49 protein-coding genes and 1 pseudogene (2 of these 50 cut by a window edge) are annotated in these 57,671 nt (G+C 73.2%); 32 read left to right on the forward strand and 18 right to left on the reverse strand.

The window, feature by feature from the left end:
• The 3 genes in view from BJF86_RS05320 to BJF86_RS05330 are tightly spaced (at most 16 nt apart) and all read left to right on the forward strand, a layout consistent with a single transcriptional unit that may run on beyond the window.
• On the forward strand, nt 1-1,020 hold the 3' portion of the coding sequence (locus BJF86_RS05320) for a uracil-xanthine permease family protein (RefSeq protein ID WP_075817233.1). 324 nt of this gene lie to the left of the window's left edge; 1,020 of the gene's 1,344 nt are visible here — the last part of the coding sequence; the start codon falls outside the window, past its left edge; the stop codon is at nt 1,018-1,020.
• Nucleotides 1,017-1,289 carry a F0F1 ATP synthase subunit epsilon gene (locus BJF86_RS05325; protein WP_075810800.1) on the forward strand — a complete coding sequence of 91 codons (273 nt, stop codon included), beginning with the start codon at nt 1,017-1,019 and terminating at the stop codon, nt 1,287-1,289. Before BJF86_RS05320 ends, BJF86_RS05325 begins: the two co-directional genes overlap by 4 nt.
• Before the next feature lie 16 nt (nt 1,290-1,305).
• Nucleotides 1,306-1,749 (forward strand): DUF2550 family protein, encoded by a 444-nt coding sequence (locus BJF86_RS05330; RefSeq protein WP_075810801.1) that lies wholly within the window; start codon nt 1,306-1,308, stop codon nt 1,747-1,749.
• Here BJF86_RS05330 and BJF86_RS05335 read toward each other — a convergent pair.
• Nucleotides 1,746-2,366, reverse strand: coding sequence for a cob(I)yrinic acid a,c-diamide adenosyltransferase (locus BJF86_RS05335; RefSeq protein WP_075817387.1), 621 nt, complete (start codon nt 2,364-2,366; stop codon nt 1,746-1,748). The genes BJF86_RS05330 and BJF86_RS05335 overlap by 4 nt on opposite strands.
• 34 nt (nt 2,367-2,400) lie before the next feature.
• Nucleotides 2,401-3,927 carry a gamma-glutamyltransferase gene (locus tag BJF86_RS05340; protein ID WP_075817234.1) on the reverse strand — a complete coding sequence of 509 codons (1,527 nt, stop codon included), beginning with the start codon at nt 3,925-3,927 and terminating at the stop codon, nt 2,401-2,403.
• An 82-nt stretch (nt 3,928-4,009) separates the two neighbouring features.
• Here BJF86_RS05340 and BJF86_RS05345 point away from each other — a divergent pair, with 82 nt between their 5' ends.
• Nucleotides 4,010-5,659 carry a DUF6056 family protein gene (locus tag BJF86_RS05345; RefSeq protein ID WP_143553694.1) on the forward strand — a complete coding sequence of 550 codons (1,650 nt, stop codon included), beginning with the start codon at nt 4,010-4,012 and terminating at the stop codon, nt 5,657-5,659.
• On the opposite strand, the gene BJF86_RS05350 is transcribed toward BJF86_RS05345, so the two are convergent.
• The 3 genes from BJF86_RS05350 to nucS are packed head-to-tail and all read right to left on the reverse strand — an operon-like array spanning nt 5,619 to nt 7,690.
• Entirely contained in the window at nt 5,619-6,005 is a 387-nt protein-coding gene (locus tag BJF86_RS05350) for a GtrA family protein (protein WP_022924385.1), read from the reverse strand. The genes BJF86_RS05345 and BJF86_RS05350 overlap by 41 nt on opposite strands.
• Nucleotides 6,002-6,979 carry a glycosyltransferase family 2 protein gene (locus BJF86_RS05355; RefSeq protein WP_075817389.1) on the reverse strand — a complete coding sequence of 326 codons (978 nt, stop codon included), beginning with the start codon at nt 6,977-6,979 and terminating at the stop codon, nt 6,002-6,004. Before BJF86_RS05355 ends, BJF86_RS05350 begins: the two co-directional genes overlap by 4 nt.
• A gap of 15 nt (nt 6,980-6,994) precedes the next feature.
• Entirely contained in the window at nt 6,995-7,690 is a 696-nt protein-coding gene (gene nucS, locus BJF86_RS05360; RefSeq protein WP_022924383.1) for an endonuclease NucS, read from the reverse strand.
• A gap of 42 nt (nt 7,691-7,732) precedes the next feature.
• Between nucS and BJF86_RS05365 the strand changes: the two genes are divergently transcribed.
• Complete coding sequence (locus BJF86_RS05365; RefSeq protein WP_075817236.1) at nt 7,733-9,406, forward strand: 3-hydroxyacyl-CoA dehydrogenase family protein; 1,674 nt, start codon at nt 7,733-7,735, stop codon at nt 9,404-9,406.
• Between the two features lie 384 nt (nt 9,407-9,790).
• Here the strand turns inward: BJF86_RS05365 and BJF86_RS05370 are convergent, their stop codons facing one another.
• Nucleotides 9,791-11,266, reverse strand: coding sequence for an AI-2E family transporter (locus BJF86_RS05370; protein ID WP_237768088.1), 1,476 nt, complete (start codon nt 11,264-11,266; stop codon nt 9,791-9,793).
• 172 nt (nt 11,267-11,438) lie between these two features.
• Here BJF86_RS05370 and BJF86_RS05375 point away from each other — a divergent pair, with 172 nt between their 5' ends.
• The 7 genes from BJF86_RS05375 to BJF86_RS05405 all read left to right on the forward strand — a co-directional run bounded on the left by BJF86_RS05375 (nt 11,439) and on the right by BJF86_RS05405 (nt 19,006).
• A complete protein-coding gene (locus BJF86_RS05375; RefSeq protein WP_075817237.1) occupies nt 11,439-12,956 on the forward strand; it encodes an amidohydrolase in 1,518 nt (505 codons plus the stop codon).
• A gap of 77 nt (nt 12,957-13,033) precedes the next feature.
• Complete coding sequence (locus tag BJF86_RS05380; RefSeq protein ID WP_414819930.1) at nt 13,034-14,266, forward strand: acetyl-CoA C-acetyltransferase; 1,233 nt, start codon at nt 13,034-13,036, stop codon at nt 14,264-14,266.
• Nucleotides 14,263-14,856: a GNAT family N-acetyltransferase gene (locus tag BJF86_RS05385; protein ID WP_083652728.1), complete on the forward strand. Its 594-nt coding sequence runs from the start codon at nt 14,263-14,265 to the stop codon at nt 14,854-14,856. Before BJF86_RS05380 ends, BJF86_RS05385 begins: the two co-directional genes overlap by 4 nt.
• A gap of 207 nt (nt 14,857-15,063) precedes the next feature.
• The gene (pip, locus tag BJF86_RS05390) at nt 15,064-16,038 is read left to right on the forward strand and encodes a prolyl aminopeptidase (protein WP_075817238.1); all 975 of its coding nucleotides are present in this window, start codon (nt 15,064-15,066) and stop codon (nt 16,036-16,038) included.
• A gap of 14 nt (nt 16,039-16,052) precedes the next feature.
• Nucleotides 16,053-16,823: a DUF1353 domain-containing protein gene (locus BJF86_RS18300; RefSeq protein WP_075817239.1), complete on the forward strand. Its 771-nt coding sequence runs from the start codon at nt 16,053-16,055 to the stop codon at nt 16,821-16,823.
• A gap of 37 nt (nt 16,824-16,860) precedes the next feature.
• Nucleotides 16,861-17,949: a hypothetical protein gene (locus BJF86_RS05400; protein WP_075817240.1), complete on the forward strand. Its 1,089-nt coding sequence runs from the start codon at nt 16,861-16,863 to the stop codon at nt 17,947-17,949.
• Between the two features lie 52 nt (nt 17,950-18,001).
• Nucleotides 18,002-19,006, forward strand: coding sequence for a tetratricopeptide repeat protein (locus BJF86_RS05405; protein WP_075817241.1), 1,005 nt, complete (start codon nt 18,002-18,004; stop codon nt 19,004-19,006).
• Here BJF86_RS05405 and pgm read toward each other — a convergent pair.
• Genes pgm through BJF86_RS05440 form a run of 7 tightly spaced genes read right to left on the reverse strand, consistent with a single transcriptional unit; the run spans nt 19,000 to nt 34,077 of the window.
• The gene (gene pgm, locus BJF86_RS05410; protein WP_075817242.1) at nt 19,000-20,685 is read right to left on the reverse strand and encodes a phosphoglucomutase (alpha-D-glucose-1,6-bisphosphate-dependent); all 1,686 of its coding nucleotides are present in this window, start codon (nt 20,683-20,685) and stop codon (nt 19,000-19,002) included. The genes BJF86_RS05405 and pgm overlap by 7 nt on opposite strands.
• A 13-nt stretch (nt 20,686-20,698) precedes the next feature.
• Complete coding sequence (gene glgB, locus BJF86_RS17880) at nt 20,699-25,282, reverse strand: 1,4-alpha-glucan branching protein GlgB (protein WP_075817243.1); 4,584 nt, start codon at nt 25,280-25,282, stop codon at nt 20,699-20,701.
• Complete coding sequence (gene treS / locus BJF86_RS05420) at nt 25,282-27,054, reverse strand: maltose alpha-D-glucosyltransferase (RefSeq protein WP_075817244.1); 1,773 nt, start codon at nt 27,052-27,054, stop codon at nt 25,282-25,284. Before treS ends, glgB begins: the two co-directional genes overlap by 1 nt.
• 10 nt (nt 27,055-27,064) lie before the next feature.
• Nucleotides 27,065-29,155: a maltotransferase domain-containing protein gene (locus tag BJF86_RS05425; protein WP_083652729.1), complete on the reverse strand. Its 2,091-nt coding sequence runs from the start codon at nt 29,153-29,155 to the stop codon at nt 27,065-27,067.
• Nucleotides 29,156-29,198: 43 nt separating this feature from the next.
• Entirely contained in the window at nt 29,199-30,182 is a 984-nt protein-coding gene (locus tag BJF86_RS05430; RefSeq protein ID WP_075817245.1) for an FAD-dependent oxidoreductase, read from the reverse strand.
• Nucleotides 30,175-32,382: a glycogen debranching protein GlgX gene (gene glgX / locus BJF86_RS05435; RefSeq protein ID WP_083652730.1), complete on the reverse strand. Its 2,208-nt coding sequence runs from the start codon at nt 32,380-32,382 to the stop codon at nt 30,175-30,177. The genes BJF86_RS05430 and glgX overlap by 8 nt, the downstream gene beginning before the upstream one ends.
• Nucleotides 32,383-32,385: 3 nt before the next feature.
• Nucleotides 32,386-34,077, reverse strand: coding sequence for a polysaccharide pyruvyl transferase family protein (locus BJF86_RS05440; RefSeq protein WP_237768102.1), 1,692 nt, complete (start codon nt 34,075-34,077; stop codon nt 32,386-32,388).
• 179 nt (nt 34,078-34,256) lie between these two features.
• Between BJF86_RS05440 and BJF86_RS05445 the strand changes: the two genes are divergently transcribed.
• The 14 genes and pseudogenes from BJF86_RS05445 to ligA all read left to right on the forward strand — a co-directional run bounded on the left by BJF86_RS05445 (nt 34,257) and on the right by ligA (nt 48,097).
• Complete coding sequence (locus BJF86_RS05445; RefSeq protein WP_075817247.1) at nt 34,257-35,666, forward strand: glycosyltransferase family 2 protein; 1,410 nt, start codon at nt 34,257-34,259, stop codon at nt 35,664-35,666.
• Nucleotides 35,667-35,712: 46 nt separating this feature from the next.
• On the forward strand, nt 35,713-36,336 hold the full coding sequence (locus tag BJF86_RS18725; protein WP_075817248.1) for a hypothetical protein: 624 nt from the start codon (nt 35,713-35,715) through the stop codon (nt 36,334-36,336).
• A complete protein-coding gene (locus BJF86_RS05455; protein ID WP_075817249.1) occupies nt 36,333-37,133 on the forward strand; it encodes an enoyl-CoA hydratase/isomerase family protein in 801 nt (266 codons plus the stop codon). Before BJF86_RS18725 ends, BJF86_RS05455 begins: the two co-directional genes overlap by 4 nt.
• A 183-nt stretch (nt 37,134-37,316) precedes the next feature.
• Nucleotides 37,317-37,682 (forward strand): PadR family transcriptional regulator, encoded by a 366-nt coding sequence (locus BJF86_RS05460; protein ID WP_075810863.1) that lies wholly within the window; start codon nt 37,317-37,319, stop codon nt 37,680-37,682.
• Nucleotides 37,683-37,962: 280 nt separating this feature from the next.
• Nucleotides 37,963-38,412 (forward strand): hypothetical protein, encoded by a 450-nt coding sequence (locus tag BJF86_RS05465; RefSeq protein ID WP_075817250.1) that lies wholly within the window; start codon nt 37,963-37,965, stop codon nt 38,410-38,412.
• Between the two features lie 96 nt (nt 38,413-38,508).
• A complete protein-coding gene (locus tag BJF86_RS05470) occupies nt 38,509-39,288 on the forward strand; it encodes an electron transfer flavoprotein subunit beta/FixA family protein (RefSeq protein ID WP_075817251.1) in 780 nt (259 codons plus the stop codon).
• 31 nt (nt 39,289-39,319) lie between these two features.
• Complete coding sequence (locus BJF86_RS05475; RefSeq protein ID WP_075817252.1) at nt 39,320-40,276, forward strand: electron transfer flavoprotein subunit alpha/FixB family protein; 957 nt, start codon at nt 39,320-39,322, stop codon at nt 40,274-40,276.
• Between the two features lie 212 nt (nt 40,277-40,488).
• On the forward strand, nt 40,489-41,736 hold the full coding sequence (locus BJF86_RS05480) for a cysteine desulfurase family protein (protein ID WP_075817399.1): 1,248 nt from the start codon (nt 40,489-40,491) through the stop codon (nt 41,734-41,736).
• Nucleotides 41,736-42,865, forward strand: a pseudogene (gene mnmA / locus BJF86_RS05485) (tRNA 2-thiouridine(34) synthase MnmA). Before BJF86_RS05480 ends, mnmA begins: the two are co-directional and overlap by 1 nt.
• Before the next feature lie 5 nt (nt 42,866-42,870).
• The gene (locus tag BJF86_RS05490) at nt 42,871-43,563 is read left to right on the forward strand and encodes a DUF1345 domain-containing protein (protein ID WP_083652754.1); all 693 of its coding nucleotides are present in this window, start codon (nt 42,871-42,873) and stop codon (nt 43,561-43,563) included.
• Between the two features lie 82 nt (nt 43,564-43,645).
• Complete coding sequence (locus tag BJF86_RS05495) at nt 43,646-44,134, forward strand: hypothetical protein (protein ID WP_143553696.1); 489 nt, start codon at nt 43,646-43,648, stop codon at nt 44,132-44,134.
• Nucleotides 44,135-44,189: 55 nt separating this feature from the next.
• Nucleotides 44,190-45,176 carry a methionine synthase gene (locus BJF86_RS05500; protein ID WP_075817401.1) on the forward strand — a complete coding sequence of 329 codons (987 nt, stop codon included), beginning with the start codon at nt 44,190-44,192 and terminating at the stop codon, nt 45,174-45,176.
• A gap of 68 nt (nt 45,177-45,244) precedes the next feature.
• Complete coding sequence (locus tag BJF86_RS05505) at nt 45,245-45,838, forward strand: hypothetical protein (protein ID WP_075817255.1); 594 nt, start codon at nt 45,245-45,247, stop codon at nt 45,836-45,838.
• Nucleotides 45,839-45,898: 60 nt separating this feature from the next.
• A complete protein-coding gene (ligA, locus tag BJF86_RS05510) occupies nt 45,899-48,097 on the forward strand; it encodes an NAD-dependent DNA ligase LigA (RefSeq protein ID WP_237768089.1) in 2,199 nt (732 codons plus the stop codon).
• A 12-nt stretch (nt 48,098-48,109) separates the two neighbouring features.
• Here the strand turns inward: ligA and BJF86_RS05515 are convergent, their stop codons facing one another.
• The 3 genes from BJF86_RS05515 to BJF86_RS05525 form a co-directional block, all read right to left on the reverse strand.
• Entirely contained in the window at nt 48,110-48,892 is a 783-nt protein-coding gene (locus tag BJF86_RS05515; RefSeq protein ID WP_075817257.1) for a hypothetical protein, read from the reverse strand.
• Complete coding sequence (locus BJF86_RS05520) at nt 48,889-49,218, reverse strand: hypothetical protein (RefSeq protein WP_075817258.1); 330 nt, start codon at nt 49,216-49,218, stop codon at nt 48,889-48,891. Before BJF86_RS05520 ends, BJF86_RS05515 begins: the two co-directional genes overlap by 4 nt.
• A 414-nt stretch (nt 49,219-49,632) precedes the next feature.
• Nucleotides 49,633-51,051 carry an MFS transporter gene (locus tag BJF86_RS05525; RefSeq protein WP_237768090.1) on the reverse strand — a complete coding sequence of 473 codons (1,419 nt, stop codon included), beginning with the start codon at nt 51,049-51,051 and terminating at the stop codon, nt 49,633-49,635.
• Between the two features lie 80 nt (nt 51,052-51,131).
• Between BJF86_RS05525 and BJF86_RS19500 the strand changes: the two genes are divergently transcribed.
• Entirely contained in the window at nt 51,132-51,569 is a 438-nt protein-coding gene (locus tag BJF86_RS19500; protein ID WP_075817260.1) for a glutaredoxin domain-containing protein, read from the forward strand.
• Nucleotides 51,570-51,607: 38 nt separating this feature from the next.
• Here BJF86_RS19500 and BJF86_RS05535 read toward each other — a convergent pair whose 3' ends face one another.
• Nucleotides 51,608-51,802, reverse strand: coding sequence for a hypothetical protein (locus BJF86_RS05535; protein WP_187345593.1), 195 nt, complete (start codon nt 51,800-51,802; stop codon nt 51,608-51,610).
• A gap of 86 nt (nt 51,803-51,888) precedes the next feature.
• On the opposite strand from BJF86_RS05535, the gene BJF86_RS05540 reads away from it, so the two are divergent.
• Complete coding sequence (locus BJF86_RS05540) at nt 51,889-52,449, forward strand: NADPH-dependent FMN reductase (protein WP_237768091.1); 561 nt, start codon at nt 51,889-51,891, stop codon at nt 52,447-52,449.
• Here the strand turns inward: BJF86_RS05540 and BJF86_RS05545 are convergent.
• On the reverse strand, nt 52,427-53,230 hold the full coding sequence (locus BJF86_RS05545; RefSeq protein ID WP_075817261.1) for a hypothetical protein: 804 nt from the start codon (nt 53,228-53,230) through the stop codon (nt 52,427-52,429). The two genes, BJF86_RS05540 and BJF86_RS05545, sit on opposite strands and share 23 nt — an antisense overlap.
• Before the next feature lie 309 nt (nt 53,231-53,539).
• On the opposite strand from BJF86_RS05545, the gene gatC reads away from it, so the two are divergent.
• The 4 genes in view from gatC to BJF86_RS05565 are tightly spaced (at most 8 nt apart) and all read left to right on the forward strand, a layout consistent with a single transcriptional unit that may run on beyond the window.
• A complete protein-coding gene (gene gatC / locus BJF86_RS05550; RefSeq protein WP_075810851.1) occupies nt 53,540-53,836 on the forward strand; it encodes an Asp-tRNA(Asn)/Glu-tRNA(Gln) amidotransferase subunit GatC in 297 nt (98 codons plus the stop codon).
• A gap of 1 nt (nt 53,837) precedes the next feature.
• Entirely contained in the window at nt 53,838-55,388 is a 1,551-nt protein-coding gene (gene gatA, locus BJF86_RS05555; RefSeq protein ID WP_075817262.1) for an Asp-tRNA(Asn)/Glu-tRNA(Gln) amidotransferase subunit GatA, read from the forward strand.
• Complete coding sequence (gatB, locus tag BJF86_RS05560; protein ID WP_075817263.1) at nt 55,385-56,941, forward strand: Asp-tRNA(Asn)/Glu-tRNA(Gln) amidotransferase subunit GatB; 1,557 nt, start codon at nt 55,385-55,387, stop codon at nt 56,939-56,941. Before gatA ends, gatB begins: the two co-directional genes overlap by 4 nt.
• Before the next feature lie 8 nt (nt 56,942-56,949).
• Nucleotides 56,950-57,671, forward strand: the 5' portion of a protein-coding gene (locus BJF86_RS05565; protein ID WP_075817264.1) for an NAD(P)-dependent oxidoreductase. Its footprint extends 223 nt past the window's final position; the window shows 722 of its 945 coding nt (coding positions 1-722); its start codon is at nt 56,950-56,952; the stop codon falls past the right edge of the window.

A 57,671-nucleotide genomic window follows, 5' to 3' on the forward strand; every position in this document is an offset into this window, starting at 1 on the left:
GCCGGTGTCGGCCTGGCAGCGGTCGGTCTGGTCGTCCAGCTCGTCGGGCACGGGTGGGTCGCCCGGCTCATGCCGCCGGTCGTCACCGGCACGATCGTCGCGCTCATCGGGCTCAACCTCGCCCCGGCCGCCTGGGGCAATGTCGAGCAGGCCCCGGTGACGGCGCTGGCGACCCTCGTGGCGATCCTGCTCTGCACGGTGCTCTTCCGCGGGCTGCTCGGCCGGCTGTCGATCCTGCTCGGGGTGCTGCTCGGGTATGCCGTCGCCCTGCTCCGCGGCGAGGTCGACACCTCCGCGGTGGCCGAGGCGCGCTGGCTGGGCCTCCCGCCGCTCATGGCACCGGAGTTCCACCTCGGCGTGGTCGGGCTCTTCCTGCCCGTCGTGCTGGTCCTCGTCGCCGAGAACATCGGGCACGTCAAGTCGGTGGCGCAGATGACCGGGGACTCGGCCGACGCGCTCGACCACCTGCTGGGTCGCACCCTGCTCTCGGACGGCCTCGCGACCACGCTCGCCGGCGCCGGTGGTGGTTCGGGGACGACGACCTATGCGGAGAACATCGGCGTGATGGCGGCGACCCGGGTCTACTCCACGGCGGCCTACTGGGTGGCCGCGCTGACCGCGGTCGCACTGGCCTTCCTGCCGAAGTTCGGGGCCCTCATCCAGACCGTGCCCGCGGGTGTCCTCGGTGGGGCGGCGACGGTGCTCTACGGCATGATCGGCGTCCTCGGGGTGAGGATCTGGGTCGAGCACCGGGTCGACTTCGGCAACCCGATCAACCTGGCGACGGCGGCGGTCGCCCTCGTCGTCGGGATCGCCAACTACACCTGGTCCGCCGGGGCCCTGACGTTCGAGGGCATCGCGCTCGGCACCGCCGCCGCACTCCTGGTCCACCACGGCATGCACGCGGTCAACCGGCTGACCCGGGCGGTCGAGACCGGACCGTCGGCCGGTGCCGAGGCCGCGGCGCGAGCCGGTAGACTCGATGACCGAACCACCCACCCGAAGGGACATCACTCGTGAGTGCACTGCAGGTCGAGCTCGTCGCCGCGGAACGCAAGGTCTGGGAGGGCGAGGCGTCGATGGTGAGCGCCCGCAGCATCGAGGGCGACCTCGGCATCCTGCCCGGTCACACCCCGGTGCTGGCGGTCCTGGTCGAGGGGCAGGTCCGCATCCAGACAGGTGGGTCGGCGCAGGAGGTCACCATCGACGGGGGATTCCTCTCCGTCGACGAGGACAAGGTGGTCATCGTCGCCGACCGGGTCGACGCCGGCTCGCTGGCCGCGAGCTGAGGGCATACCTGACCGTATGACCGCATCCCTCGTCCTGGTGCTCCTGGCCGTCGTCGGCGGCCTGGTCATCCTGGGACTGGGGCTGTTCTCCTTCCACCTGGCGGCGCAGCGCGGCAGCACCTGCCCGTCGATGCCCGCCGCCTACCGCGCCGGTGGCGACGCCGACGCCGAGTCTGACGGGTGGCGCCGGGGCACGCTGCGCTTCACCGAGGACCGCCTCTCCCTCAAGGGACGGGGTGGTCTGTCCGTCGGGCCGTGGATGCGTGGCAACCTCGACCTGGGCGTGGCCGGTCCGCTGGACCCGCAGGACGCCTCCGACCTCGGTGGGACCCACCTCATCCGGGTGCCGGTGCGCTACGGCACCGCACGCTTCGAGCTGGCGCTCGGCGAGCAGCACTACACCGCGCTGCGCTCCTGGGTCGAGGCGGTCCCCCCGGGCTGGAACTCCCAGGTCGCCTAGGACTGCTCCCGGCCGCCGCCGGGCTGCCAGAGCACCTCGCCGGTGCCGGTCGTCGCTGCCACGCGGGCGAGGATGAAGAGCAGGTCGGAGAGCCGGTTGAGGTAGGTCGCGGTGAGTGGGTTGACCCCGCCCTCGCCCTTCTCCGCGCCCTCGCCCGAGGGCTGGTCGCCGTACTCCCCGAGGGCTGCCCAGGTGGACCGCTCGGCGCGTCGGGCGACGGTGCGCGCCTGGTGGAGCAGGGCGGCCCCGGCCGAACCACCGGGCAGGACGAACGAGCGCAGCGTCGGCAGGTCGGCGTTGTAGCGGTCGCAGTCGGCCTCCAGCTCCTCGACCCACTCGGCCCGGACGCGCAGCGGCTCCCAGGGATAGCTCGCCCGCAGCGGCATGCACAGGTCGGCCCCGACGTCGAAGAGGTCATTCTGGATGCGGGCGAGGGTGCTCCGGATCTCCTCCGGAAGGTCACCGCAGGCCAGCGCGACCCCGATCACCGAGTTGGTCTCGTCGGTGTCCGCGTAGGCGGCCAGCCGCACGTCGGTCTTGGACGTCCGGCCGTTGTCGCCCAGCGCGGTGCTGCCGTCGTCGCCGGTGCGGGTGTAGATGCGCGTCAGGTTGACCATGACCCGCATGCTGTCACGCCCCGCTCCGCGTGGCTCAGGTGACCAGGGTCGCCGCGACCCGACGGTCGTCCGCCGCCGCCGTGAGCACGCCGTCCGGCGTCCGCAGGGCGGCGCCGACCCCGCCGAAGTACATCGAGCTCGGCGGGTGCTCGAACCGGGTCAGCCCGGCGGCGTCGAGGCTGGCGGCGATCGCCTCGTCGCTCTCGTGGTCGATCCGGGTGCTCCCGTCCTGCATCCGGCGCGGGTGCATCCGGGGGCGGTCCACCGCCGTCTGGAGGTTCTCGCCGTGCCGGGCCATGTGGGTGAGCACCTGGGCCAGTGCCGTCGTGATCCGGTCGGCGCCGGGGGTGCCGATGGACAGGACCGCGCCGTCGTCGCGGCGGGCGGTCGTCGGGGCCATGTTGGAGGCGAGCCGGGTGCCGGGTGCCAGCGCGTGCAGGCCGAGCCGGTTGAGCTCCAGCTCGCCGAGGGAGTTGTTGGCGACCAGGCCGGTGCCCTGGATCGTCATGCCCGAGCCGTAGCCCGCCGACGCGGTGAGTGCGCACGCCATACCGTCGCCGTCCACCACTGACACGTGCGCGGTCGAGGGCGAGGTCGGCAGCCCGGTCGCCCCGATCTGGTGCAGCGTCTGCAGCAGCTCGGCGCCGGCGGCCTCGAGGTCCTCGGCGGTGTCGATCCGGTCCAGCCGGATGTCGAGCACCTCCTTCATCACCAGCGCGGCCTGGGCCGGCTCGATCTCGCCGCTGGTCGCCCCCAGCAGCCGCAGCAGCGCGGTGAGCACCGGGCCGCCGATCGACGGCGGAGGGTTGCAGCCGAGGTCCCACGGGCCGAGGCGGCTGCGCAGGGCGGTCCGGACGACCGGTTGGTATGCCTCGAGGTCGGCGAGCGAGAGCAGGCCGCCGCGCTCGCGCATGTCGGCGTCGATCGCCCGGGCGATGTCCCCGCGGTAGGCCGTGGCGGCCCCCTCGGCGCCGAGGTGCTCCAGGGTGTCGGCGAGCACGGGGTCGGCGACGTGGTGCCCGACCGGCGGTGGTCCGCCGTCCACGGTGAGCAGCGCGCGGGTCGCCGGGTCCCAGGCCAGGATCGTGTCGGTCACGAGGACGAGGTAGGACTGCGCGGTGCGGCTCAGCGGATAGCCACGGCGCGCGGCGTCGGCCGCGGGCTGCATGAGCTCGGACCAGGGCGCGGCACCGAAGCGCTGGTGCGCCCAGCCCATGGCCGCGAGCATCCCCGGGGTGGCGACCGAGCCGGGCCCGACGTAGGTGACCATGCCGCCGCCGTAGTCGGAGGCGGCCTCGATGAGCCCGGCCCCGCGGACGTCGGCGCTCATGCCGCGGCCGGGCATCTCGACGTTGCCGTCGACGACCACCGGGTCCGCGCCGTCGGCCCACACGTTGATGAAGCACCCGCCGAGCGTGGAGATGACGCCCGGCTCGGTCACCGTGGCGGTCATCATCGCTGCCACCGCGGCGTCCACCGCGGTGCCGCCGGAGTCCAGGGCGTGCCGGGCGGCCTCGGTGGCGTAGGTGTTGGGGGCGGCGATCGCGGCGGGACGGGTCACGGTCCGATTGTGCCGCAGGGCGAGGGTGCTCCCGTCGGAGCCACTCCGAGCCCGGGCCGGCGGCTCTGGCAGGGTGTGCGGCGTGACGACTGCTCCCGCGCGGCCCGGGGACGGGGCCACCCCGTCCCGCGTCGGCAGGGTGGCGGTCGTGGTGGCCGTGCTCGCGGCCGGCTGCGGCTGGGCGCTCGTGCTCCGCCACGGCTTCCCGCACGGCGACGACGTCCTGCACGCGATGGCCGGGCAGCAGCCGGGCGACGTGCGGACGGTGGAGGGCTGGCTGGCGTCGTGGCGCTTCGACTACTCCTGGCGCAACGGCCGCGCCGCCGACGCGGTGGCCCGTCTGATCCTGCTCGGGGGCCGCCCCGGGGCCGCCGTGATCGGGACGCTCGTCATGGTGCTCATGGGGCTGGCCACCTGGCCCTGGCTGCGGATGCCCGGCGGGTCCCGGCGCCTCGTCCCGTCCTGGGCGGCCCTCGGGCTGGCGCTGCCCTTCCTCGCCGTCCAGGCGCACTCCTGGCTGACCGGCGAGGGCCTGCTGTGGGTGTCCGGCCTGGCCAACTACGCGCTCGCGACGCTGTCCTTCCTCGTCGCCGCCGCGGCCGTCAGCGGCGCGCTGGGCGGGCGGGGCGCCTGGCTGGCACTCCCCGTGGTCCTGTATGCCCACATCGGCCACGAGGTGTCGGCCGTCGCGACCCTCGTGGTCACCCTGCTGGCGCTCGCGCTGCGCCGGCCCGGCCGTGGGCAGCGGGGCACCTGGGCCGCGGTGGTCGTCTCCCTGGCCGGCTTCGCCGTCCTGGCCACCGCCCCCGGGCTGTGGCGGCGGACCACCGAGGAGGACCTCGTGCTGCCGCTGCTGCAGGCGCTGTCGCGGACCACGCTGATGTTCGCCTCCCTCACCCTCGGCTGGTGGCTGGTCCTCGGGACCCTGGCGGTGGTCGGCGCCGTGCTCGCCGGGCGCGGCACCCGCTGGGTCGCCGTCGTGACCGGCCTGGCCGCCTGGGTCGCGCTGTGGCTCGTCCGCCGCCGGTGGCCCCGGCTCGCCGACCTCTGCGCCGACGCCGACACCGCCGTCCCGGCGACCGCCCTCGCCGTGCTCACCATCGGCGCCGCCGCGGTGCTCGTGGTGAGCGTGCTGGCCCTGACCATCCACGCGTGGGGGGCGCGGGCGGCATACCCCGTCCTGGCGCTGACCGGTGCGGCCGTGGTGGCGGCTGGCGTGCCGATCGTGGCGTCGGTGTGCGGACAGCGCGCGTTCTTCCTGCCCACCACGGCGCTGGTGCTGGCCGCCGGTTGCGCGCTGCGGCTCGTCCTCGGTGCGCTGGCGGACCGCGGGGTCCGTGGGGAGCGTGCCGCCCGCTCGCTGCTCGTGCTCGGCGTGCTCGGCGCGGTCGTCTCGGCGGGCGTCTACGTCGCGGTCACCTCCTCCCGGGCGGCCCGCAACGCCGCGGCCTACGACGCCTTCGTGACCGAGGTCGAGGCGGCGTGGTCCGCCGGCTCCGGGGAGGTCGTCGTGCCCGAGCTGCCGGAGGAGGGGTATGCCTACCGCCGCGCCTTCTACCTCGCGCGCTACGCCTGCGACCTCCGCCACTTCTACGACCTGCCCGACGGGGTCCTGCTGACCGACCCCGAGCGCCGCGAGGACCGCGCGACCACCCGGACGACCGGCTGCGAGACGACCTGGCAGCGCACCCTCAGCCGGGCGGGGCAGCGGGCTGCTCCCGACCAGCCGTGAGGACGTAGCGGGTCAGGACGAAGGTCAGCGGCACCGCGGCGATGCCCATGATCAGGGTGGCGTAGCGCTCGTCCACGCCGGCGGCCTCGACCAGCAGCACCGAGCCCACCGTCGTGAACGTCAGGTTGACCACGGTCGTGAGGGGGTAGGCGAGGAAGCGGCGCCAGGTGGGGCGCACCCCGAAGGTGAACAGGCTGTTGGCGAAGAAGGAGAAGACCACCGCCCCGGACCAGCCGAGCAGGTGCGCCGGGACATAGGGCATACCCAGCAGGAGCAGGCGGTAGAGCAGGTAGTAGACCGCCGTGTTGGCCACCCCCACCAGCACGAAGCGCAGCAGCGACCTCATCCGACCCCGCCGGTGCCGTCGTCACTGCCTCCGTCCTCGTGCCGGATGACCTCGTGGACGAGGTAGCTCGGACGGGCCTTGACCTCCTGGTAGATCCGGCCGACGTACTCGCCCATGACGCCCACGGCGAGCAGCTGGACGCCGGACAGGCCGGTGATGACCGCGATGGTCGTGATGTAGCCGGGCTGGGTGACGCCGTGCAGCAGGTAGCCGACGAGCAGCCAGACCAGGTAGGCCACGGCCGCCAGGACGGCCCAGCCGCCGAGGTGCATGAGCAGGCGCAGCGGACGGGTGTTGAAGGCCAGCGCCCCGTCGATCCCGTAGTTGAGCAGCGAGCGCAGCGTCCAGGCCGACCGGCCCTCGCCGCGCGAGACGTTGCGGTAGCTCACCGTCGCGGTGGGGAAGCCGACCCAGGAGAAGAGCCCCTTGGAGAAGCGGTTGCGCTCGGGCAGCGCGAGCAGCGCGTCGAGGAACGCCCTGCTCATGACCCGGAAGTCGCCTACGCCGTCCTGGATGCGGACGGTCTCGATCAGGCTGTTGACCAGCCGGTAGTAGAGCCGGGACAGCACCGAGCGCACGAAGGGGTCCTCGGCGCGGTCGCGGCGGGCCACGACCTGCTCGGCGTCGGTCGTCGTGAGCAGGGTGTACATCGAGGCCAGCAGCTCGGGCGGGTGTTGCAGGTCGCCGTCGAGGAGCGCGACCGCGTCCCCGGTGGCCGCCCGCAGCCCCGCGAGCATCGCGGCCTCCTTGCCGAAGTTGCGCGACAGCCGCAGCACCACGGTGGAGGGGTCGGTGTCGGCGAGCCCCCGGGCGAGGTCCAGCGTGGCGTCGGTCGAGCCGTCGTCGACGAGCACCACCTCGAGCCCTCCCTGGCCCAGGCCCAGGCCCGCGGCGACCTCGTGCAGCCGGCCGTGCAGCTCGACCAGGGTGCCCTCCTCGTTGAGGCACGGGACCACGACGGACAGGGCAGGCATGCCGCTCACGCTAGCTCAGAAGAGACGGGCCTCGGCGTCGTCCAGCCCGCGCAGCGCCTCGTAGTCGAGGGTGACGCAGCGGATGCCGCGGTCGCCCGCGAGCACCCGCGCCTGCGGCTTGATGAGCTGCGCCGCGAAGACCCCCTCGACCGGGGCCAGGTGGGGGTCCCGGTTGAGCAGCTCGAGGTAGCGGGTGAGCTGCTCGACCCCGTCGATGTCGCCGCGACGCTTGATCTCGACGGCGATCGTGGCGCCGTCGGCGTCCCGGCACAGGATGTCGACCGGCCCGATGGCCGTCGGGTACTCCCGCCGCAGCAGCGTGTAGCCGTCGCCGAGGGTGCCGATGTGCTCGGCGAGCAGCGCCTGCAGCTGGGCCTCCACGCCGTCCTTGACCAGGCCCGGGTCGATGCCCAGGTCGTGGCTGGTGTCGGAGAGCACCTCGTGGATCTTCACCCGCAGCGTGTCCTCGCGCTTGGCGTGCGAGACCTGCCAGACCTGCTCCACGCCCTGCTCGGCCTCGACCTCGTCCGGCTCGGTCGTGGCCATCGCGCACGGCGGCGCCATCCAGTTGAGCGGCTTGTAGGACCCGCCGTCGGAGTGGATGAGGACCGACCCGTCGGCCTTGACCATGAGCAGCCGGGTGGCCAGCGGCAGATGGGCCTCGAGGGCCCCGTGGTAGTCCACCGAGCACCGGGCGATGACGACGCGCACGGGCCTCACCCTAGCCTTCGGGACGCGTGACATGATCGCGGTATGCGTCAGATCACCACGGTCGGGGTCATCGGGCTGGGCACCATGGGTGCGGGCATCGTCGAGGTCTTCGCGAGAGGGGGGCTGGAGGTCGTGGGGGTGGAGACCACCGAGGAGCTCGCCCAGCGCGGGCGGGGGATCCTGCAGGCCTCGACCGACCGGGCGGTGGCCAAGGGCAGGCTCGACGAGGCCGGGCAGAGCGAGATCCTGGGGCGCGTCACGATCACCACCCGGATGGAGGACCTCGCTCCGGCCGACCTGGTCGTGGAGGCGGTGCCCGAGGTCATGGACCTCAAGCACCAGGTGTTCTCCACCCTCGACGGCATCGTCGCGCAGGACGCCGTCCTGGCCTCCAACACCTCCAGCCTGTCCATCACCGCGATCGCGGCGGGCACGGCCCACCCCGAGCGGGTCGTCGGCATGCACTTCTTCAACCCCGCGCCGGTGCTCAAGCTGGTCGAGGTCATCACGACCGTGCGCACCGAGGACTCGGTGCGGGACGGGGTGGTCGAGCTCTCCGGGCGGATCGGCAAGCGACCGGTGGTGGTCGCCGACCGCGCCGGCTTCGTCGCCAACTACCTGCTGTTCGGCTACTTCGTCTCCGCGCTGCGGATGCTGGAGCAGGGGCACGTGTCGCGCGAGGACCTCGACACCGCGATGCGGGTCGGCGCCGGCCTGCCGATGGGCCCGTGCACCCTCATGGACCTCGTCGGGCTGGACGTCTGTCACCACATCGGCGACGTCATCTATGCCCATAGCCGCAGCCCCATGCACGCGCCGAGCGCGATGCTGGAGCGGATGGTCACCGCCGGCCTGCTCGGCCGCAAGAGCGGAGCGGGCTTCTACACCTACGCCAAGCCCGGCAGCGGGCAGGTCGTGCCCGACACCGACGACGGGTCCGCGCCGGCAACAGCCGCGGTCTCGGCGGTCGGCGTGGTCGGCTCCGGGGAGATTGCCAACGAGCTGGTCTCCCGGCTGCGCGACGGAGGGTATGCCGTGACCCAGGTCTCCGACCCGCAGGACACCGAGGAGCTGCGGGGTCTGGCGGACGTCGGGGTCGTCGTCGAGGCGCACCAGATCGAGGCCGCCCGGTCGCTGGACGAGGAGGAGACCGGGTCGGCGCCCGCGCCGGTGCCGGGGCAGGAGCTCTGGGAGGTCCTGGGCGAGATCTGCGGCCCGGCGACCGTGCTGACCACCGTCAACGAGGACCTCGCCGTGGCCGTCGGCGCGCTGTCCGGGCGACCCGAGAAGGCCGCGGTGCTGCGCATCCACGCGCCGACCGGCAACGGCCAGGCGGTGGAGATCGGGCGCTCGAGCGCGACCGACGACGCCACGGTCGCCGCGCTGCGCGCCCTGGTCACCAGCATCGGTGCCGAGCCGGTCGTCTGCCGGGACCGCCCGGGCCTGGTGGTGGACGCCCTCCTCATGCCGCACCTCATGGACGCCGTCCGGATGCTCGACGAGGGCTATGCCGGCGTGGCCGACATCGACACCGCGCTGCAGCACGGGCTGGGCTACCCCGTCGGGCCGTTCGCGATGATCGACCAGATCGGGGCCGAGGAGGTCCTCACCGTGTGCGAGGAGCTCACCGAGGCTGGAGGACTGCCCCGCGAGTCGGTCGAGCCCTCCCCGCTGCTCATCGAGCACGTGCTGCTCGACCGTCCGTTCACGGGCTGAGCGTGCCCCGCTCCAACCGGCCGCGCCGCGGGGGCAGACCCCGGCGCCCGGCCGGGGCGGGTGGCGGGGGAGGTGGCCTGCCGCCGCGCCGCGGGCCGGAGGAGGTCCGCTACGCCGGGCAGGTCTGGGCGGTGCGCCAGGTCCGCCCCAACGACAGCGGCCGGAGCTACCGCTGCCCGGGCTGCCAGCAGGAGGTCGGCGCCGGCGTCGCGCATACCGTCGCCTGGCCGGTCGACGGGATGCAGCAGGCGGAGAACCGGCGGCACTGGCACACCGTCTGCTGGTCCGCCCGCGAGCGCGCCGTCCCGGCGGCTCCTTCGCCTAGGGCCAACTCCTCACCGAGCGCCGCGAATGGTTGCCCTCGGTCGGGCTGGAGGCGATGGGTCAGAGGTGCTCCTGGCGCGGGATCAGGACCTCTTCGTAGACGAGCAGCAGGCCGGCGGCGACCGGGATGGCGATGAGCGCGCCGAGCACCCCGAGCAGGGTGCCGCCGGCGAGCACCGCGACGACCGTGACCGCACCGGGCACCGACACCGTGCGCTTCATGATGCGCGGGACGATCCAGTAGTTCTCGAGCTGCTGGTAGATGACGTAGTAGACGAGCACGACGAGCGCCAGCGTCGGGGACAGGGTGAGCGCCGAGAGCGCCACGATGACCGCGCCGAGGGTGGCGCCGATGAGCGGGATGAGGCCGAGCAGACCGACCGAGACGGCCAGGATCGCGGCGTAGGGGATGCCCAGGACCTGCATCATCAGCCACGAGCAGACCGCGTTGATGGTCGCGACGGTGGCCTGGCCGAGGGCATACCCCCCGACGCGGCGCATGATCTCCTCCGCCAGCCGCACGACACCGGGGCGGCGGCTGGCAGGCACGAGGCGGTATGCCCCGTCCTTGACCGCGGGCAGCGTCGCCAGGAGGTAGAGCGTGAGGATCGCCGAGGTGAGGACACCCACCAGGCTGCCGGCGACCCAGCCGGCGGCGCCGAGGACGCCACCGAAGAGCGTGGTCCACGTGCCGCGCTCGGTGAGCAGCCGGTCCAGCTCGGTGGTGGCGCGCTCGCTCACCGCGTAGCGCGCGTCGAGCTCGACCAGCCAGGGTGAGCCGGCCAGCTCCTCGACCACCTGCGGTGCGCGTTCGACCAGGGTGACGGCCTGGGCCACCACGCCGGGGAGCAGCGTCACCGCGCTCACCGCGACCACGGTGACGAAACCCATGAAGACGACGAAGACGCTGCTCGGGCGGCTCACGCCGCGCCGGGTCAGCCCCTCGACCAGTGGGTTCAGCGCCAGCGTGAGGAAGACCGCGACGAGCAGGTAGGTGAGGACCGAGGAGAGCCGGGTGAGGTTCTGCACGAGCAGCCAGGCCAGCAGCACCCCGAGCGCCCCGGTGAAGCCGATGGAGAAGGGGGAGGCCCAGAGCATGGGCTGCCGCGAGCGCCCCGCGATCTCCTCGCCACGCCGGCCCGCTGGCCCGACGGAGGGCTCGCGCCCTGCCCGACCGCTCGCCGGGGCCGTGTCGGGGGCCGTGGCCGCAGGAGCACCGGCATGGATCTGCGCCCACAGCTCGGACTGGAGCCGGTTGCTCTCGTCGAGCAGCTCGCGCTGGCGCACCCGGAAGGCCTGCCAGCGCTGGACGGCGCGGACGCCGGCGCGGGGCGCCGCGGCCGGGTTGACCGCCCGGGCCGCCCGGCGCAACCGGGCAGCCCGTCCCTCGGGGGTGGTCTCGTCGGACTCGGTCGTCCCGTCCGGAGGCGCCTCCGTGCCCACCCCGCGAGGGCGGATGGGCTCGTCCTGCCCGCGCCGACGCGTCCTGCCCTCGCGCGTCGGGTGCGGGCGACGTGGTGCGTGCTGGGTCGTCACGAGGCGTGGGCGCGGGCGGGGACCTGGGCAGCGACCAGGGGGAGGGCCCAGTCGTCGGCCGAGGCGTGGACCGGCCTGCGGGCGTGACGAACGGGGCTCATGTGACCACCGTAGGGTGCCTGTCCGCCAGCCTCCCGCAGCCGGCCCGGTATGTCGCACTAGCATCCCCGCCATGAGCGATCTGCTGCTGCGCGACGTCCGGGTGGTCGCGATCGACGACGACGCCGCGGCCCCGACCGAGCCGGTGGACGTCCTCGTCCGCGACGGCGTGATCGCCGAGGTGGGTCCCGGCATCACCGGAGCGAAGGAGGTGCCGGTCCTGGACGGCGGGGGTCGCCACGTCGTGCCCGGGCTGTGGGACACGCACGTGCACATGGTGCAGTGGGCGCTGGGCCAGACCCGTCTCGACACCGCGGGCACGGCGAGCCCGTCGGAGGTGCTGGCGCGCGTCGTGGACCGCTTGACCTGGGGTTTCGACAGCCCCACCGGCGTGCTCGTCGGCTGGGGTCACCGGACCGGCAGGTGGCTGGAGCAGCCCACGGTCGCCGCGCTGGACGCCGTCACCGGCGAGGTCCCGGTGGCGCTCATCAGCGGGGACGGGCACCACGGCTGGCTCAACACCCCCGCGCTGCGGCTGCTCGGCGGCCCGCCGGTGGACGGGGTCGTCGCCGAGTCCGAATGGTTCCCGCTCTACGACCGGCTGCAGCGGCTGCAGGGGGCGCACGAGGAGTCGGAGTATGCCGTCACCCGCGCGATCCAGGCCGCCCACACCCTCGGGGTGGTCGGGATCGTCGACCTGGAGTTCGGTCGCCCGTGGGAGCAGTGGCGCGAGCGCACCGCCGAGGGCATGCCGCCGCTGCGCGCCCGCACCGGGGTCTACCCCGAGGGCCTGGAGGACGCCATCGCCGCCGGGCTGCGCACCGGCGCCCCCATCCGGGCCACCGACGGCCTGGTCACCATGGGCCCGCTGAAGATCATCACCGACGGCTCGCTCAACACCCGCACCGCCTGGTGCTGCGACCCGTATGCCGACGGCCACCTCCTGCGCGACCCCGCCGGGGCGGCGAACTACCCGGTGGAGGAGCTCACCGAGCTGCTGCACCGCGCGAAGGGGGCCGGTCTGGAGGCGGCGCTGCACGCCATCGGGGACGCCGCGGTGGGTGCGGTGCTCGACGCCTTCGCGGCCAGCGGCGCCGTGGGCTCGGTGGAGCACGCCCAGCTCGTGGACCCGGCCGACGTGCGCCGGTGGGCCGCCCTGCCGCAGCGGGTCGTGGCCAGCGTGCAACCGGCGCACCTGCTCGACGACCGCTCGGTCACCGAGCAGTGCTGGCCGGACCGCACCGACCGCACCTTCACCCTGCGCAGCTTCCTCGACGCCGGGATCGAGCTGACGCTGGGCTCGGACGCACCGGTGTCACCGCTCGACCCCTGGCAGGCGATGGCGGCCGCGGTGCACCGCGGGCCGGAGGACGGCGAGAGCTGGCACCCCGAGCAGGAGATCACGCCTCGGGAGGCGCTCGCGGCCTCCGTCGACGGACAGCGCGTCCGCGTGGGTGACCGGGGCGACCTGGTGCTGCTCGAGCAGGACCCGCTCCTGGCCTCCGGGACCAGCGCCGAGCGCGCGCGGCGGTTCCGCTACACGCTCGTGAGCGCGACCGTGCTCGACGGCCAGCTGGTGCACGGAGGCTGACCCGGGGTCAGCCGCGCCGCGCGGCTACAGTGGCGAGCCAGGCATACCTGTCACGCACCGCCGGAGGAGTCGCCCCCATGTCCGAGACCGCCATGTCCGAGACCAGCACGCCCGACACCACGTCCGTCCTCGTCGCCGGGGCACGCACCCCGATGGGGCGGCTGCTCGGGTCGCTCTCCGGCCTGTCCGGTGCCGAGCTCGGCGGGCACGCGATCGCCGGGGCGCTGGAGCGGGCCGGCATCGCCGGCGACCAGGTCGACTACGTGATCATGGGCCAGGTCCTGACTGCCGGCGCGGGCCAGATCCCGGCCCGTCAGGCGGCGGTGGCGGGCGGCATCCCGATGGACGTCCCCGCCCTCACGATCAACAAGGTCTGCCTGTCCGGCATCGACGCGATCGCGCTCGCCGACCAGCTGGTCCGGGCCGGTGAGGTCGAGGTCGTCGTCGCCGGCGGGCAGGAGTCGATGAGCGCGGCGCCCCACCTGCTGGAGAAGTCGCGCTCGGGCTTCAAGTACGGCGACGTGACGATGCGCGACCACATGGCCCACGACGGCCTGTGGGACGCCTTCACCGACCAGGCGATGGGCGGGCTCACTGAGGCCGCCAACAGCGCCGACGAGCAGGGCCGCTTCACCCGTGAGCAGCAGGACGCCTTCTCCGCGCGCAGCCACCAGCGGGCGGCCGCAGCCCAGGAGAAGGGGCTCTTCGACGACGAGGTGGTGCCGGTCGAGATCCCGCAGCGCAAGGGTGACCCGGTCACGGTGAGCACCGACGAGGGCATCCGGGCGGACACCACCACCGAGTCGCTGGGTCGGCTGCGGCCGGCCTTCGCCCAGGACGGCACGATCACCGCCGGCTCGGCCTCGCAGATCTCCGACGGCGCCTGCGCGGTCGTGGTGATGAGCAAGGCGAGGGCGACCGAGCTCGGTCTGGACTGGATCGCCGAGATCGGGGCGCACGGCATGGTGGCCGGGCCGGACTCGACGCTGCAGAGCCAGCCGGCGCGCGCCATCGCCGCCGCCTGCGCCAAGCAGGGCATCGAGCCGGCCGACCTGGACCTGGTGGAGATCAACGAGGCCTTCGCCGCGGTCGGCCTGGCCTCGACCGCAGAGCTCGGCCTCGACGAGGAGCGGGTCAACGTCAACGGCGGGGCGATCGCGCTGGGCCACCCGATCGGGATGTCCGGTGCCCGCATCCTGCTGCACCTCGCGCTGGAGCTGCAGCGGCGCGGCGGCGGCACCGGTGCGGCGGCGCTCTGCGGCGGCGGCGGGCAGGGTGACGCGCTCATCGTCACCGTGCCGCAGCGGTGAGCGACCCGGCCGACGACGACGGGTGCGTCCCTCAGGAGCAGGGCCGCGCCGATCAGGAGGCCAGGAGGGCCGACGCGCGGTCCGGCTCCTGGGAGATCCGCGAGCCGCGGCCGGGTGACCCGGAGTCGTTCGCGCGCCTGCACGCCCGGGTCTGGCGGGAGACCTACCGCGGCATCATGTCCGACGAGGTGGTCGACGCCCTCGACCCCGAGCAGTTCCGGCCGCTGTGGGAGCAGGTCGCCACGGCATACGCAGAGGATCGGGTCGCCGACGACGGGCGCGGCTTCCTCGTGGCCCTCGTCGCGGGCGAGCCGGCGGGCTTCTGCATGCACGGGCCGTCGCGGGACGACAACCCGCCCGTCCCGCACCAGGTCTGGTCGCTCAACGTCGTCCCCGAGCACCAGGGCACCGGCCTGGCGCAGGAGCTGCTCCGCCGCGCCCTCGGCGAGCAGGCGGCATACCTCTGGGTGGCGCAGGGCAACCACCGGGCCGTCCGCTTCTACGAGCAGCAGGGCTTCGCCCTCGACGGTGCGCAGAACCTCGACGGCCACGAGGGCGTCGTCGAGCTGCGCATGGTGCGCCCTTCCTGAGCAGAAAAGCGCACCCCACCCTCGCCTGAGCAGAGAAGCCTGCCCTCCCCGGGGCCTGAGCAGAGAAGCCTGCCCTCCCCGGGGCCTGAGCAGAGAAGCCTGCCCTCCCCGGGGCCTGAGCAGAGAAAGGTGCCCGAGGCAGGCGCTGCAACCCCTGCGTCGGGCCTGCTTCTCTGCTCAGGCGGACGCGAGCGCTACGGTCGGAGGGTGAACGAGCGACGCACCTTCTACCCCGAGATCGAGCCCTACCGGACCGAGATGCTGGACGTCGGCGACGGGCACGAGGTCTACGTCGAGGAGTCCGGCAACCCCGAGGGCAAGCCGGTGATCTTCGTCCACGGCGGACCCGGCAGCGGCACCAGCCCGAAGCAGCGCCGGGTCTTCGACCCCGCGCGCTACCGCATCGTGCTCTTCGACCAGCGGATGGCGGGCCGGTCCACGCCGCACGCCTCGACCACGGTCGACTCGGCGCTGTGGGCGACCAACACCACCGCCCACCTCGTCGCCGACATGGAGCGCATCCGGGAGCACCTGGGGGTCGACCGGTGGCAGGTCTTCGGCGGGTCCTGGGGCTCGTGCCTGTCGCTGGCGTATGCCCAGGCGCACCCGGACCGGGTCACCGAGCTGGTGCTGCGGGGCATCTTCACGCTGCGGCCGGCTGAGCTGTCGTGGATGTACGAGCGGGGCCACCTCGAGCACGTCTACCCCGACCACTGGGCCGAGTTCGTCGCCCCGGTGGCCCCGGAGCGCCGGCACGAGATGCAGCTGGCCTACCACGAGCTGCTCTTCGACCCGGATCCCGCGGTGCACGTCCCCGCGGGTCAGGCGTGGAGCGGCTGGGAGTCCCGGGTCATCTCGGTCCTGCCGGACGAGGAGGGCTACCGCAAGGCGACGGAGCCGGCGCAGGCGGTGGCCTTCGCCCGGATCGAGAACCACTACTTCGTGCACGGCGGCTTCCTGCGCGAGGGGGCGCTGCTGGACCAGGCGCACACGCTGCGGCACATCCCGACGGTCATCGTCCAGGGCCGGCTCGACATGTGCACGCCCGCTCGCACCGCCTTCGACCTCGCCGCCCGGCTCCCGCACGCCGAGCTCGAGGTGGTATCTGACGCGGGGCACGCCTTCTCTGAGCCGGGCAACCTCGACGCGCTCATCCGCGCGACGGACAGGTTCGCGACCTAGAGGAGGCAGCGGCGATGGGTGAGTTCTTCGACGTGGCGACCGGCGGCCCGCTCCGGCTCGAGCTGCGCAGCGTGGACGGGCGCGACTTCACCCTGCTGCGGTCGATCGGCTACACGACGCAGGAGTATGCCGACGCCTTCGTCGTCCCCGACGGCTTCGTCACCGACTTCGCCTCGGTCCCGCACCTGTTCACCTGGTTGGTGCCCAAGAGCGGTGACTTCCTGCCGGCGGCGGTGCTGCACGATGCGCTCGTGCGCCCCGGGAGCCACCAGGGCCCGCAGGTCGAGCGGCACGAAGCGGACCGGGTCTTCCGTGCGGCGATGGTCGCGCTGGGGACCGGGCGGGTGCGGGCCTGGCTGATGTGGGCGGCGGTGACCATCGGCACCCTGTGGGCCAGCCGCGACCTGGCCAAGCGGGTCCAGCTGATCGGCCTGGTCGGCCTCGTGGCGCTGCTCGGCACCGCGGCGACGCTCGACTTCCTCGACGTCGTCGAGGTGGTGCCTTGGATGGGGGAGCGTCCCTGGGCGGCGGAGCTGGCGATGGGTGCGCTCTTCGCCGTCCTCGTCCCCACCGTGCTGGCCGTGTCCTGGGGGCGCTACTGGTTGGCCGGCGTCATCGTCGGCGTCGCGCTCGCGCTGCTGCTGCACGTCACCGCGGCGCTGCTCGGCATCTACGGTTTCTACCTCGTGCTGGAGCGGCTGGTGAGCGGCCCCACGGACGACGACGGGGTGCGCGTGCGGGACCGGCAGGAGGCCGACGCGGAGACCTCCCTGGGAGATCGCTGATTTCCCCCGGCGTGACCGCGATGTTTACCATATCGTTATGAAGTTCTCCAGGATCACCGCCGCCGCCACGCTGAGCTCGGCCCTCGTCCTTGCCGCGTGCTCCGGCGACGACACGGCCGGCGAGCCGGCCGAGTCCGCCGACCAGGGCGCGACCGCCGCCCCCACCGACGACGCCACGACCGCCACCGACGACGCCGCCGAGAGCACCACCGTCGAGATGACCACGGAGGCGCAGGCGGGCGCGGTCTCGCTGGAGGACGCCGAGGAGGTCGCCACCGAGGTGCTCAGCCAGCGGGTCCGCGCCGACCAGGGCGACGGCGAGGACGTCGAGGAGGCCCAGGAGGCCTCGATGGCCGGCACCGCGCTGCGGGCGCACCGCGCCGCCGACCGGCTGGAGGGCGTCGAGGGCGAGCCGGCCGAGGTCGACCTCGAGGAGAACCCGGTCGAGCCCAACGTGTTGGCCATCAGCCGGGACGACGAGGAGACCCCCGCCTACCTGCTCGTGCAGACCGTGCCCGAGGAGGGTGCGCCGCGCCTGCACCTGATGACCAGCGACAGCGGTGAGACCGAGGACTTCCGGATCACCTGGGAGGCCTCGATGCTCCCGGGCACGCAGGTCCCGACCTTCGACGGTCGCGCCTCGGGCAGCCCGGTGCTGCGCGAGGGCCAGGGCGAGCTGACGATGTCGCCGCGCGACCTGCTCAAGTCGGTCGGTGCCTACACCGAGTGGCCGCAGCCGGAGGAGACCCCCGACTACCGCACCCACGGGTATGCCCCGGCCGTCCGCGACGCGGCGCAGACCCAGGCCGCCGAGCTCGACGGCCAGGCGGAGCTGCGGGAGAAGAACTGGCTCGTCTCGGACGACGTCACCACCCTGCTCTTCGAGGACGGCACCGGCTTCGTCATGGGTTCGCTGCTGCGGGACACCCAGTTCGTCGTCAACCCCGGCACCGAGCTGACCACGTCCGACGCCTTCCGCGCCTTCCAGGACACCGAGGTGCTGACCTCGCAGGCCACGTTGCGCACGTCGGTCTTCATCGCGATGCGCGCACCCTCGGAGGACGTCGAGTTCAAGCCCGAGATGATCGCCGCGACCGAGCAGCTGGTGGACGCCTCCGGCGAGTGAGCGTCCCCCGGCCGTGTCGGGTCGGGCCTCGCGCACGGCATACCCTGGGAGCATGACCGAGCAGCCCTTCTCCACCGCCGCCCTGCGCGGAGCCGTCGACCTGTCCCAGCTCTCCCCGCGCCCGGGCGCACCTTCGGGCGGCGCGGCCCCGCAGGCCGCCTCCGACGGCAGCGGGGGCGGGGTGCCGGGCCGCAGCGGCGCGCTGGTCCAGGTGACCGACGAGACCTTCGAGTCCGTCGTCAACGCCAGCCTCACGACGCCCGTGGTGCTGGTCCTGTGGAGCCCGCAGCTGCCCGAGTCGCTGACGCACCTGCGGGAGCTGGCCGAGCGCGCCCGCACGTCCGGGGGCCGCTTCCAGGTCGCCGGTGTCGACGTCGCGGGGAGCCCCGGCATCCTGCAGGCGCTGACCCCCGTGCTGCAGCAGGTCTTCGGGCAGGTCTCCTCCCTGCCGGTCGTCATGGGCCTGCTCAGCGGCCAGCCGATGCCGTTCTACCTCGGCGTGCAGCCGATGGAGCAGGTCGACCAGCTCCTCGAGAAGTTCCTCGAGGCCGCGGTGACCAACGCCGTGACGGGCCGGGTCGAGGTCGGCGACGACGAGGGTGTGCCGGGGGAGCAGCCGGACGAGGGCGAGCAGACCCCCGAGCTGCCGCCGCTGCACCAGGAGGCCTATGACGCCATCGACCGCGGCGACTGGGCCGGTGCGATCGCGGCCTACGAGAAGGCTCTCGAGCAGGACCCGGCCGACGAGCTGGCCCGTCTCGGGCTGGGGCAGGTGCGCCTGCTCGAGCGCACCTCCACTATGGACCTCACCGCGGTCCGGCAGGCCGCGGCGGAGCGACCCGACGACGTCCAGGCGCAGATCGACGCCGCCGACGTGGACCTCGTCGGCGGGCACGTCGAGGACGGCTTCGGCCGCCTCGTCGAGGCAGTGCGCCGCAGCAGCGGCGAGGACCGCGACCGTGCCCGCAACCACCTGCTCGGTCTCTTCGACGTCATCGGCAGCCAGGACGAGCGGGTCGGCAAGGCCCGCCGGGCGCTGATGAGCGCGCTCTACTGAGCCAGCGCCGCGTCCACGACCTGCTGCGCCTCCGCCTGCACCTGCGCCAGGTGCTCGGTCCCGCGGAAGCTCTCGGCGTAGATCTTGTAGACGTCCTCGGTCCCTGAGGGGCGGGCCGCGAACCAGGCGTTCTCGGTGGTCACCTTGACCCCGCCGATCGCGGCCCCGTTGCCGGGGGCCTCGGTCAGCACGGCGGTGATCGGCTCGCCGGCCAGCTCGGTGGCGCTGATGTCGTCGGCGGAGAGCTTCTTCAGCCGGTCCTTCTGCTCCCGGCCCGCGGGGGCGTCGATTCGCGCGTAGGCCGGCGTCTGCCCGCCGCCCACCTCGGTGACGAGCTCGGCATACCGCTGCGAGGGGGAGCGGCCGGTGCGGGCGATGATCTCCGAGGCGAGCAGCGCCAGGATGATGCCGTCCTTGTCGGTGGACCACACCGAGCCGTCGCGGCAGAGGAAGGAGGCGCCGGCCGACTCCTCGCCGCCGAAGGCGATGGAGCCGTCCATGAGCCCGGGGACGAACCACTTGAACCCGACCGGGACCTCGGTGAGCTCGCGTCCCCGCGCCTGCGCGACCCGGTCGATCATCGAGGAGCTGACCAGCGTCTTGCCGATCGCGGTGCCCTGCGGCCAGTCCGGCCGGGCGCCGCCGTAGAGGTAGTCGATGGCGACCGCGAGGTAGTGGTTGGGGTTGAGCAGGCCGCCGTCGGGGGTGACGACCCCGTGCCGGTCGGCGTCGGCGTCGTTGCCGGTGGCGACGTCGTAGCTGCCACCGCCCTCGCCGGACATGATGTCGACGAGCGAGGCCATCGCGTCGGGGGAGGAGCAGTCCATCCGGATTCTGCCGTCCCAGTCCAGGGTCATGAACGACCAGGTGGGGTCGACGTCCGGGTTGACCACGGTGAGGTCGAGCCCGTGCGCGTCGGCGATCGCCTGCCAGTAGGCCACGGCCGCCCCGCCGAGCGGGTCGGCGCCGATGCGCACGCCCGCCTCCCGGATGGCCTCCACGTCGACGACCCGGGGCAGGGCGCGGACGTACTCACCCATGAAGTCGTAGACCTGCACCGCGGCCAGGGCCTCCTCGGCGGGCACCCGCCGGACCTCGGCCAGCCCGCCGCGGAGCAGGTCGTTGGCGCGGTCGGCGATCCAGCCGGTGGCGTCGGTGTCGGCCGGCCCCCCGTGCGGCGGGTTGTACTTGAAGCCGCCGTCCCGGGGCGGGTTGTGGGAGGGCGTGACGACGATGCCGTCGGCCTCGGGTCGCGGCGTCTCGCCCTCCGACCCGGCCTCCAGGTTGTGCGCGATGATCGCCCGCGAGACCGCCGGGGTGGGGGTGAACTCGTCCTCGGAGCCCTCGGTCCACACGTCCACGCCGTTCGCGACCAGCACCTCGAGCGCGCTGCGCCAGGCGGGGACCGACAGCGCGTGGGTGTCCTTGCCGAGGAAGAGCGGGCCCTCGGTGCCCTGCTCCGCCCGGTAGTCGCAGATCGCCTGGGTGGTCGCCAGGATGTGCTGCTCGTTGAACGTGCCGTCCAGCGCGCTGCCCCGGTGCCCCGAGGTCCCGAAGGCGACCTGCTGGTCGATGTCGTCGGGGTCGGGGACGATCTCGGTGTATGCCCGCAGCAGGGCCGCCACGTCGATCAGGTCCTGCGCGGTCGCCCTGGTGCCGGCGCGGTCGTGTCGTGCCATGGCGCTCTCCCTCTCAGTCGTTCCCGGTGTCTGCTCCTGGCGCAGGCGCGCCGTCCTCCCGGCGCCGCACGCCGAAGCGTGAGAAGTCGGTCTGGTCCGCCCCCGTGTCGCCCTCGCCGTCGTCCAGCGTCGCGACCGTGGTGCGCTCCTCGTGGTCGATCGGCTGGCCACCCTCGGTGACGAAGGGGTGGTCCGCGGGCAGCTCGTCGTGCGCCAGCTCCTCGGTCGAGCCGTCACCCAGCTCGCCGGTGCCGGCGTCGGTCGCCGTGGCCGGTCGCCCGTCGCTCCCGGTCGCCTCGGCCTCGTCCGAGGCCTCCGCCTCGTCGCCCGCACCTGCTGCCACGCGCTGCTGCTCGTCCCGCTCCGCTTGCTCCTCCTCGGTCAGCGGGTCGGGCACCAGCCAGACGGCGCCCAGCGGCGGCACGGTGACCAGCGCGGAGAAGGGCTGGCCCTGGTGGCCGTGGTCGACCGCCTCGACCGCGCCCAGGTTGCCCTGGCCGGAGCCGCCGTAGACCTCGGCGTCGGTGTTGAGGACCTCGCGCCACCGGCCGCCGTAGGGCAGCCCGACGTGCACCTGGTGGTGCGGGATCCCGCTGAAGTTGACGACGACCGCGACGACCGACCGCAGCCCGTCCTCGCCCTCGTTGCCCCAGCGCAGGTAGGAGTACAGGTTGCGACCGGCGTCGTTGGCGTCCAGCCAGCTGAAGCCGTGCTCGTGGTGGTCGATCTGCCACAGCGCCGGCAGCTCGGCATACAGCCGGTTGAGGTCGCGGACCAGCGCCTGGACCCCCGCGTGCTCGGGCTGCTCGGTGAGCTCCCAGCTCAGCGAGCCACCGTCGGCCCACTCCCGGGCCTGGGCGAACTCCGAGCCCATGAAGAGCAGCTGCTTGCCCGGGTGGCTCCACTGGTAGGCGAGGAAGGCTCGGGTGGTGGCGAACTTCTGCCACGCGTCACCGGACATCTTGCGGACCAGCGAGCCCTTGCCGTGCACGACCTCGTCGTGGCTGATCGGCAGGATGTACTTCTCCCCGAAGGCGTAGACGAGCGAGAAGGTCAGCGCGTGGTGCTGGTGCGCCCGGGTGAACGGGGAGGCACCGAGGTAGCCGAGCGTGTCGTGCATCCAGCCCATGTTCCACTTGAAGCCGAAGCCGAGCCCGCCCTCGTCGGTCGGGGCGGTCACGCCGGGCCAGGAGGTGCTCTCCTCGGCGATCATCACCACCCCGGGGGAGCGCCGGTATGCCGTCGCGTTGGCCTCCTGCAGCAGCGCCACGGCCTCGAGGTTCTCCCGGCCCCCGTGCCGGTTCGGGAGCCACTGGCCCTCGTCTCGGGAGTAGTCCAGGTAGAGCATCGAGGCGACGCCGTCGACCCGGAGGCCGTCGGCGTGGAACTCCTCCAGCCAGTAGGTCGCGTTGGCGACGAGGAAGTTGCGCACCTCGGGCCGGCCGAAGTCGAAGATGTAGGAGCCCCACTCCGGGTGCCAGCCCTTGCGCGGGTCCGGGTGCTCGTAGATCGGGGTGCCGTCGAAGCGCGCCAGCGCCCACGGGTCGGTGGCGAAGTGCCCCGGGACCCAGTCGAGGATGACCCCGACCCCGGCCTGGTGCAGCCGGTCGACGAGGTAGCGCAGCCCGTCCTCGTGGCCGAACCGGCTGTCCGCGGCGTAGTAGCCGGTGACGTGGTAGCCCCACGAGCCGCCGTAGGGGTGCTGCATGACCGGCATGAGCTCGACGTGGGTGAAGCCCATCTCGGCGACGTAGGGCACCAGCTGGTCGGCGATCTCGGTGTAGCCCAGGCCCTGCCGCCAGCTGCCGAGGTGCACCTCGTAGACGCTCATCGGGCCGTGGTGGATGTCACCCGCGGCGCGGGCCGCCATCCACTCGCCGTCGCCCCAGCGGTGGGTGCTCACCGTGACGACCGAGTTGGTGAAGGGCGGGACCTCGCTGGCCCGCGCCATCGGGTCGGCCTTGGCGCGGCGCACGCCGTCCGGGCCGGTGATGTCGTACTTGTAGTGCGCACCCTCGCGCACCCCGGGCACGAAGAGCTCCCAGACGCCGACGTCGTCGTGCGCGCGCAGCGCGTGGGTGGCGCCGTTCCAGCCGTTGAAGTCGCCGACGACGTGCACCGCCTCGGCGTGCGGCGCCCACACGGCGAAGCGGGTGCCGGTGACCTCGCCGAGCTCGTCGCGCACCGTCATGACGTGCGAGCCTAGGGCCCGCCACAGCTCCTCGTGGCGACCCTCGCCGATGAGGTGCAGGTCGGTCTGCCCGAGGCTGGGCCCGTGCCGGTATGCCTCGTCGACGACGTGCGCGCCGGTGTCCGTGGACACCTTGAGCCGGTAGGCGGGGACGCTCTCGCGGTCCAGGACAGCGACCCAGATGCCCCCGGTCTCGTGGGTCATGGTCACCGTCGCGCCGCCCGGGAGCAGCACCTCGACGCCAGTGGCCTCCGGCTGGAGCGTCCGGACGGTCACGTGACCCTCGAAGGCGTGCGCGCCCAGCAGCGCCTGCGGGGTGCGGTGCAGCCCGTCCACCACGTCGGCCGCCTCGTCCAGGTCCAGCGGACGCGTGTGCGGCGCCGCCGGGCCGGCAGGCTCGTCCAGCGGCCGGCGGTCACCCGGCCGGGAGGTGACGACCCGCTCGGACCCGCTCGCCTCGTCCCAGGCCGCGGCACGCAGCACCTCCGGGTCCCCCTGGGGCTCGCCGGACCAGCCGCTGGCCGAGCGGCCGGGGCGCGGGGCGAGCTCGACCTCCTCGCCGGTGCGTCGCCCGGGGGGCAGCGCGCCGACCTGCATGTCCTCGGGCGGCGGCACCGGGGCGTGCGGGTAACCGCCGCTCGCGCCCCGGCCGGAGGCCGACACCGGGGCGGAGCCGCTGGCCGCGCGCCGGTCACCGGTCGGCGGGTGGGAGAGCGGACCGTCGTGCCGCTCGACCTCGATGAGCGAGGCGCCGTAGTCGTCGCCGGTGCCGTCCGGCTCGGAGCGGACATCCTGTGCGTCCGACTCGGGTCGGGCAGAGGGGGTTTCCGGCCCGGACGTGGCCTCGTCGGTGACACCCGAGGTGGGGGCGGGGGGTGTGTCGCTCGTGCTCACGGAGGTCTCCTTCGTCGCACCGTCGGCGGGGACGGTGGCGGTGCCTGCTGCAGCTGCGCCGGCGGTCGCGTCGGTGGTGGGGGCTGCCGCGGCCGCCGCAGCCGCGGGTGAGGCGGGCACGGTGGGGGCACCGCGGTGGCGCCCGTCCGCGGCCGGCTCGCCGAGGAGCCGGCGCACCGCAGCGACCGGGATGGCGACCCAGTCGGGCCGGTTCTGCGCCTCGTAGCTGACCTCGTAGAGCGCCTTGTCGAGCTCCAGCGCGGCCAGCAGCGCAGGGAGCTCCTCGCGGCGGTCCTCCCCGGAACCGGTGGCGTAGCCGTCGAGGAAGGACTCGCGGGCGGCGGTGGCCCACGAGCCGCGGTCCCCCGCCCCCGAGGCGGCGGCGGAGGCGGCGGCGTAGTCGAAGGAGCGCAGCATGCCCGCCACGTCGCGCAGCGCGAGGTCGGGCTCGGTGCGCTCGGCGAGCGGGCGCAGCGGCTCGCCCTCGAAGTCCAGCAGCACCCAGCCGCGGTCGGGGGCGTCGAGCACCTGACCGAGGTGGTAGTCGCCGTGGATCCGCTGCAGGTCGGGCAGGTCGGAGGACTCCAGCTCGGCATACACCTTGAGCACCGGCTCCCGGTAGGCCGAGAGCTCCGGCGCGTCCCGGAAGGCCTGCTCGGCGCGGGTCCGCATCTGCGCGACCAGGGTGGAGCGGCGGTCCGCGGCGGGCCGGGTGCCGAAGGCGTCCCGCAGCACCGCGTGCACGGCGGCCGTGGCGGCGCCCAGCGAGCGGGCACTCTCGGTGAAGTCCCGGTCCGCCCCGGCGGCGACGAGCGCGCGCCGCCAGGCGTCCTCGGTGCCGGGCAGGAACTCCTGGGCGAAGGCGAGGTGGCCGTGCGCCTCGCCGCCGCCGGGAGCGACCCAGCGACCCTCGATCGAGCCGACCGGGTCGGGCACCTGTCGCGACCCGCCACGGCTCACCGCGGTCTGGACGGACACGTCCGGGTTGTCCCCCTCGGCGAGCACCCGGAACAGCTTGATGATGACCGGCAGGTCCTCGCCGTGCATGTCGACGATGATCGAGGTGTTGGACTGCTCGCCGGTGAGCACCCGGGAGCTCGCCAGCGCCGGGACGGGACCCTCCGGCGCGAGGCGTCGCGCGTGCGCGGCGGGGACCTCGTGCTCGGCATACATCTCGCGCAGCAGCACGTCGGCGAAGACCGGGTCGTGGGTCGCGTCGTAGATGTAGCGCGTCCCGAGCTCGCTGTGCTCGGCCGTCGCGACGAGCGCGTGCTCGAGGAAGGGCACCGTCTCGGCGCGGTAGGTGAGGGGCACCTGGTAGACGACGGGCTCGGGGCCGGACTCGTCGACGAGGAGGTGGTCGTCGATGCCCACCTCGCCGAACGGGTCCTGCCAGCGGATGCTCGACACGCGCCGCAGCGCCGGCGCACCGGCGCGCTTGCCGCGGTACCACCGCTGCCGGGCCACCCAGGCGGGCAGGAAGTCCTCGAACGTCGGCGTCAGCGTGGCCATCAGGTCCCCTCCGGGGTAGACGTCTCGGGCGTGGCAGCAGCGGCTGCCGGTGCCGGGGGTGCCGGCGGGCGCAGCCCCAGCCAGAAGAAGCCGCGCGACCCCAGCGTGAGGGTGATCGTGCCGTCCACGGCGACGTCGGGGAAGTTCAGCCCCCCGAAGAGGTCACGGACGTCGGAGCCCCGGAGCCGCTCGGGCAGCGTGATCGTCGTGGCCTGCGGCCGCGAGGAGAGGTTGTTGACGCAGAGCACCGCCGGGTGGCCCTCGCGCTCCTCGTCGTCGGCGTCCTCGCTCTCCGGCAGGGCCCGCGCGAAGGCGAGGACGGCGTCGTTGTCCGCCTCGCAGGGCAGGTAGTCGCCGGTGCCGAAGACCTCGTGCGCGGCGCGGACCTGGAGCATGCCCCGGGTCCAGTGCAGCAGCGAGGAGCCGCTGGCCATCTGGGCCTCGACGTTGACCCCGTTGTGGTGGTAGACGAGCGAGCTGATGACCGGGAGGTAGAGCTTGCCGGGGTCGGCGGTGGAGAAACCGGCGTTGCGGTCCGGGGTCCACTGCATCGGCGTGCGCACCGCGTCACGGTCCTCGAGCCAGATGTTGTCCCCCATGCCGATCTCGTCGCCGTAGTAGAGGCAGGGCGACCCGGGCAGCGAGAGCAGGAGCGCGTTGATGAGCTCGATCTCCTCGCGGGAGTTGTCGAGCAGCGGCGCCAGCCGACGCCGGATGCCGACGTTGGCGCGCATCCGCGGGTCGGGGGCGTACCAGCCGTACATCGCCGAGCGCTCCTCCCCGGAGACCATCTCCAGGGTCAGCTCGTCGTGGTTGCGCAGGAAGGTGCCCCACTGGGTGCCGGCGGGGATCGCGGGGGTCTCCTCCATCACCCGGATGACGGGCTCGGCCTTCTCCTCGCGCAGTGAGTAGTAGAGCCGCGGCATCACCGGGAAGTGGAAGCACATGTGGCACTCCGGCGCCTCGGGCGTGCCGTAGTAGTCCACGACCTCGGCCGGCATCTGGTTGGCCTCCGCGAGCAGCACCCGGCCGGGGTACTCCTCGTCCACCATGGCCCGCAGCGCGGCGAGGAACTCGTGGGTGCGGGGGAGGTTCTCGCAGTTGGTGCCCTCCTCCTCGAAGAGGTAGGGCACGGCGTCGAGCCGGAAGCCGTCGATCCCCAGGTCCATCCAGAAGCGCACGACGTCGAACATCGCCTCGCGCACGGCCTCGTTCTCGAAGTTGAGGTCGGGCTGGTGGGAGAAGAAGCGGTGCCAGAAGAACTGGCGCCGCACCGGGTCGAAGGTCCAGTTGGAGGTCTCGGTGTCGACGAAGATGATCCGGGCGTCGGCATACGCCTCGTCGGTGTCGGACCAGACGTAGAAGTCGCCGTAGGGTCCCTCGGGGTCGGACCGGCTGGCCTGGAACCAGGGGTGCTGGTCAGAGGTGTGGTTCATCACCAGGTCGGTGATGATCCGGATGCCGCGGGCGTGCGCCTGGCTGATGAGCTCGCGGAAGTCGGGCAGGGTGCCGAACTCGGGCAGGACCGCGGTGTAGTCCGCCACGTCGTAGCCGCCGTCCCGCAGCGGCGAGGCGTAGAACGGCGGGATCCACAGGCAGTCGACCCCCAGCCACTGCAGGTAGTCCAGCCGGTTCATCAGCCCGCTGAAGTCGCCGGAGCCGGAGCCGGTCGAGTCGTCGAAGGCCCGCACGAGGACCTCGTAGAAGACCGCCTTGCGGAACCAGTCCGGGTCGTTCCGCAGCCCCGGCTGGTGCAGGTTCAGCCCGCGCATCGTGCTCCTCTCAGACCGTCGTCACGTGGATGATGTGCACCGGCTCGTGCCCGTAGCCCGGGCCGAGCTCGACGTAGGGCGCGTCGTCCCACTCCCACGTCGCGCCGGTGACCAGGTCGTGGGCGCGGAAGTGGTCGCCCCAGCTCAGCCCGAGCGCGGGCAGGTCGAGGTGCAGCCGGGAGCCGCGGACGGTGTAGGGGTCGAGGTTGGCGACGACGAGGACCGTGTCCTGTGCCGAGCCGTCCGCGGCACCACCGCCGTGCTTGGAGAAGACCAGCAGGTTCTCGTCCTCGGCCTGGTGGAAGGTGACGTTGCGCAGCCAGTGCAGGCTCGGGTGCTCGCGCCGGATCCGGTTGAGCATCGTCAGCCAGCCGGACAGGTCCGGGCGGCCGTCGGCAGGCTCGTCCCAGCGACGGTCCTTGTACTCGTACTTCTCGTTGTCGACGTGCTCCTCGGCGCCGGGGCGCGGGACGTCCTCGACGTGCTCGAAGCCGGCGTAGATGCCGTAGGTCGGCACCAGCGTGGCGGCCAGCGCGGAGCGGACGAGGTGGGCGGTCACCCCGCCGTTGCTCATGTAGGGCGTGAGGATGTCGTGCGTCGTCGGCCAGAACGAGGGGCGCATGTAGGGCGCGGTCTCGGTCGCCAGCTCGGTCACGTAGTCACGCAGCTCGGCGGCGGTGCTGCGCCAGGCGTAATAGGTGTAGGACTGCTGGAAGCCCACCTTGGCCAGGGTGCGCATCATCATCGGCTTGGTGAAGGCCTCGGCCAGCCAGATGACCTCCGGGTGGTCCTGGGCCACATCGGCGATGAGCCACTGCCAGAAGTTGACCGGCTTGGTATGCGGGTTGTCGACCCGGAAGATCCGCACGCCGTGGTCGATCCACACCTGCACGACGCGCCGGATCTCGGCATACACCGCGTCCGGGGTGTTGTCGAAGAAGACGGGGTAGATGTCCTGGTACTTCTTGGGCGGGTTCTCCGCGTAGGCGATCGAGCCGTCCGCCCGGATCTGGAAGAACTCCGGGTGGCTGGTGGCCCACGGGTGGTCGGGGGAGGCCTGCAGCGCGATGTCCATCGCGACCTCGAGCCCGAGCTCCTCGGCACGGGCGACGAAGGCGTCGAAGTCGTCGAAGTCGCCCAGGTCCGGGTGCAGCGCGTCGTGGCCCCCCTCGGCGGCGCCGATGGCGTAGGGCGAGCCGGGGTCGTGCTCGTCGGCGTCGAGGGTGTTGTTCTTGCCCTTCTTGTTCGTCGAGCCGATCGGGTGGACCGGCGTGAGGTAGACGACGTCGAAGCCCATGTCGGCGATCGCCGGCAGCCGCTCCTGGGCGGTCCCGAAGGTGCCGCTGGTCCACAGCCCGGTGTCCGGGTCCTGGGTGGCGCCCTCGGAGCGGGGGAAGATCTCGTACCACGCGCCGGTCAGGGCGAGCGGACGCTCCACGAGGAGGGTGTAGGACGGGGAGGGGCTGACCAGCTCGCGCAGCGGCGTGCGGGCGAGCACGGCCTCGACCTCGGGGGAGGTGCCGGCGTGCAGCCGCTCTGCCACGGGTAACGCGCCGCGGCGCAGGGTGTCGGCCGCGTGCTCGAGCACCTCGCGGTCCACCTCGGTGTGCTCGTCGGCGTCCAGCGAGCGCTCCAGGACGCGCGCGCCCTCCTCGAGCATGAGCTCGACGTCCACGCCCGCCTCGACCTTGATCGTGCCGTCGTGCTCCCAGGTGGCGTAGGGGTCGGACCATCCCTCGACCCGGAACTGCCAGACGCCCTCGCGGTCGGCATACACCTGCGCCTGCCAGTGCGAGAGCCCCGGGTTGGTGCAGGTCATCGGCACGTGGTGCTCGCCGCCGTCGGGGTCGACGAGGACCACGGTGGCGTTGACCGCGTCGTGACCCTCGCGGAAGACGGTCGCGGTGACGGTGAAGACCTCACCGGTGACGGCCTTGGTCGGACGCCGCCCGCCGTCCACGACCGGCTCGACGTCGAGGACCGGGATGCGGCCGAGCGGCTCCTGGCCGAACCTGGCCAGGGCGGAGCGGTCGATGCCGGGGGAGGCGGACGCCGGGGCGTCGGGACGGGACTGGGCGGTCGCGGTCGAGTGCTCGGTCACCTGGCCAAACCTACCCGGCTTCCGTCCGGGAAACCACGCGCGGTCACCCACCCTCCCGAGCGGGTCGTGGGCGGGTCCGCGGGCGGGTGGCCAGGCGCATCAGCGCGGCGGCCCCGAGCGCGCTCGCGCGGGTGGCCGGGAGCCGTGCGGCCTGCCAGCGCAGCAGCGACCCGTGACCGGTCAGCGTGGCCGCCAGGCTGGTCGCGTCGAGCACGGCGTCGGTGGCGCCGCGGCCGAGGTTGGGTGTGCTGGCGTGCGCCGCGTCACCGACCACGACGTAGCGCTCCCGGGCATACCGGCGCAGAGCGGGGACGGTCCAGATGCGGGTCGCCAGGATCCGGTCGTCGGCGGTCTCCAGGCGGCGCCGGATCGTCGCGCAGTCGCCGCCGAAGCGGGTCCTCGCCTGCGCCAGCACCTCGGGCACCTCGAGCGGCTCGGGCCCCAGGTCGCTGCGGTGGGTGGTGAACCAGTAGGACCGACGCGCGTCGAGCGGCACCAGCCCGAAGAGGCGGTCCGGTCCCCAGTACTCGCCGACCTCCGCCGGGTCGGCCGGCCCGGCCAGGCCGCGCAACGCGACCCAGGGGGTCGCGACCCGGTCGGCCCGCTGCACCAGCCCGCGGACCTGGCTGCGCACACCGTCGGCGCCGACGACCAGGTCGGCGTCCAGAGCAGTCGGGTCCTCCACCTCCTGGTGCACCCTCGTCACGCGGGCGGGGACGGCCGCCTGCAGCGCGGCCATCAGGTCGGGCCGTTCCAGCAGGGTGAGCGCCGGCGTGGCCAGGTGCAGCCGGCGGCGACCGTCGACGTCGAACAACCCGGCCCGGCCGGGCGGGGCAGGAGGAGGCAGGTCCACGCCCACCCGGCCCAGGGCGCGCACGGCGGCGGGCCACAGCCCGAGGGCGGCGCCGGTGGCTCGCTCCGGCTGCGCCTCGTGCAGGGTCACCTCGACGGAGGAGGGCAGGGCGGCGGCCAGGGTCAGGCCGGCGATGCCGCCGCCGACGATCGCGACGCGTCGTGGCCTAGGCATACCCGGGGTCGCCCTGGTCGCCCGGTCCGCTCGTCTCGCCCGGTCCGCTCGTCTCGCCCGGTCCGCGCGTGGCGACGTGGGCGGTGAGGACGGTCAGGCTCGTCGCGCCGACCTCGACGACGCCCCCGGACGGGACCGGGCCCGCCCCGTGTCCGGCGCCTTCGCTGGAGAAGCGCACGTCCCACCCCGTCACGCCGCCGAGGTCGGGCAGCGCGATCGTGGTGCGTCCGGTTCCGGCGTGCAGCAGCAGCGCCACCGCCACGGGCTCGTGGTGGTGCAGCGTGTCGTGCACGACCGTGAGGGTGCAGCGGTGCGGGTCGTTCCACCGGTCCTCGGCCATGACCTCGCCCTGCTCGTCGAACCAGCGCAGCCGGGTCCGGCCGGGCGCGGCGTCGTAGCGGGCAAACTCCGGGCCCCGCAGCAGCGCCAGCTCACGGCGCAGCCGCAGGAGCGCCGTGGTGTCCGCGAGCAGCGCGGTCTGCCACTCCTCGAGGTCCCAGTTCACCCAGGTGAGCTCGTTGTCCTGGCAGTAGGCGTTGTTGTTGCCCTGCTGCGTCCGGCCGAGCTCGTCTCCGGCGACGAGCATGGGGACACCCGGGGAGAGCAGCAACGTGCCCAGCAGGTTGCGGATCGAGCGGCGCCGGTGCCGCTGCACCTCCGGGTCGTCCGTTGGGCCCTCGACGCCGTGGTTCCAGGAGCGGTTGTCGCCGTGCCCGTCCCGGTTGTCCTCGCCGTTGGCGTGGTTGTGCTTGTGCTCGTAGGCCGTGAGGTCGGCGAGGGTGTAGCCGTCGTGCGCCGTGACGAGGTTGACCGAGGCGATGGGGCCCCGGCCGTCGCCGGCGAAGAGGTCCGCCGAGCCGGCGATCCGGGTGGCCAGCTCGCGGACCCCGTGGCCGTGGTGCCCGTGCAGCCGCCGGCCCACGTCGGCCAGCCAGAAGGTGCGCGCCGTGTCGCGGAAGCGGTCGTTCCACTCGGAGAAGACGGCCGGGAACTGCCCCGTGCGCCACCCGTGGACGCCCACGTCCCACGGCTCGGCGATGAGCTTGACCCGGCTGAGCACCGGGTCGGCCTCGAGCGCGACGTGGAAGGCGTGCTCGCGGTCGTAGGCGTCGTCGCGCCCGCGCGCCAGCGCCGGGGCGAGGTCGAAGCGGAAGCCGTCGACGTGGAAGTCCTCCACCCAGTGGCGCAGCGAGTCCAGCACCATGCGTGCCACCTGCGGGTCCCGCAGGTCCAGCGTGTTGCCGCAGCCGGTGACGTCGATGTCCCGGCCGCGGTCGTCGAGGCGGTAGTAGGTGCGGTTGTCCAGGCCACGGAAGGACAGCGTGGGGCCGTCCCAGGACGACTGCTCCGCGGTGTGGTTGTAGACGACGTCCAGGATGACCTCGATGCCGGCCGCGTGCAGCGCCCGCACCGCGCCCTTCACCTCGTCGACCACGCCCTGGGGGTCGGTGGCCGCGGCATACCCCGCGTGCGGGGCGAAGAAGCCGAGGGAGTTGTAGCCCCAGTAGTTGGCTAGGCCCCGGCGCACCAGGGCCGGCTCGGAGGTGAAGGCCTGGATCGGCAGGAGCTCCAGGCTGGTCACGCCGAGGCTCGTGAGGTGCTCGACCAGCGCCGGGTGGCCGAGCGCGGCATAGGTGCCGCGGATCTTCTCCGGTATGCCCGGGTGCCGCATCGTGAGCCCGCGCACGTGCGCCTCGTAGAGCACCATCTCGGTCCAGGGCACGTCTGGGCGGGTGTCCTGGCCCCAGTCGAAGACGTTCTGGTCGACCACGACGGAGCGCGGGACGTGGGCGGCGGAGTCGCGGTCGTCGGGCGTCTCCGGGTCGGTCCAGCCGTCACCGCCGACGACGTGGCCGTAGACCTCGGGCGCCCAGGCGACCTCGCCGTCCACGGCGTGGGCGTAGGGGTCGAGCAGCAGCTTGGCGGGGTTGTGCCGGTGGCCCTCGTCCGGCGCCCACGGGCCGTGCACGCGGAAGCCGTAGTGGGCTCCCGCCACCAGCTCGGGCACGACGTCCCACCAGATCCCGTGGGCGTTGCGGCGCAACGGGATCCGGCGCTCGCCGGAGGGGGTGGACAGGCATACCTCGACCGCGCTCGCGTGGCGGGCGAGCACCGCGACCTCGGGCCCGGCGTCGGTGCGGGTCAGGCCGAGCGGGGGCGGGCGCTCGATGCTGCGGCGCGGGCGGACCAGGGCGGCCATGCGTCAGACCGCGGGGAAGGCGGAGACGAGCCGGTCGGCGTCGAAACGGGGGGCGGGAACCCGGGCGTGGGCGGCGAGAGCGCCCCAGGGCTGGTCTTGGAGCGCGGGGGCCTCGAGGTCCAGCAGCTGGACCGCCTCACGGTCCAGCGTGGTGAAGAAGTCCTCGAACTTGAAGGTGTCGCCGTGCAGCTTCTTCTCCCCGATCCGCAGCCAGGTCCACGGCACCTCGTAGGCCTGGGCGACGACGAGCCCGTGCAGCGAGGACGAGATGCAGGCTCGCGCGCTCGCGATCTGGTCCACCACCTCCTCCGGCCCCTGGCGCACGTCCACGACCACCACGTCGTCGGGCAGCTGCGGCGGGAGCAGGTCGAGGTGCATGTAGTGCGGCACCAGGGCGATCCGGTCGCGGGTGTGCGACGACGGCCTGGGGGCGTACCACCGGGGGAGGAGGAGAGCCGGGTCGCCGTAGACCTCCGGGACGCTCCAGCCGAGGTCCCGGCCCAGGGCCTCTCGGGTGAGCCGGCCGCGCACGGCGTGGACCTCCCGGGGCGCCCGCTCGGCGAGGTGGGCGACCTTGGTGGGCGACAGGCCCCCGATGAGACCCGATCCCCAGATGCGTGCCCCGGGTCGCTCGAGGTGCGCGGCGATGGAGCCGACCGTGAACAGGCCCGGGTCCTCGGAGGGGAACGAGCGCACGTTGATCGCGGGTCGCCCGGTGAGGCTCTGGACGATGAGGGGTCCCAGGACGTCGCCGAAGTTGGGTTTGGCGTCCCACCACTGCGTGGGGACGAGACCGGACTCCTCGGGCCGGGGGCCGGCGTCGAGGAAGAGCCGGAAGCGGTCGATCAGCGCGGTGAGCCCCTGTGCGGCCCGGGCCGCGTCCGAGGGCCCCTCGGGGAGGCGTGCCACGTGGTGCAGCTCGACCCCGTGGCGTCGCACCATCCGCGCCTCACCCACGAGCGTGTTGCGCAGGAAGCGGGCGGAGGTCCGGCCGCGCGGCCGCGCGGTGATCTCCCAGCCCGCCTCGGCCCGGGCGACCTCCAGGCTGACATCCAGCCCGGGGACGAGGTGCTCGAAGCAGACGGCGTCCCGCGTGGGGAGGTGGTAGCCGACGTCGGCGGCGCCGAGGGTGGCTCTGAGCTGCGCGGCCAGCGCCGGCGCGAGCGAGGCCAGCGAGGGATCGACGGAGCGAGGGTCGACCTGCGCCGCCGCAGGGCCGGTGACGGGGGGATGCGTGAGGCGGCCCGGGCGTCGGCGCAGGCTCAGGTTGCCCCGCTGGGTGACGTAGGGCTCGACGAGCGGCAGCGAGGCCCGGACGGCTGACCGGTCGGCCTGCACCCGGATGTCGTGCCGGGTCCGGCGCAGCCCGGCGAGGAGCAGGACGGAGACGTCGTGGGTGCCGGTGGCCAGCCGCTCGAGATCGGCCGCGGACAGGACCCCGCACAGGTGGACGGTCGCGCCGGTGCGGCTGACCTCGTCCAGCGCGACGGGGACGAGGTCGTGCCCGCCCCGTGCCCGCAGCTCGGCGATCGCACGGTGGCCGGTCCCTCCCGCCTGCACCACGATCTCCAGGGTCAGGTCGTCCAGGGGTCCACGACGCAGCTCCACCAGGCGGGCGGACGGGGTCGTCGTCCCGGCACGCCGACGGACTGCTCGTGCCAGCCCGAGGAACCGTCGTCCACCGACACCTGACACGTCGACCAACACCCATCCTTCGAAGAGTCCGGCCCGGTGGCGGGACGGAGGAAAACTCTATCCAACGCCTACCGACGAGCCCCGGACACGGCTCGGGCCGCTGTGCTACAACTCGTGGAGCCGTGGACCGCCCGCGGCGCCGGGCACGTCGGGAACCTGTCGTCCGTCAGGAGGCGAGCATGAGCACCGAGGCACCGTCCGCACCCCCGCAGGATGAGGCGGTCCGGGTCTCCGTCGTCGTGCCGGTCTACAACGCCATGCCCTACCTGCAGACGCTGATGGACTCCCTGCTCGCTCAGGACCTCGGGCCGGAAGCCTACGAGGTCGTCGCTGTCGACGACGGCTCGAGCGACGACGGTCCCCAGCTCCTGGACGACCTCGCGGCGACCCACCGGCAGCTGCGCGTCGTCCACCAGGACAACAGCGGGTGGCCGGGGATCCCGCGCAACCGGGGCACCGCGCTCGCCCGGGGGCGGTACGTGTTCTACGCCGACGCCGACGACGTGATGGCGCCCGACGCGCTGCGTCGGATGGCGGACCTGGCGGACGAGCACGGCAGCGACGTCGTGGTCCCGCGCTCGCTCGGCGTCGGGCGCTACGTCCCGGACCTGTTCGCGCAGACCCAGGTGGACGCCGACCTGGAGAAGGTCTTCCGCACCCTGACGCCGCAGAAGTTGTTCCGCCGCACCTTCCTGGAGCGGGAGGGGCTCTCCTTCCCGGAGGAGAAGGTGCGGCTCGAGGACGGGATGATGCTGGCTCGGGCCTACCTGCTCGCCGACCGTGTCTCCTTCCTGGGCGGTGAGGTCGCCTACCACCTGATCTCGCGCGACGACGGGCAGAACATCAGCGTCCAGGCCTTCGACCCCGACGGCTACACCTGGTCGATCGGTGAGGTCGCCCGGCTGATCCGGGAGAACGACCCCGACACGGCGCGGGCCGACCGGGTCGTGCTCGACCTGTACCGGCGCAAGTGCCTGAAGTTCTACCAGCCCGCGCGGTGGTCGACGATGCCGAGGGCGCGCCGGGAGAAGTTCCTGGCCGCGCACCGCCGGTTCATGGACGTCCACATCCCGCCGGCCCTCGAGGACCAGCTGGCCGAGCCCTTCCGCACCCGCTCGCGACTGGTGCGCGCAGGCGACGCCGCCGGCCTGGACCTCGAGGCCCGGGAGAGCCGGGACCGTGCCCTCGTGGGGGCGCTCGTGGCCTCGGCGACGTGGCGGCGACTCGGAGGCCTGCGCCTGTCCGTGGAGGTCCACGGTGCACGGGCCGGGGAAGAGCACCGGCCGCTCCACCTGGTCCTGCGTCGACGAGGGGGGGACGTCGTGGAGACCCTCGACCTCGGTTCGCCCGGCCGTGTCGAGCGGCCCGAGGGGCGGCCGTGCGTCTCCGTCTTCGACGTGAGCGTCCCGACCGCCGCGCTCTCCGCCGGGGCCGGGACCACGCTGGACCTCTACATCCAGGTCGAGGGGGAGAAGGACCGGACGCGCCTGGCGGCACCGTTGGTGTCGGTGCTCCCGCCGGCCCGCTCCGGGAACCGGGTCTACAGCACGGTGCAGAACAACCTCAGCATCGAGTGCGGCGTCGGCTGACCCGGGTCGGGGCGCTGGGCCGCGGTCGAGCCGTTACGTTGGATCCATGAGTGATCCGACCTCGCTGCCCAACTTCCCGCCCCCGCCGCAGGAGCACCCGCTGACCGGGCGGGTCCTCGACGCGCTGCAGGACCTGCAGATGTCGCCCAACCTCGACAAGGCCGGTGACGTCTCTTTCGAGGTGCAGAACCAGAAGCTCTTCGTCAAGGTCATCGAGGGCGAGCAGTTCGACATCATGCGCGTCTTCGGCCAGTGGCAGATCGCGAGCAGCGTGCCCGAGGACCTGCTGACCCGGCTCAACGGCTGCAACGACGTGACGCTCGGTGTCAACCTGGTCAAGGCCGGGATCGCCTCCGGCAACCTGGTGCTCGCGGTCGAGCAGATCATCGCCCGCGCCGAGAAGCCCAAGCCCAAGATCCAGATCGCGACCGGCCTGCTGCTGCAGGCGCTGCAGCTGTGGCACCGCAACGTCGTCGCCAAGTCCCAGGCCGAGCAGGGCCTGGAGCCCGAGCTGCCCGAGGGCGCCCCGGAGGGCACCGAGGTCGGGCCATGGCTGTCGGTCGGGCCGCAGAGACGTTCCGGTGGTGGTCAGGGCGCGCCGGGCGGTGGCGGCGTCGGCGAGGACACGCCCGACGCCTCCGGCGAGGGCTCCCCGCGGGACGACGCGTGAGCAGGACCGTCCCCACCGCCAGCGACTTCGTCCGGGTCGAGGTCAAGGAGGGGGTCGGGACCATACGGGTCGACCGGCCGAAGATGAACCCGCTCTCCATCGAGGTGCAGGACGCCCTCGGCGAGGCCGCCGGGATCGTCGCGGACGACGACGAGGTTGCCGCTGTCGTGCTCTACGGCGGCGAGAAGGTCTTCGCGGCGGGCGCGGACATCAAGGAGATGCAGGACATGTCCTACACGGACATGGTCCGGCGCGCCCCGGTCATCCAGGAGTGCTTTTCCGCCGTCGCGCGCATCCCCAAGCCGGTCGTCGCCGCGATCGAGGGGTATGCCCTCGGCGCCGGCAACGAGCTCGCGCTCTGCGCCGACTTCCGGGTCGCCGCGTCGGACGCCAAGGTCGGGCAGCCGGAGATCCTGCTCGGGGTCGTCCCCGGGGCCGGGGGGAGCCAGCGGCTGGCGCGGCTCGTCGGGCCGGCCAGGGCCAAGGACCTCGTCTTCAGCGGGCGGATGGTCGACGCAGACGAGGCCCTGGCCATGGGGCTGGTAGACCGGCTCGCGGAGCCGGGGCAGGCATACCAGGTGGCGCGGGAGATGGTCTCGGGCTACGTCGGCGGCCCCGCCCTCGCGCTGCGCGCGGCCAAGGAGGCGATCGACCGCGGCCTGGACGGTGACCTCGAGACCGGGCTCGCCATCGAGGCGATGCAGTTCGCCGGCGTCTTCGCCACCGAGGACCGCAAGATCGGCATGACCTCCTTCGTGGAGGAAGGACCGGGCAAGGCGCGCTTCATCGGCCGCTGACCACCGAGCGTCGCTCGTGGTTGCCCCACGCCCGACCGAGCGTCGCCTGTGGTTGCCGACGGCCTCGCTGCCCACCACACGCGACGCTCGGTGGGTCTCTGGGTGTCCACCAGCGACGCTCGATCGGCAAGTGGAGAACGTGACTAGTTGACATGACTGACTAGTCAGAGACATGATCTAGTCATGGAAGGCGATCAGTGGCCGGGCGAGTGGCTCCGCGGCGTGCTCGGGGTGTGCGTGCTGCGCATCCTGCTCGACGGGCCGAGCTACGGCTACGCCATCACCCAACGCCTCGGCGAGGCCGGGCTGGGCACGGTCAAGGGGGGCACCCTCTATCCCCTGCTCGCCCGCCTCGAGGACGCCGGGCACCTGGCGGTCGAGTGGCGCCCCGGCGAGGGCGGACCCGGCCGCAAGTTCTACGCCCTGACCGAGCAGGGACGTCATCACGCCGGTGAGCAAGCCGCTCGCTGGGCCGACTTCACCACTGTCACGCGGGGGCTGACCGATGCGGCCGCCCGCACCCCCGAGCCGGAAGCGAGCACGCCATGAACGCCACCTCCAAGCGCCCCACCGCCAACCCCGAGCGGCTCGCCCCCAACGTAGAGCCCCGGTGGGTGCGCGCCTTCGTCACCGAGCAAAACCTGCGCGGTGTCGCGCCACGTGTCATCGGCGACCAGCTCGCCACCGTCGAGAGCCACGTCCGGGAGGCGGACGAGCCCGCCGCCGAGCCTTCGGCGAACCCGTCGCGTATGCCCGTGCGCTGCCGGAGGGGGAGCCGTGGCGGCTGGGCCGGCGCACCGTCGTCGAGCTGGTCCTCGGCCTCGCGGGGATGCTGCTCGTCCTGGACGGCTTCCAGGCCTGGCTGGCCGACGGCCCGGTCCGGATCACGACCGGCTACCTCGCCGTCCTGGCGATCACCGCGCTCTGCACGGCCGCCCTCCTGCTCCGCCCGACGGCGCTGCTGCGGCTGGTCGTGGACCGGCCCGCGCTGGCCTGGGGCGTCATGATCGCGCCGTTCGCGGTCTTCGTGGTCTGCCTGCTCCTGCTGCGCGCCGAGGTCGCGACGCTCCCCGTCCTGCCGGTCGCCCTCCTCGGGGTGGTGGCCCTCGCGGCCTCGAGCACGCTGGCCGCGCTCAACCCGGAGGAGGAGGACGAGATCACCGGCCCGGGCGAGGCGCCCCGTCGCAGCGCCGTGGCCCGCCGGCTCGGCGTCCTGCTCTACCCGCTGCTCACGCTGGCCGTCATGGCGATCACCTGGGTGCCGACGCTCTTCGCGTGACCCCGCTTCCGGCATACCTCTCCCGGGTGTCGTTGACGCGCGCGTCAAGTGGCATCATGGCGTCAACGACCACCCACAACCACGAGGACGTGAGCAGTGAACATCGTCGTCTGTGTGAAGTACGTGCCCGACGCCCAGGGCGACCGCGCCTTCGAGGCGGACCACACCACCGACCGTGAGGGCGTGGACGGCATCCTCTCCGAGCTGGACGAGTATGCCGTCGAGGAGGCCCTGAAGATCGTCGAGGCGGGCGAGGGCGAGGTGACCGTGCTCACCATGGGCCCGGACGACGCCGCCACCGCCGTCAAGAAGAGCCTGCAGATGGGCGCTGACAAGGGCGTGCACGTCCTCGACGACGCCATCGCCGGCTCGGACTCGGTCGCCACCTCGCTGATCCTGGCCGAGGCGATCCAGAAGATCGGCGACGTCGACCTGGTCCTCACCGGCCTGGCCTCGACCGACGGCGTGATGTCCGTCGTGCCGGCGATGCTCGCCGAGCGCCTGGGTATGCCGCAGGTCACCTTCGCCTCCGAGCTCACCGTCGAGGGCGGGTCGGTGACGATCCGGCGCGACAACGAGTCCGTCTCCGAGACCGTCGAGGCCAGCCTGCCGGCCGTCGTCTCGGTCACCGACCAGATCAACGAGCCGCGCTACCCCTCCTTCAAGGGCATCATGGCGGCCAAGAAGAAGCCGGTGGAGACCTGGGGCCTGGACGACCTCGGCATCGACGCCGCCCAGGTCGGGCTCGGGGCCGCCTGGACGATGGTCACCGACACCCAGGCCCGCCCGCCGCGCGAGGCCGGTCAGGTCGTCACCGACGAGGGCCAGGGCGGCGAGGCGCTCGCCCAGTTCCTCGCCGACCGCAAGCTGGCCTGACCCGACCACGACATCCCAAGGAGCCATCGACATGAGTGAAGTCCTCGTCCTGGTCGACCACGTCGACGGAGACGTCCGCAAGACCACCGCCGAGATGCTGACCGCCGCCCGTCGCCTGGGTGAGCCGTCGGCCGTCTTCGTCGGGCAGGGCTATGCCACGGCGAAGGAGGACCTCGCGCGCTACGGCGCCGCCAAGGTCTACCTCGCCGAGGACGCCGTCTACACCGACCACCTCGTCGCGCCCGTCGCCGAGCTGCTGGCCGACCTCGTCGGCCGGGTCTCGCCGGCCGCGGTCCTGGTCGCCTCGACCAACGACGGCAAGGAGGTCGCCGGGCGGCTCGCGATCAAGACCGGGTCCGGCATCGTCACCGACGCGGTCGACGTGCAGCCGGTCGACGGCGGTGTCGGCACGACGCAGTCGGTCTTCGCCGGCAACTACACGGTCACCACCACCGTCACCCGCGGCACCCCGGTCGTCACCGTCAAGCCCAACAGCATCAGCGCCGAGGAGGCCCCCGCCAGCCCGGCTGAGGAGGCCGTCTCGGTCGAGGTGTCCGAGGTGGCGCGGGCGGCCCGGGTCACCGCCCGGGCGGAGAAGGAGAAGTCGGACCGGCCCTCGCTGACCGAGGCCTCGATCGTCGTCTCCGGCGGGCGCGGCACCGGCGGCGACTTCGGCCCGGTCGAGTCCTTCGCCGACTCCCTCGGCGCCGCGGTCGGGGCGTCCCGCGCCGCCGTCGACGCCGGGTGGTACCCGCACTCGCACCAGGTCGGCCAGACCGGCGTCTCGGTCAGCCCGCAGCTGTATGTCGCGGCCGGCATCTCCGGCGCGATCCAGCACCGCGCCGGCATGCAGACCTCGAAGGCCATCGTCGCCGTCAACAAGGACGAGGAGGCCCCGATCTTCGAGCTCGTGGACTTCGGCGTCGTCGGCGACCTGTTCACCGTCCTGCCGCAGGCGGCCGAGAAGGTGCAGCAGCACAAGGGCTGAGTCGGGCACCCGGCATACCGGGGGAAGCGACCCCTCGGGATGACCTGGGCACGGTTGCGCACCGCGGACGGCGTCGAGAGCGCTGCTTCTGGTGCACAGCCTTGCCCAGGTCGCCGCAGGGTCGCGGTATGCCCCAGCCTGACGAGGGCGCGACCCGTCCCGCGCGCGGGTGCGCCCGACCCGACCGGCCGCTCGTAGACTGGCTGACCGTCATGAGCACCCCGCCCAGCCCGCAGCCCCAGGCCGCCCACGCCTACCTCGACCACGCCGCGACGACGCCGGTGCTGGACGAGGTGGTCGAGGTGGTCGCGCGGGAGATGCGGCAGACCGGCAACGCCAGCTCGCTGCACGACCCGGGCCGCCGGGCGCGGCGGGTGGTCGAGGAGTCCCGCGAGCAGGTCGCGGAGGCCCTGGGTGTCCGTCCGTCCGAGGTGATCTTCACCTCCGGCGGCACCGAGGCCGACAACCTCGCGGTCAAGGGCACGTATGCCGCGCGACGGGCCGGCGACCCGCGGCGGGACCGCCTCGTCGTCAGCGGCGTCGAGCACCACGCCGTCCTCGACCCGGTCGAGCACCTGGTCACCCACGAGGGTGCCCGGGTCACCTGGGTGGAGCCGGACGCCCAGGGCAGGATCACCGCTGACGCGCTCCGGCAGGCGCTCGACGCCGACGGTGGGCCTGAGACCGTCGCCCTGGTCAGCGTCATGTGGGCCAACAACGAGGTCGGCACGATCCAACCGGTGTCCGAGCTCGCGACCATCGTCCATGAGCACGGCATACCGGTGCACTCCGACGCCGTCCAGGTGCTGGGCCAGGCCCCGCTCGACCTGAGCCAGGTGGACCTGGGGGTCGTCACCGGGCACAAGGTCGGCGGGCCGCTCGGGGTCGGCGTGCTGACCGCCGGCCGCGACCAGGCCCCGGTGCCGCTGACCCACGGCGGTGGCCAGGAGCGCGGACTGCGCTCGGGCACGCTCGACACCCCGGCCATCGCCGGTCTCGCGCTCGCCGTCACGCACGCCGCGGAGCACCAGGAGAGCCACGCGCTGCACCTCGCCCGGCTCCGCGACGGCCTGGTCGAGGGCGCACTCGCCCTCGACCCCGGCATCAGCGTCTCCGGCCCCTGGACCCGTGGCGACACCACGGCACGCCTCGCCGGCAACGCCCATCTCCAGGTCGCCGACTGCGAGGGCGACTCGCTGCTCTACCTGCTCGACGCGGCCGGCGTCGCCTGCTCGACCGGCTCCGCCTGCCAGGCCGGGGTGCCGCGACCGAGCCACGTGCTGCTGGCGATGGGCATACCGGAGGAGCAGGCGCGAGGTGCGCTGCGGCTCACCCTCGGGCACGGGTCGAGCCAGGCCGACGTCGACGCCTTCCTCGCCGCGCTGCCGCCCGCCCTCGACCGCGCCCGGCGCGCGCACGCCGCGAGCCGCCGCCCGAGCACCCCGGCGAGGAGCGCCTGATGCGGGTCGTCGCCGCCATGAGCGGCGGGGTCGACTCCGCCGTCGCCGCCGCGCGCATGCTCGACGCCGGTCACGAGGTCGTCGGCGTGCACCTGGCGCTCGCCCAGTCCGCCTCCACCCTGCGCGAGTCGGCGCGCGGCTGCTGCACGATCGAGGACGCCGGGGACGCGCGCAGGGTCGCCGACCGGCTCGGCATCCCGTTCTACGTCTGGGACATGGCGCAGCGCTTCCGCGAGGACGTGGTCGAGGACTTCGAGCGGGAGTATGCCGCCGGCCGCACCCCGAACCCCTGCCTGCGGTGCAACGAGAAGATCAAGTTCGCCGCGCTGCTGGACAAGGCGCTCGCGCTCGGCTTCGACGCGGTCGCCACCGGGCACTACGCCCAGATCGAGGAGCACGAGGACGCCTCGCGCCGGGCGGGGTGCGCCGCGAGCTGCACCGCGCGGTCGACCTTGCGAAGGACCAGTCGTACGTCCTCGGTGTGCTCGACGCCGACCAGCTGGCCCGCAGCTTCTTCCCGCTGGGCGACACCACCAAGCCGCAGATCAGGGACGAGGCGCGGCGGCGCGGGTTCTCGGTCGCGAAGAAGCCGGACAGCCACGACATCTGCTTCATCGCCGACGGCGACACCCGCGGCTACCTCGCGAAGCGGCTCGGCGCCGAGCCGGGGCCGATCGTCGACGCCGAGGGGGAGGTGCTGGGCGAGCACGGGGGCGCGCACGGCTACACCGTCGGGCAGCGGCGTGGTCTGGGGCTCAAGGTCCCGCCCGCCGACGGCAGCAAGCGGTATGTCGTCTCCACCGACACCCGCACCAACACCGTCGTCGTCGGCCCGGAGGAGCTGCTCGGCGTGGACCTCGTCGAAGGCGACCACCTGCGCTGGTGCGGTGCGCCACCGCCGGTCGGCACCGAGCTGGCCCTGGGGGCGCAGATCCGGGCCCACGGCCAGGAGTACGCTGCCCGGGTGAGCGTGGGGACGCAGGGGGATGAGGGCATACCGGAGCGGGTCACGGTGCGGCTCGACGAGCGGATCCGGGGCGTCGCGCCCGGACAGTCCGTGGTGCTCTACGACGGGACGAGGGTGGTGGGGTCGGCCACCATCGCGAGCACGGGGAGGGCCGCAGGATGATCCGGATGCTGGAGCCCAGGTGGTGGTTGTCCGAGGTCCGCCGCGTCGTCCTGGTGTCGCCGCTGGGCGTGCTCGTCGTGTTCCTCGCCGTCAGGTTCGGTGTGGTCGAGGCCGACGGTGACCGGCTCAACTACGACACCGTCGTGATCTGGTTCATCGCCTACCTCATCCTGTACACCGGGGTGACCCTGGTGGCCTTCGCCCGCTCGACCCGCCGCCAGGTGCACACCTGGGCACAGACCGAGGACCGCGGCACCTGGGCACAGCGCTACCTGCTCGGCACCGCGCCCGGGCCCGGCATGTCCATCTTCGTCGGTGCGACCGCCCTGCTGGTCACCGTCCTGTGGTTGCCGGGGGAGCTGTTGACGACCTCGCTCGGTCCGGCGGCGCGGACCTGGCTCGCGGTGCTGCTGGTGGTGGCGGCGTGGACGACCGTGGCGGTCTCGTTCACCGTGGCCTACCTGGTCGAGGACGTCCAGAGCGACGGCGCCGCTCTGGGCTTCCCAGCGACCCCGCAGGAGGTTGACCGTGAGTTCCTCGACTACGTCTACCTCGCGGTCGCGGTGTCGAGCACCTTCGGCACGACCGATGTCGACCTCCGCACGCCGGACGTGCGTCGCACCGCGACGGTGCACACGTTGGTCGCCTTCGTCTTCAACACGGTCGTGCTGGCCGTGGTCGTCAGCCTGCTGGCGTGAGTGCACGGGAGGAACCCGTCCGGCCCCGTCACCGTCAGAGGGGAGCAGGCCCGGTCACCGGGGCTGGTCTCGAGGAGGAGACATGGACAGTGGGATGAAGGACGACAGAGCTGTCTCGTCGGACGGCGTCGACGCGATCGTGGCACAGACCCGCGCGGAGTGGGCCCGGCGGCGACCGGCGCAGGTGCGCTGGGCGCAGTGGTTGATGTACGCCGGCGCAGCCCTCGCGGTGGTGCGTCAGGTCACGATCTGGGCCGGTGCGGAGCGCGGGCCGGGAGACCCGTCGCTGCTCGTCGGGGCCCTGCTCTGGGGCGGCGTCGTGGCCGCCCTCTGGCTGGTCCTGGCGGGGTGCGTCGGGGCAGGGATGAGCTGGGCGCGCTGGGTGGTCTCGGTGCTCGCGGTCTTCACGCTCGTGACGACTCTCTCGTGGCTCATCTGGCCCGTGGTCGCTCCCACGGCGACGGATCTGCTGCTCACGGTCCCGGAGATCCTCATCTCGGTCGGTGTCCTGGTGCTGATGTGGGTGCGGCCGGCGCGAGACTTCTTCCGCACCGAGAGTCCGACCGGCTGAGAGCCCGCGCGCGGCGTGCCGATGTCGCCCGGCGCCACCGTCTACAGTGAGCGCCGTGGTCGACGTCACCGGCATCGGATCCTGGCCCGGCACCGACGTGCGCGAGGCGCTGCGGGTGATCCGGGGCCAGCTCGGCGACGTGCAGCACGACGGCGTCTCGACCGTCCCCTACCTCCCGGAACTGCCTGCCCGCGGCCCGAGTGCCGACATGATCGGCCGGGCCGCGCACCTGCTCGTCGACCTGCCGGTGGACCTGCAGCCGCAGGGGTGGCGGCTGGTCGACCGCCCAGGCCGCGACGCCGAGCGGGCCGGGTCGCTGCTCACCCAGGATCTCGACGAGCTGGCCGAGGCCTTCGACGGCTACGCCGGACCGCTCAAGGTGCAGGTCGCCGGGCCGTGGACGCTGGCCGCCTCGCTGTGGCGCCCGCTCGGCGACCGGGTGCTCGACGACCCCGGCGCGACCCGCGACGTGGCGGCGTCGCTGACCGAGGGGGTTGCGGCATACCTGACGCGGGTGCAGTCGCTCGTGCCGGGCGCCGAGCTGATGCTGCAGGTCGACGAGCCCTCGCTCACCGCGGTGCTGGCCGGGCGGATCCGGTCGGAGTCCGGTTATCGCGTGCTGCGCAGCCCCGAGCGGGGCGAGGTGGTGACGCTGCTGCGGCAGGTGCTCGACCAGCCCACCGGCGAGGTATGCGGTGTGCACACCTGCGCCTCCGACCCGCCGGTCGACGTGCTGGCCGGGAGCGGCGCCGACTTCGTCGCGCTCGACCCGGAGCAGGTGGGGCGTGGCCGCTTCGAGCAGGTCGCCGCGGCGGTGGAGGGCGGCGTGCGACTGTGGGCCGGTGTGGACCCGTGGTCACCGGATCCTGCCGAGCCGTTGCTGCGTCGGTGGCAGGAGGTGGGGCTGTCACCGGCCGCTCTCGCCGAGGTCGGTCTGACCCCGCCGTGCGGACTGGCCTCCGCCGCGCCGGACGATGCGCTCGACGCGACGCGCGGGCTCGTCCAGAGTGCGCTCAGGCTCGCTGAGCGTGCTGACGCCTGAATCACACCCGTCCCGCTAGGCTACGGGCGTCACGCGTGCGCACCGGCACGCTCCACGGAAGGGGAATCATGACGCAGAACCCGGGCCAGGACCCGTACCAGCACGACCCGAACGCGCCGCAGCCCGAGGGCGGCTACCAGTCGGCGCCCAGCTACGACAACGCCGGCGCGGGCCACGGCGGTCCGGTCGCCAAGCCGGGCTCGGTGGGTCTGGCCGAGAAGCTCATGTATGTCGGTGGTGCCCTGGCGCTCGTCAGCGGCATCCTGGCGCTCACCACCCCGGAGGACCAGCTGCGCCAGCAGGTCGAGGAGCAGCTCGAGGCCTCTGGTCAGGCGGTCGACCCGGCCATCGTGGACGCCTCGGTCTCCAGCGCTCCCATCATCGGCCTCGTGACGGCGATCATCATCGCCGCCATCTGGTTCCTCATGGGCTTCCTCAACGGCAAGGGCAAGAGCTGGGCGCGCATCGTCGCGACCATCCTCGGTGTCATCAACGTGGTGACGACCCTGCTCAGCCTCATCGGCACGAGCATGATGCCGGGCTCCGCGGCGGGCGGCACGCTCAACCTCGTCGTGTCGCTGGTCAGCGCTGTCCTCGCGGCGGTCATCGTCTTCATGCTGTGGAAGAAGGAGTCGACCGCCTACTTCAAGAGCACCAGCTGAGCCGGGTCTGACCGACCAGCACGAGGGGCTGGTGTCGGTGGCGTGCAGCACAATGAGCACGTGACCGACGCCAGCCCCTCGACGCATACCCCCGCCGCCACCGACGAGGCCCCGCCGCCCGAGGACGCGCGGCGCCGCGCGACCGAGCTCGCCGAGCAGATCCGGGGCCACCAGTTCGCCTACTACGTCCGCGACGCACCCACCGTCAGCGACGGCGAGTTCGACGCGCTGCTGCGCGAGCTGGAGGAGCTGGAGGAGGCATACCCCACGCTGCGGACGCCGGAGAGCCCGACCCAGCAGGTCGGCGGCACCTTCTCCACCGAGTTCACCGCGGTCGACCACCGCGAGCGCATGCTCAGCCTCGACAATGCCTTCTCGCCGCAGGAGCTGGACGAGTGGTTCGAGCGGGTCGAGCGCGAGGCCGGCGGTGCGGAGGTGCACTACCTCTGCGAGCTCAAGATCGACGGACTGGCGGTCAACCTGCTCTACCAGGACGGCGTCCTGACGCAGGCCCTCACCCGCGGCGACGGCCGCACCGGGGAGGACGTCACCCTCAACGTCCGCACCATCGAGGGGGTGCCGCACCGGCTGACCCCGCCGGAGGACCAGGGCGAGGGCGAGGACATACCCATTCCCGAGCTGGTCGAGATCCGCGGCGAGGTCTTCTTCCCGCTCGAGGGTTTCGCCGAGCTCAACGCCTCCCTCGTCGAGGCCGGCAAGCCGCCCTTCGCCAACCCGCGCAACTCGGCGGCCGGGTCGCTGCGGCAGAAGGACCCGCGCGTCTCCGCCAGCCGCCCGCTGCGCATGCTGGTGCACGGCATCGGCGCACGCCAAGGCTTCGACATCACCGAGCAGTCACAGGCCTACGCCGTGCTCAAGGCGTGGGGTATGCCGGTCAGCGAGCGGGCGAAGGTCGTCGCCACACCCGCCGAGGTGCACGAGATCGTCCACTACTACGGCGAGCACCGGCACGACGTCGAGCATGAGCTGGACGGCGTCGTCGTCAAGGTGGACGAGGTGGCCGTGCAGCGCCAGCTCGGCGCGACCTCGCGGGCGCCACGGTGGGCGATCGCCTACAAGTACCCTCCGGAGGAGGTCACCACGAAGCTGCTCGACATCCGGGTCGACGTCGGCCGGACCGGGCGGGTCACGCCCTACGGCGTCATGGAGCCGGTGCTCGTCGCCGGGTCGACCGTGGAGCGGGCCACGCTGCACAACCAGTACGAGGTCCGCCGCAAGGGCGTGCTCATCGGCGACACCGTCGTGCTGCGCAAGGCCGGCGACGTCATCCCCGAGATCCTCGGGCCGGTGGCCGACCTGCGCACCGGGGACGAGCGGGAGTTCGTCATGCCGACGCACTGCCCCTCGTGCGGCACCGAGCTGGCCGCCCAGAGGGAGGGCGACAAGGACATCCGCTGCCCCAACAGCAAGGAGTGCCCGGCACAGCTGCGGGAGCGGCTCTTCAGCCTGGCCGGGCGGGGCGGCTTCGACATCGAGGCGCTGGGCTACGAGGGCGTCACCGCGCTGCTGGACGCCGGGGTCATCCGCAACGAGGCGGGCCTGTTCGGGCTGGCCCACGGCACCCCGGAGCAGCCGCCCACCGCCGAGGAGGAGCGCGCGGACCGCGAGCGCCTCGTGGCGGTGCCGCTGTTCACCCGGTCGGCCAAGAAGGCGGACCCGCCGGAGACCGTGGTCGAGGGCCGGGTGCTCTCCGCCAACGGCGAGCGGCTGCTGGCGCACCTGCGCGGGGCGAAGGACCAGCCGCTCTGGCGGGTGCTCGTGGCACTGTCGATCCGGCACGTGGGGCCGACGGCGGCGCGGGCGCTCGCGACCGAGTTCGGGTCGATGGAGGCCATCCGGTCGGCCTCCGTGGAGGAGTTGGCCGCGACCGAGGGGGTGGGCCAGATCATCGCCGAGTCGGTGGTCGCGTGGTTCGACGTCGACTGGCACCGGGAGGTCGTCGAGCAGTGGGCCGCCGACGGGGTGCGCATGGCGGACGAGCGTGACGCCTCGATCGAGCGCACGCTGGAGGGGAAGACGGTGGTCGTGACCGGCTCGCTCGAGGGTTTCTCGCGGGACGAGTCCAAGGAGGCGATCATCGCCCGCGGCGGCAAGGCGGCCGGGTCGGTGAGCAAGAAGACCGACTACGTCGTCGTCGGCGCCAACGCCGGGTCCAAGGCCGCCAAGGCCGAGGAGCTGGGGGTCCCGGTGCTCGACGAGGAGGGCTTCGCGCGGCTGCTGGCGTCGGGCGAGGCCTGATAGACGGGGCCGTCAGAGCGCGTCGACACCGAGGACCGGGTCGGTGATGCGGCGCAGCGGGCTCAGCCACTCGCCCGGTATGCCGCTCGGGTGCGCCTCGGGCGCCCAGCGCAGGACGAGGGGACGGGCCAGGACCGCGTCGGTCAGGCCGGTGGCGGAGTAGCCGTCGGCGACCATGGCCTCCTCCATGGCGCGGAGCAGGTCCGGGGCGTGCCGACCCGCCAGGAACCACCGATCGAAGCAGGTCAGGTCCGCATCGGCTCCGCCGCTCTCTCGGTGCAGTCGCTCGTTCATGACCAGGCGCGCCTGGCCAGCCGGGGTGGCGTCCACACCGTTGACCAGAAGGGCGTGGCCGAGGGTCTCGCCGGGGCGCAGCAGAGGACCCGGTCGGATGCCATAACGGGTGATGAAGTTGGCTCGACGAATGAGGCGCACCCGCCCCGGGTCGAGCGTCGACCACGGCACGGCATACTCCCCACGGCGCCCCAGCACGAGCCCGTGGCGGCACACCCGGTGCTGCTCTGACCAGCCTCGGACCCAGAAGGCTCCGGTGGCCAGCAACAGCGCACCAGCCGCGAGCACCGCCAACCAACGGCCGATCGCGTCGGGGGCCAGCGGCATCAGGAGCAGCAGCGCCGCCGGTGCAAGGACGACCAGAGTGGTTCCCCTCCAGCCCGGTGTCGCCCGGAAGGTCGCGAGCTCTGGACCCATGTCCGCCGGAGTCAGCTCCAGAAGTCCGCGGATCCGCAGGAGAGTGTCAGGATCGACGTCGTTGAACTCCTCGAAGCGACTCACCCGTCCTCTTCCCCCTCGTGGGAGGATCCCGACGTCGGGCGCAGCAGAGTGTGCAGGGCCGAGCGCGGCTCGGCGTCGTCGACGCTGCGGTAGCGGATGGTGGAGCCCTCCGCCAACTCTTGCGACACGACGGTGAACTCAGGGGAGACGATGACCCCCAGGCCGCTGGTCGTCCTCTCACCGACGACCTCCACGCGGGTCACGCTCGTCACCCCGAGGGCGTCGGCGAGCGGGGCCTCGGCGCCGCGCCGCATCGTGAGGAGCGCGGCGAGATGTGGTTCGACCCAGGTCTCGTAGGCGTCTTCGACCAGGTCGGCGTCGAACAACTGCCGAGCCTTGAGAGACCGGAGCGCGGCGCTCGTGGCAGCCTCTCGCTCGTCTTCGTTGAGCGAGGAAAGCCACGGGCTAGGGTACGCGACCCGTTGAGCACCCCGCCGATAGCCGACGTCGCGCGGATGATGGCGTCGCCGATGCCGCCGTCGCCAGCCAGACCGCCGTCCTCTTTGCCCAGTCCAACGACGCGCAAGGCGTCGGTGCGGATGTCATTGCCTACATGTGTGAGCATGCGAGCCTCACTGGTCAGCGCGTCCGGGTCCCCTCCGGCAAAGGTCATGGTGACTCCTCCCCGTTACTCAGTTGCCTCCCGATCATAACGGTGGGCTGCTGCGACGCTGGCGCCCCGATCGGAGATGACCGTGGAAGTCTCGCCGGGGCAGGCATTCCCCGGCCGGTGGCACGGCTCAGACCGGTTGCTGCTCCGTCTGCTCGGCGGTGCGTAGCCCGAACCAGCTGATGACCCCGCCGCCCACGAGTAGCGCCGTGCAGGCCAGCATCGCCCACCGGTAGCCCTCGGTGAAGGCGACGGGATCGGCGTAGTCGTCGCCCGAGAGCCCGACGAGCGCCGGCAGGGCCGCCACCGACAGCAGCGAGCCGGTGCGGGCGACGGCGTTGTTGATGCCGCTGGCGAGCCCGGCATACCGGTCCGCGACCGCCGCGAGCACCGCCGCCGTGAGGGGCGAGACGAGCAGCGCGAGCCCGAGCGCGAAGACGACCATGCCGGGGACCACCCCGACCCATCCGGTGCCGCGCCCGATGCCGACCATGAGCACCGTCCCCACACCGCAGACGATCGGGCCGACGGTCATCGGGATCCGCGGCCCGATCCGGTCGGCCAGCGCCGCCGCCCGCGTCGAGAGCAGCAGCAGCGCCACCGTCACCGGCAGCCCGGCCAGCCCGGACGCGGTGGCCGACCACCCGGAGGTGACCTGGAGCTGGATGACGACGAAGAGCATGACCGCCCCGAGCGCGCCGTAGACCAGCAGCGTCATCGCGTTCGCCGCGGAGAAGACCCGGGAGCCGAAGAGGTGCAGCGGCACCAGCGGGTGTGACGCCCGCCGGCTCCACAGCAGGAAGGCCATCGCTGCGACAGCCGTCACCACCCAGGCCAGCCCGAGCGCCCACGTGGGGGACTCGGCGGCGGTGGTGAGCGCCCACGTCGAGGCGCCGAGGGTCACGACCACCAGCGCCGACCCGACGAGGTCGAAGCGGCCGCTCGACTCCTCGTCGCGGCTCTCCGGTGCCGACCACCACGCCAGCGCCATGACGGCCAGGCACAGCGGCACGTTGATCGCGAAGATCCAGCGCCAGCTCGTCGTGTCGACGATCGCGCCGCCCAGCAGCGGCCCGATCGCGGCGGCGATCCCGGAGACGCCGGCCCAGGTGCCGATGGCGGGCGCCCGGTCGCCGGGGGCGTAGCTGGCCTGGATCAGCGCCAGCGCGCCCGGCGTGAGCAGCGCCGCCCCGATGCCCTGCACGAGCCGGGCGGCGATGAGCTGGCCGGGGTCCTGCGCCAGCGCGCACAGCGCGGAGGCGACCATGAACCACGCCATGCCGATGAGGTAGACCCGGCGGCGGCCGATGCGATCACCGAGCGCACCGGCGACGAGCACGAGGGAGGCGAGCGAGAGCAGGTAGCCGCCCACCACCCACTGCAGCTGCGGCAGCGAGGCGGACAGCGACTCACCGATGGTGCGCAGCGCGACGTTGACGATCGACCCGTCGAGGATCGCCACCCCCGACCCAAGGGTCACGGCGGCGAGCATCGCCCGGCCGCGCGGCGAGCGCCGGTCCAGATATCCACCCTGCGGCTGATCCGTCACCGGCTCAGGGTAGGGCTCCCGGTGACGGGATCCGTCCCGCGGGCGATCCGCCGCCAGGGCGCGGGAGCCATCATGGAGGTATGCGCTCTCGACCTCTCTGGATCGTTCTCGTCGTGCTGCTGGCCCTGGTGGCGGTGGACCTCTACCGCGACGGCTCGCGTCTGGCGGCGGTGGGCTACGGTGTCCTGGCTCTCGGGATCGCCTGGTGGACCTCGCCCTGGCGCGGCCGCGGGGGCACGACCCAGGAGGAGGTGGCCGCGATGGCCGAGGAGGACCCGCGCAGCGACGTGGTCGTCTACTGGCGTCCGGGATGCGGCTTCTGCGCCATGCTCAAGGCACGGCTGGGGAGCCTGCGGGAGCGCGCCACCTGGGTCAACATCTGGGACGACGAGGACGCCGCCGCCTTCGTCCGCAGCGTCAACGACGGCAACGAGACGGTGCCCACCGTGGTGATCGACGGCATACCCCACACCAACCCGGACCCGCGACTGGTCAAGGAGCGGCTGCAGGCCGCCTGATGCCCACCGCCGGCGCTCACGACGAGCGGGAGGAGCTCTCAGCCGCGCCCCTGCTCCGTGAACGGCCGGACGCTGGAGGCGTCGCCGATGCTGTCGTGCGTGATGACGCCGAGGCCGCCCTCCCGAAGCAGCAGGATGGTGTGCACCGGCTCGAGCGACCCGTGCCCGGCACCGCGCGCGGCCTCGTGCAGGTCGGCCTCGATGAGACGGTGCCGCCGCAGCGCGCGCTCCACCGGGCGACCGTCGGCACAGAGCACGACCGGCGGGTGGTCGACGCCCCGTCCGGAATGTCCCGTGCCGGGTGGTGGTTGACGCCCTGGTGAGCGACCAGACCACCCCCACGACCCTGCTCGTCCTCCTCGGCAGCCTGCGCGCCGACTCGTCCAACCGGCGGCTGGCCGAGGCGGCGATCGCCCAGCTCCCGGCAGGCATTGCGGCCCACGTCAGCGTGCTGCCCGCGCTGTTGCCGCACTACGACCAGGACCTCGACGGCGACGACGTGCCCGAGGCCGTGACGACGTTCCGCGCGGAGGTGGCCGCCGCCGATGCGGTGCTGGTCGTCACCCCCGAGTTCAACGGCAGCCTGCCGGGCGTGCTCAAGAACGCCATCGACTGGGCGTCCCGCCCCCGCGGCTCGGCGCCGCTCGCGGGTATGCCGGTGGCCGTTCTGGGCGCGGCCGCGTCACCGCGCGCCGCGCAGTGGGCCCGCGAGGACGCCGTCCGCGTGCTCACCGTGGCCGGTGCCCGGCCGCTCGAGGCCACCGTGGGGCTCGGCTCCTCGCTGGAGGCCTTCGACGGTGAGGACCTGCTTGAGGCCGACGTCCTGGCGGCCGTGGCCGAGACGGTTCGGAGCCTGGTCAGCGAGCCGCTGGCGGCCTGAGCGGCTCGTCGACGGCGTGGTCCTCGTTGCCGAAGCTGTTGCCGGTCCCGTCGCCGTCCTGCGGGGAGACGTCCACGACGATCCCGGTCCGCACGTCGAGGATCACGAGGTATGCCGTCGGCAGGCTCTCCCGCGGCGTCGCCAGGGTGGGGTCGTCGGGGCCGTTTTCCAGCAGCCGGCTGGCCACGCTGTCCAGCAGCGGGCAGCAGCCGCACCGGGGGTCGTAGGTGTCGACGAGCGGACGGCATACCGCCTGCCAGGTGCGACGCCCCCGCAGCTCGACCTCAGCGACCTCGGTCACCCCGACGCCCGGCACGCCGCCGTCCGGCTGCTCACCCGGCAGCAGGCCGTCGGCCAGCTCGACCGGGTCGAGCATGGCGGTCCACCGGTAGTCGCCCCACATCGGGTCGGAGTGGTCCTGGTGCCAGCCCCGGGGCCTCGCCGAGACCAGCCCGTCCTCGCGGAAGGTCACGCCCTCGTCCCGGCCGGGCGGGACGTAGGGCGGAGGGGGCCCAGAGGGGCGTTCCTCCCCGGGCTCCCAGGCGAAGCCCACAGCCGTGCCGTACGGCACCTCGGTGTCGGTGAAGACCTCCCGCCCGTGCCGCACCGTGAGCCGCGGCTCCTCCCGGTCCAGCCAGGCCTGCGCCGGCTCGTCCCGCGCCACGGTGCCACCGTCCTGCGCGCGGTGGGTCCAGTGCAGCGTCGTGAAGCGCCACGGCGCGCTGCGCGCCAGCGCACGGAAGTCCTCCGCGTCCGGGGTATGGGTCAGGTCGGTGCTCACGCGGCGACGCTACCGGGCTCCCGGGCAGCCGGCGACGGCTTTTCCGGCCATGGCGCGCTCACTGAGCCCCTGGACGGACCTGGGCAAGGTTGTGCACGGCATACCGCGTCGAGAGTGCTGCCTGAGGTGCTCAACCTTGCCCAGGTCCGTGTCCCGGTGCGCAACCTTGCCCAGGTCGGGTCGCCGGTCACCGTGGCGTGGTCCCGTCCCGGTGCACGACTCTGCTCAGGTCGGGCCCAGGGGTATGCGCGCGCCCGCCCCCGGTGCCGGGCAACAGGGCCGCAACGCGCGCGACCTAGACTGGCGGCCATGTCCAACCTCTCGCGCGAGGACGTCGCGCACGTCGCCATGCTGGCCCGCATCCAGCTCGAGGACGCCGAGCTCGACCGCTTCGCCGGCCAGCTCGACCAGATCGTCGACTGGGTGGGCCAGGTCGGCGAGGTGGCCTCTGCCGACGTGCCCCCGATGTCCCACCCGATGCCGCTGACCAACGTCACCCGCCCGGACGAGGTGCGCCCGAGCCTGACCCGCGAGCAGGCCCTGGCCAACGCTCCGCAGGCGCAGGACGACCGCTTCGCGGTGCCGCGCATCCTGGACGAGGAGTGAGATGAGCGACACCACCACCCACGCCGCGTCGGGCGGGGGGTCGGCCGACGCCGACCTCACCCGGCTCACCGCGGTCGAGATGACCGACCGGCTCGCCGCCGGGACCATCACCTCGGTCGAGCTGACCCAGGCCCACCTCGATCGCATCGCGCGCCTCGACCCGACGCTCCACGCCTTCCTGCTCGTCGACGCCGAGGGCGCGCTCGCCACGGCAGCCGAGGTCGACGCGGCCCGCGCCGCGGGGGAGGAGCTGCCCCGCCTCGCCGGCGTCCCGGTCGCGGTCAAGGACATCGCCTGCACCCAGGGTCTGGCCACCACCGCGGGCAGCCGCATGCTGGAGGGCTTCGTGCCGCCCTACGACGCCACCATCGTGACCCGGCTGCGCGAGGCCCGGATGCCCATCCTCGGCAAGACCAACATGGACGAGTTCGCCATGGGCTCCTCCACCGAGCACTCCGCCTTCGGCCCGACCCGCAACCCGTGGGACCTCTCCCGCATCCCCGGCGGGTCCGGCGGCGGCAGCAGCGCGGCGGTCGCGGCATACCTCGCGCCGCTGGCGATCGGCTCCGACACCGGCGGTTCGATCCGCCAGCCCGCCGCGGTCACCGGCACGGTCGGCACCAAGCCGACCTACGGCGCGGTCAGCCGCTACGGCGTCATCGCGCTCGCCTCGAGCCTGGACCAGATCGGCCCGTGCGCCCGCACCGTCGCCGACGCCGCGCTCCTGCACGAGGTCATCGCCGGGCACGACCCGTTGGACTCCACCTCGGTCGACGCGCCGGTCCCCGACGTCGTCGGCGCGAGCGCCGCGGGTGACCTGACCGGCCTGCGGGTCGGCGTGGTGCGCGAGATCAGCGGCGAGGGCTTCCAGGCCGGCGTGCAAGCCCGCTTCGACGAGGCGCTGGAGCAGCTGCGCGCGCTCGGCGCCGAGATCACCGAGGTCTCCTGCCCGCACTTCGGGTATGCCATGGCCGCCTACTACCTCATCCTCCCCTCCGAGGCGAGCAGCAACCTGGCCCGCTACGACGCGATGCGCTACGGCCTGCGCGAGGTGCCGGACGGCAGCCCGAGTGCCGAGCAGGTCATGGGTGCCTCCCGCGAAGCCGGCTTCGGCGACGAGGTGAAGCGGCGCATCATCCTGGGCACGTATGCGCTGTCCAGCGGATACTACGACGCCTACTACGGCCAGGCGCAGAAGGTCCGCACCCTCATCGCCCGCGACTTCGAGGCCGCCTTCGAGCAGGTCGACGTGCTGGTCAGCCCGACCGCGCCGACCACGGCCTTCCCGATCGGCGACAAGACGCAGGACCCGATGGCGATGTATCTCAACGACATCGCGACGATCCCCGCCAACCTCGCCGGGGTGCCCGGTATGTCGATCCCGTCCGGCACCGCCGACGAGGACGGTCTGCCCGCCGGGCTGCAGATCCTCGCCCCCGCGATGCAGGACCAGCGCCTGTATGCCGTCGGCGCGGCCCTGGAGGCCAGGCTGCGCGAGGTGCACGGCGGCTACGTCATCGAGCAGGCTCCCGAGATCGAGGTGGAAGCATGAGCACGACCGCGACCCGCGAGGCCGTCGTCCCGTTCGAGGACCTGGTGACCCGCTACGAGCCGGTGATCGGGCTCGAGGTGCACGTCGAGCTGGGCACCGCGACCAAGATGTTCTGCGGGTGCGCGACCGAGTTCGGGGCCGAGCCCAACACCCAGACCTGCCCGGTGTGCCTGGGCCTGCCCGGCGCGCTGCCGGTGGTCAACGGCACCGCGGTGGAGTCGGCGATCCGGATCGGCCTGGCGCTCAACTGCGAGATCGCGCAGTGGTGCCGCTTCGCCCGGAAGAACTACTTCTACCCGGACATGCCGAAGAACTTCCAGACCAGCCAGTACGACGAGCCGATCGCCTTCGAGGGCCATCTGGACGTCGAGGTGCCCCCGCGTGACGGGGTCGACGAGGAGCCCTTCACCTTCCGCGTCGAGATCGAGCGGGCGCACATGGAGGAGGACACCGGCAAGTCGACCCACGTCGGCGGCTCGACCGGGCGCATCCACGGCGCCTCTCACAGCCTCGTCGACTACAACCGCGCCGGCATCCCGCTCATCGAGATCGTCACCAAGCCGCTCACCGGCGCGGGCGAGCGGGCCCCGGAGGTCGCGCGCGCCTACGTCGGCGCGCTACGCGACCTGCTGCGCGCGCTGGACGTCTCCGACGTCAAGATGGAGCAGGGCTCGCTGCGCTGCGACGCCAACGTCTCGCTCATGCCGACCGGTGGCGAGCGCTTCGGCACCCGCACCGAGACCAAGAACGTCAACAGCCTGCGCTCGGTGGAGCGGGCGGTGCGCTACGAGATGACCCGGCACGCCGCGGTGCTCGACGCCGGCGAGACGATCCTGCAGGAGACCCGGCACTGGCACGAGGACACCGGGATCACCACCTCCGGTCGCCCCAAGTCGGACGCCGACGACTACCGCTACTTCCCCGAGCCCGACCTGGTGCCGGTCGCCCCGACCCGCGAGGACGTCGAGCGGCTGCGCGCCACCCTCCCGGAGAACCCCGCCGAGCGGCGCCGGCGGCTGCAGGGGGAGTGGGGGTATGCCGATCTCGAGATGCGCGACGTCGTCAACGCCGGCGCGGTCGAGGTCATCGAGGAGACCGTCGCCGCCGGCGCGACGCCCGCCGCCGCGCGCAAGTGGTGGATGGGCGAGCTGGCCCGCCGGGCCAAGACCGCGGGTGCGGAGGGAGGCGCTGTCGACCTGCTCGACCTGGGGGTCACCCCCGCCCACGTCGCCGAGCTCGACGGCCTCGTCACCGGTGGCCGGCTCAACGACTCGATGGCGCGGCAGACGCTGGACGGCGTCCTGGCCGGCGAGGGCGCGCCGACCCAGGTCGCCGACGCCCGCGGCCTGGAGCTGGTCCAGGACGACGGCGCGCTGCAGACCGCTGTCGACGAGGTCATCGCCGAGAACGGCGACGTCGTGGAGAAGATCCGCGGCGGCAAGACCCAGGCGGTGGGTGCCCTCATCGGCCAGGTGATGAAGAAGATGCGCGGCCAGGCCGACGCGGCGAAGGCGCGCGAGCTCATCCTCACCACGCTCGGCGTCGAGGGCTGAGCGCTGGTATGCCCTCCCGCCCGCCCGTCGCGGCCGTCCCCGAGGAGCTGCTGCCGTACCTCGGGGAGGTGGCGGGGGTCGAGGTCCTGCCCTACGACCACGAGGACCCCAACACGGTCCCTGGTGGCGGCCGGGATGTCGACGTCCTCGCGCTGTCGATGATCGCCGGGCCGTGGCTGCGGCGGATGGACGAGGTGCCGGGTCTGCGGGCCGTCGTCCTGGCCTCGGCCGGCTACGAGCACGCGCTGCCCTACCTGCCCGGCGGGGTCCAGCTGGCGAATGCCGTGGGCGTGCACGACACGGCGACCAGCGAGCTCGGGCTCGCGCTCGTCCTCGCCGCGCAGCGGCACCTGCCGCACCACGTGCTGCGCCAGGCGCAGGGCGTGTGGGACCGCTCGGCTCCCGGCCCGTGGCGCTCGCTGGCGGACTCCAGGGTGCTCGTCGTCGGCTACGGCGGCATCGGGACCGCGCTCGCCCGTCGGCTGCTGGCGTGCGAGTGCGAGGTCGTGGCGGTCGCGAGCACCGACCGGGACGGTGACGACCTCGTCGGCCGGGTGCACGGCATCGAGCACCTGCCGGACCTGCTGCCCGCCGCGGACGTCGTGGTCCTGACCCTGCCGCTCACGGACGCCACGCACGGACTGCTCGGTGCGAGGGAGCTGGCGGCGCTGCCGGACCACGCTCTCGTGGTCAACATCGCCCGGGGCCCGGTCGTCGACACCGACGCCCT

Source organism: Serinicoccus sp. CNJ-927 (genome assembly GCF_001942435.1).
Lineage (GTDB): Bacteria > Actinomycetota > Actinomycetes > Actinomycetales > Dermatophilaceae > Ornithinicoccus > Ornithinicoccus marinus.

Bases quoted from the DNA above. Each gene is read 5' to 3' on its own strand.
- BJF86_RS19500 (WP_075817260.1), top strand. From the start codon at position 51,132: ATGCGCTCTCGACCTCTCTGGATCGTTCTCGTCGTGCTGCTGGCCCTG.
- BJF86_RS05405 (WP_075817241.1), top strand. From the start codon at position 18,002: ATGACCGAGCAGCCCTTCTCCACCGCCGCCCTGCGCGGAGCCGTCGAC.
- BJF86_RS05335 (WP_075817387.1), bottom strand. From the start codon at position 2,366: ATGGTCAACCTGACGCGCATCTACACCCGCACCGGCGACGACGGCAGC.
- gatA (WP_075817262.1), top strand. From the start codon at position 53,838: ATGAGCGACACCACCACCCACGCCGCGTCGGGCGGGGGGTCGGCCGAC.
- glgX (WP_083652730.1), bottom strand. From the start codon at position 32,382: ATGGCCGCCCTGGTCCGCCCGCGCCGCAGCATCGAGCGCCCGCCCCCG.
- BJF86_RS05430 (WP_075817245.1), bottom strand. From the start codon at position 30,182: ATGCCTAGGCCACGACGCGTCGCGATCGTCGGCGGCGGCATCGCCGGC.
- BJF86_RS05490 (WP_083652754.1), top strand. From the start codon at position 42,871: ATGCTGGAGCCCAGGTGGTGGTTGTCCGAGGTCCGCCGCGTCGTCCTG.
- BJF86_RS05475 (WP_075817252.1), top strand. From the start codon at position 39,320: ATGAGTGAAGTCCTCGTCCTGGTCGACCACGTCGACGGAGACGTCCGC.
- pgm (WP_075817242.1), bottom strand. From the start codon at position 20,685: ATGGCACGACACGACCGCGCCGGCACCAGGGCGACCGCGCAGGACCTG.
- BJF86_RS05465 (WP_075817250.1), top strand. From the start codon at position 37,963: ATGCTGCTCGTCCTGGACGGCTTCCAGGCCTGGCTGGCCGACGGCCCG.
- BJF86_RS05350 (WP_022924385.1), bottom strand. From the start codon at position 6,005: ATGAGGTCGCTGCTGCGCTTCGTGCTGGTGGGGGTGGCCAACACGGCG.
- BJF86_RS05495 (WP_143553696.1), top strand. From the start codon at position 43,646: ATGGACAGTGGGATGAAGGACGACAGAGCTGTCTCGTCGGACGGCGTC.
- BJF86_RS05480 (WP_075817399.1), top strand. From the start codon at position 40,489: ATGAGCACCCCGCCCAGCCCGCAGCCCCAGGCCGCCCACGCCTACCTC.
- BJF86_RS05445 (WP_075817247.1), top strand. From the start codon at position 34,257: ATGAGCACCGAGGCACCGTCCGCACCCCCGCAGGATGAGGCGGTCCGG.
- BJF86_RS05380 (WP_414819930.1), top strand. From the start codon at position 13,034: ATGTCCGAGACCGCCATGTCCGAGACCAGCACGCCCGACACCACGTCC.
- BJF86_RS05375 (WP_075817237.1), top strand. From the start codon at position 11,439: ATGAGCGATCTGCTGCTGCGCGACGTCCGGGTGGTCGCGATCGACGAC.
- BJF86_RS05330 (WP_075810801.1), top strand. From the start codon at position 1,306: ATGACCGCATCCCTCGTCCTGGTGCTCCTGGCCGTCGTCGGCGGCCTG.
- gatC (WP_075810851.1), top strand. From the start codon at position 53,540: ATGTCCAACCTCTCGCGCGAGGACGTCGCGCACGTCGCCATGCTGGCC.
- BJF86_RS05355 (WP_075817389.1), bottom strand. From the start codon at position 6,979: ATGCCTGCCCTGTCCGTCGTGGTCCCGTGCCTCAACGAGGAGGGCACC.
- BJF86_RS05505 (WP_075817255.1), top strand. From the start codon at position 45,245: ATGACGCAGAACCCGGGCCAGGACCCGTACCAGCACGACCCGAACGCG.
- BJF86_RS05400 (WP_075817240.1), top strand. From the start codon at position 16,861: ATGAAGTTCTCCAGGATCACCGCCGCCGCCACGCTGAGCTCGGCCCTC.
- BJF86_RS18725 (WP_075817248.1), top strand. From the start codon at position 35,713: ATGAGTGATCCGACCTCGCTGCCCAACTTCCCGCCCCCGCCGCAGGAG.
- glgB (WP_075817243.1), bottom strand. From the start codon at position 25,282: ATGGCCACGCTGACGCCGACGTTCGAGGACTTCCTGCCCGCCTGGGTG.
- gatB (WP_075817263.1), top strand. From the start codon at position 55,385: ATGAGCACGACCGCGACCCGCGAGGCCGTCGTCCCGTTCGAGGACCTG.
- BJF86_RS05365 (WP_075817236.1), top strand. From the start codon at position 7,733: ATGCGTCAGATCACCACGGTCGGGGTCATCGGGCTGGGCACCATGGGT.
- BJF86_RS18300 (WP_075817239.1), top strand. From the start codon at position 16,053: ATGGGTGAGTTCTTCGACGTGGCGACCGGCGGCCCGCTCCGGCTCGAG.
- treS (WP_075817244.1), bottom strand. From the start codon at position 27,054: ATGCGCGGGCTGAACCTGCACCAGCCGGGGCTGCGGAACGACCCGGAC.
- BJF86_RS05460 (WP_075810863.1), top strand. From the start codon at position 37,317: ATGGAAGGCGATCAGTGGCCGGGCGAGTGGCTCCGCGGCGTGCTCGGG.